Genomic DNA, 45667 nt, shown 5'->3' with positions numbered 1-45667 from the left:
TCAGCGCGCCGCCGACCTCGTCCATCGTGGTATGCGCAGCCTTTGCCGGCGTCATGCCGCGCTCTAGATTGCGCTCGACGTTTTCCACGACGACGATGGCGTCATCGACCACGATGCCCACCGCCAGCACCAGTCCGAACAAAGACAAATTGTTCAGCGAGATGCCGACCGCCCAGAGCACCGTGAAGGTGCCGACCAGCGATACCGGTATCGCGATCACCGGGATGATCGCGGCCCGCCAGCTCTGCAGAAACAGGAACACCACTCCGACCACCAGCAGGATCGCGATGAAGATGGTCCTGATGACTTCATCAACGGATTTGCCGACGAAGATCGTCGGATCGTAGATCACCTTGTAGGCGACGCCGGGCGGAAACTGCTTGGCGAGCGGCTCCATGCTGGACAGCACCTCCTTCTCCACCTCGAGCGAGTTGGCGCCGGGCTGGGCGAAGATCAGCAACGGAATGCCCGGCCCGCGGTCCATGTAAGCGGTCGAGCCATAATCGGCCGCGCCGACTTCGACGCGTCCGACATCGCGCAGGCGCGTGACGCGGCCTTGCGGATCGGACTTGAGCACGATCTCGGCGAACTGTTCGGGTGTCGCCAGCCGTCCGAGCGCTTCCACATTGATCTGGTAGGCTTGAGCCGAAGCGACAGGCGGTTGGTTCAGGATCCCCGCGGAAACCTGTAGGTTCTGCGCGCGAAGCGCTGCCAATACTTCGGCGGCGTTCAGATCGTGGGCCGCGACCTTGTCCGGATCGAGCCAGATACGCATGGCGTATTCGCGGGCGCCCTGGAACTGGACGTCGCCGACGCCAGGCAATCGCGCAAGGACATCCTTCACGTGCAACGTCGCATAGTTCGACAGATACAGCGTGTCCCGCGAGCTATCCGGCGAATAGAGGTGAACCGCCAACAGAATATTGGGTGTCGACTTCCTGACCTGGACGCCGAGGCGCTGGACGTCGTCCGGCAGCCGCGGCAGCGCATCCTGCACCCGGTTTTGCGTCAGCATCTGCGCGACATTCAGGTCGGTGCCGATCCGGAATGTCACGGTGACCGTGAGCTTGCCATCTCCGGTGGACTGGCTGCTCAAATAGAGCATGTTCTCGACGCCGTTGATCTGCTGCTCGAGCGGGGTCGCGACGGTGCGTGAGACGGTCTCTGCCGATGCGCCCGGATAGCTCGTGGTGACCTGTACCGTCGGCGGCACGATCTCCGGATATTGGGCCACCGGCAGGATCGCGAGCGCGCCAAGCCCGATCAGGGTCACGAAGACACTCAGAACGGTGGCGAAGATCGGCCGATCGATAAAAGTGTGTGTAAGGCGCACGGGGAAACTCCTGGCTCAACCTTGGCCGTCAACGGCCGCGTCGTAGTGAATCGCACCATCCTGCGGCGCGACTTTCGAGCCCGGAACGGCGCGTACCAGTCCATCGATGACAACCCGGTCGCCAGGATCCAGTCCGGACCGAATGACCCGCAGGCCGCCGCGGAGATCACCGGTCTCGACGATCTTCGGCACCACGGTCCCATCGGGGGAAACCGTCATCACGAGGTGCTGGGACTGGTCGAGCACGACCGCCGCATCGGGCAGCATCAGAACGGCCGTGGGCGGCGCGACCGCGACGCGAAGCCGCGCGAACTGGCCGGGCGCGAGAAAAAGATCGGCGTTGGGTACCGTGGCGCGCGCGTGGATCGTTCCGCTCGAGCGATCGAGAGTGTTGTCGACGAAGTCGAGCATGCCCTCGCGTGCAAAGTTGTTCTCATCGCTCAAGCCGATCACGACTTTGTCGGCGAGCGGGCCGCCGCCCTTGGCTCGTTCGCGCGAAAAGGTCAGGAAGTCGGATTCGCTCATGTCGAAATCGAGGTAGATCGGATCGAGCGAGACCAATGTTGCGAGCAGGGTGGTCGGGCTGACCGCGGCCCGGCTACCCGCGACCAGGCTCCCGATCGAGACCTGGCGAGCCCCGATCCGCCCGGTGAAAGGCGCCGTGACGCGGCAATATTCGAGGTCGAGTTGGGCATCCCGAATCCGCGCCTTGGCATCCTCGACGGCGGCTGCTGAAGCGTCCTGATCGTAGGTACGCTGATCGACCGTCTCCTGGGTCGCAAAATCACTGCGCCGAAGCGACTGGGCGCGCGAGAGCTGATTGTTCGCGAGCGCAATGTGTGCAGTTGCGGTTTGCAGTGCCGCGGTGGCTTGCGCGAGTTTGATTTCGTATGGTCGCGGGTCGATCGTAAACAGCAAGTCGCCCTTGTGCACGATCTGACCGTCTTCGAAGTGAATTTCGGTCAGGATACCGCCGACCTGGGCCCGCAACTCTACTCGGTTGATCGCCGAGAACTGCCCCAGAAATCCAAGCCGTGTATCGATATCACGCTGCAAAGGCTTGCTGACGGTTACCGGCGGAGGCGCCGCCTGCGGCGGGGCGACCTGACCGGCGCCTTTGTAATAGTGCGAAAGGCCGAAATAGCCCGCCCCAAGAATGAGAGCCACCGCCGCGACGACGCTCGCCGCTGTTCGGACCGGTCGGGCGGCAGAAGGATCTACTGTTCTTTTTATTTTCGAGCGATCGGTGATTTGATCCATGAAACTGTCCGTGCGTTCTTACGAGTCTTCTTGGGAATTGGCTTTTTGCTCGGAGACGAGCATCGCCCTTCGCTGCGGGAGACGACGACCTTCGAAATCGCCGTCCCCTGGAGCTACCGGTTCGTTGTCAGCGAAGGCCGCCGGTCACGTGGAGGGTCTCGCCCGTGACGTAGGAGGCGTCGTCCGAAGCAAAGAAGGCCACCGCGGCAGCGATTTCCTGGACCGTGCCGACGCGGCCAAGCGGGGTCGTCGATTCGATCCACTTGCGCATATCACCCTCGTGCAGGCCGGCGGATACGACGCCTTCGGTGACGATCATGCCCGGATTGACCGCGTTGACGCGGATCTTGCGCGGCGCCAATTCCTTGGCCAACACGGCGGAGATCGCATCCACCGAGGCTTTCGTCGCGGTGTAGACCGCGGCGTTCGCCGGCGCGATCGTCGACACGCCGGAGCTGATGTTGATGATGCTTCCGCCCTTGGCATTGAAGTGCCGTGCCGCTTCCCCCGAAACCAGCAGCAGGCCGAGCACATTGAGATCGAATTGCCTGTGGAAGTGTTCGGGGGTGATGGCCTCCAGCGGCGCGAATTCGTATACGCCCGCATTGTTGACCAGGATGTCAATCGCACCGAACGCCTTGACAGTTTCCGCGACCACGCCTTTCACATCTTTGGCATCAGCCAAGTTACCGTGGACGGCGACGGCTTTGCCTCCCTTGGCGATGATGGCCGCGACCACGCGGTCGGCGGCCTCCTTGCTGGAGCTATAGTTCACGGCGACCGCCGCACCCTCGGCCGCGAGCCGGGCGGCGATTTCAGCGCCGATTCCCTTGGATGCACCGGTCACAAGTGCCACTTTTCCTTCAAGTCGCTTGGTCATAGCAGGTCCCCCTCATCCGGCAGAACGCCGATATTCAATAGTTCAGAACTAGTGAACCATTGAACGAGTTCAAGGGGGATGCTATATTTTGCGCATGGTGCAGTTCGTCCACCCACCGCGAGACGAGATCACATTGGCCGGGGTGCTTGCAGCCCTCGCGGATCCGATGCGGCTGCGCATTATCAAGAGCCTGGTCGCCAAGGACGAGTGCATGTCGTGCACCGAGGCGGCGCCTTGCCCTGACATGGCCAAGTCGACCTTGTCCAATCACTTTCGGATCCTGCGGGAGGCCGGCCTGGTCCGGACGTCAAAGCAAGGTGTCGAACACCGTAATGTCCTGCGCGAGGAGGACATCAATGCACGGTTTCCGAAACTGCTCAAAACGATCCTGAGCCTTCCTGAGTGACGTCGTTTACTCCTGTCATGCCGATATAGGTTTATTCAGGTCTTCCAAACATCGTGTTATCAAGCGGTGTTTTCCTTCTCCGTTCAGAGAGTCCGATGAAGACCCCGCCAAAATCAGACGCACGTTCCGCTACGGAAGAGAGGTCACCGGCGGACACCGCGCGTACGCTGCAGCTCGAAAAGGGCCTCGGTTTTCTGGTGCGGCTGCTCGATACCCGCGCGACCGCGCTTTATGAACAACTGACCAGACAAAACGACATCACACCGCGGCAGTTCGGCGTGCTGCTGACGCTGCATCAGCTGGGCACCTTGACCCTGACCGAACTTTCCAACCACATTCGCATCGATCGCAGCACGCTCGGAGAAATGATCAACCGGATGGTGAAGCGCTCGCTGATCACCAAGCGCAACAACGGCAGCGATGGCCGCTCCGCCGAGGTGTTGCTGGCGCCGGCCGGCAAGGCCGTGCTGTTGAAAATCGTCGCCGGCGCCGCGCGGCTGCAGGCAGCATTGCTCGCTCCCTTGCCGCCGGAGGATCGGGCGCACTTCATGCGGTGCGTCAAGCTGGTCGCGGAACCCGATCGAGAACGGAATGGCACCGGCAAGCCCACCCCCTTGAAATAAGCCGCAACGCTGGCCCCTCGCCTGCCGACACCAGGCATGCTCATGACGCATCGGATGGGTCTTGTTCGTCGGTCAGCGGGGTGTTATTACGTATACGTAGTATAATGGCGGAGACCAGATCCGCAGTGCCCAAAGCTCGATAAGGTTCGATCATGAGCGGAAATCCGATGCGGCTCAGGGATTACCTCGCCGTGCCCTACATGCTGGAAGCCGAGACCGTCGAGACCAATTCAGGCGCCTGGCTTACCCGCGTGTCCTACCTCGACCTGCCCGGCTGCCGCGCCGAAGCGCCGGTGGTGGAAGAGGCCCTGCAACGCCTCGAGCGGCTGCGGATCGAGACGATCGTTGCAATGGTCGGCGCCGGCAAACATCCGCCGGTTCCGCGTCCGCCGCTGAGGGATTGCGACCCCGTCTGGGTCGCGCAACAGGCCGGGCTTCCGGACGACATCGTCGCGCTGATCGCGCGCGACGCAGCTGCGGCGACTGGCGCCGCAAAACAAAGAAAACGCTAGCCTCCGCGCGAGGCCGCTGGATAAGGAAACGACCATGCTTTCACATCAAGACAACGAAACGCTGGTCCGGGTCGGGGCCGAAACGCCGATGGGGTCGCTGTTCCGTCTGTACTGGATACCGTTCTTCTTCTCACGGGATCTGGTCGCGGACGGCCAGCCGAAGCGCGTGATGCTGCTGGGAGAAGACCTAGTCGCCTTTCGCGACTCACAAGGGCGCGTCGGCCTGATGGCCAATGCGTGCGCGCATCGCGGCGCGCCGATGATGTTCGGCCGCAACGAGGATTGCGGCTTGCGCTGCGTCTATCATGGCTGGAAATACGACGTGACCGGTGCTGTGACCGACATGCCGGCCGAACCGGCGAAGAGCCGGCGCAAGGACAAGGTCAAGATCACCGCATACCCCTGCCGGGAGCGTAACGGCATGGTCTGGACCTATATGGGACCCGAAACGGCCGAACTGCCGCCACTGCCGAATGTCGAATGGAATCTCGTTCCCGCCGAGAGCGTCGTAGTCTCGATGCGGGTGCAGGAATGCAACTGGCTGCAGGCGCTGGAAGGCGAAATCGATTCGGCACATGCGCCGATCCTGCACGGTCGCATCGACTCCAAGGGCCTGATCAACGAATGGCTGGCCAAGCGCGACCTGCGGCCGACTTTCGAATGCATCCGGCAGGATTTCGGCATGAGCATCGCGGCAAAGCGACAGCTCGGCGACCAAAGGCTCTATTGGCGCGTCAACCAGTTCATGATGCCGTTTTATTCGCTGGTGCCGCCGCAATCGAAATTCCCCGATCTGAGTGGCCACGCCTGGGTGCCGATGGATGACAACCACACGCTCTGCATCTTCTTCTCCTATCATCCCTCCGAGCCGCTGCCGGCCAAGACGCGTGAAATATTCGAGGAAGGCCACAATGGCCGCGAGACCGGCCACCCCAGCAAGCACGCCTTCGTCAAGCGTGACCCGACCGTGCCTTATGCGGACTATTGGACCAAATTCACCCGCGAAAACGGTTACCGGTTCGACTATCAAAGCCAGGTCGACACTTGGTTTTCGGGATTGCCTGGGCTTTGGGTCCAGGACGGCGCGTGCCAATCGGGCATCCGTCCGATCTTCGACCGCAGCAAGGAGCATCTGGGTTCAAGCGACACCGGCATCGTCATGACACGGCGGCTGCTGCTCGAAGCGGTCAGCGCCTATCGCGATCGCGGTATCCAACCCAGCGGCGTCACCGATCCCGATACTTTCATGGTTCGCGCGATCTCGCTGACCTTGCCGGAAACGACGTCATGGGCCGATTTCGGTCGCCCGCATATGACGGCGAAGCTCGGCGCCGATTTCGGCTACGCCCTATAGCGGTATGAGATCAGGTTGGAACATCGCAACGGCAACTCTTCTCCCTCGCCCCGCTCTTGCGGGGAGAGGGTTGGGGTGAGGGGCTCTTGCAACAAGTTCTGACTCGCGGAGAGGTCCCCTCACCTGAAATTGCACGTTTGCTGATTTAACTCAAAGTCATCACGCTTTAGAATTCAGGCGCCATCGCGGCTGATTCAAATTTCAGATTCGAATTTCAAACAGCTCAGCGGTCTCGCTGCGCGCAAGCGCCCGAGTTGCTGCATCATCGCTGTCCCTCCAAAAACAGAGGGCGCAGGGAAGACCGGGTGCGCGCTGCACCCGCGGTCTCATGTGCAAAGGTAGATAAAAAAACGCACATGAGCATACAGGTTCAGCGGAAACACTCCGGCCTTCCCTGCGCAATGGCTTTACGGCTTATATCGTGCTCTCCCCGGTGAGACCAAAGCTTGCTTGTCACCGTCGATCCCAAGAAGCGCGAGCTCCCTGCGAACTTGACACCTGCCATCGGGGCGTCAGGACCACACGACTTTGCCGTACGCTTCAGCCACGCTCGTCAGTCGCAGCCTTCGCGTCCATCGCTCCCCGACCCGCGTTTCGTGACGAATGCGCATACGCCCCTCTGGTGGGACGGGATGGCCTAAGAAGTGAAGCTGATTTGCCTTCGCGATCAAGCGCGATCGCTGCGACACATTGGCACGACGGGCAACTCAGCAAATTCATGTCAAGACCTATTTTGCTCCGTGATCAACCGGCACCGGGCTATAGCGAAGCCGCTAATCTTCTGAATTTACTTCCGGTTTCGGCAGCATAGCCGACATGACCGGACTTGCCGCCGGGGCGCGCGTGTAGCGAATGACCCAAAGCGAAACTCAGTGGTCTAGTTTAACGCTATGCGGCAGGCGAGCGCTTCATGACCCGAACACCCAACACTATTATGGAGCCGCCAAGCACGAGCATGGCCCAGTTGATGCCCGGTACCGGGAGGTGGTGTACATACGAAGCGATCAGGATGAAAACGGATAGCGCGATCAATGCCATACCCATGGCGAGACATGAGAGCCCCCTCATTTTCCAATTGGGGTTTTTGACAAAGATGGTTTCGCCCTTCACGAACACGCGATAGGCGAGCCCTGCAACACCAAGCAATGCGATGAATGTCGTCATGCCCGACTGATACACCTGGGTTGTTTCGAACAACTTAAAGATGATCTTAGCATTTTTAAGATCGCCTTGATCGAAAAGCCACGTGTCTGTTCTGCGACGATACCGCGAAGCTGTTGTGGTCCGATGGCTGGGCACGCGGGCTCCGCGTCCATGCGCGAGCTACGCTGGAGCAGCTACTAGACCCGCTCGGCAGATGCGGCGGCGCGGTCACCCGATGTCCGTTATCGGAGGCAAAGCGGAAAACATCCACTCGGGATGAGCATTTCGCATAATGACCCGGAGCAGACCTCAGGCGCGTTCCGATGAGACAAGATCGTGTCGGCGAGCGACGATCACGACCGGCCCGAGCAGGCTCCTGTTCAGATCGCGGATCCGCTCTCCCGAGACATGCCACGGGCCAGCATGGCGAAGGTCGATGAAATCCATCACGTCCCGACCGCCGACGTTAAAGCGCGCCACCGCGACACGATCGAGGCCCTCGCGCATCAAGGCGTCCAGTTGGTCTTTTTCGTCTGCGTCATAGCTGGCAATCACAAAGGCAGGCCCTTCGACCGGCGGAAGTGCACGAAAGCCGGCCGTCTCCATCCATGCCAATCCGGCTGCGGTGACAGGACAGCAGAGCAGTAGCCCGCCGAAGGCGCCGCGCTGTGACTTCTGATCGATCCACCAGTCGTTCTGCCAGTCCTCATAGCCGAACAGCATGCCCTCGAGCCGCTCGAAATGCTCGTTCCAGCCTTTGCGACAGCCTCGCCATATCAGCTCACGCGCCGGAATCCGCCACTCCTCGCCCTTCGGCGTGTAGAAGACGGTCCGCAGGCCAAGATATCCCTTGGTGGGGGCATCGAATGGCTCGATGACCTCTTCCCGGTGCAGCAGCCCTTCGGCCACCCAATGATCGAAGCGGTGTTCGCCGTCGAATGTCATCGGTGGATATTCGTGTATCATCCGCGCGAGCTTCTTCCGGCCGTCCAGGAGGAGCGGCAGCTCATATCCGGTGTGGATCAGGTAGGGCGCTTCACTCAGGGGATGCCATCGGAAGAGCCCGATCACGAGGTCGGCTGACGCGAACTCGGAGCGATCGAATTTGACGCCGAAGCGCGCGGCCAGCGCCGCGAGCTGGTGGTTGTCGAGATGATAGCAGTGGCGCAGCTCGGGATCGTCGTTCGCATCTTCCTCGAGGATTGCGCGAAGGGCCGCGATGTCGGCGGCATGAAACAGGGTCTGCGCAATCGGGCACCACAAATCGCGATCAAATGCTTCCAGGATAAAGTGATTGGAACGAAGCGAGGGACGCATTATGGCTTGGTCAGTTTAGGCGAGGCGGCGCAATCTTCACTATGGCCGATCCAACGGAAATTGCTCGTCATTGTCATGGACACACTTAATCAGGGCTTAATCGCTGGATGCAACCAGAGTACGAGAGCCCGCGTCGGCGTACCGGTTCTGACGAGAGGCGTACGTCGGCTTGGCACATCGCGTCGTTCCGCTGCTATGCAGCAACACGTCGGCTATCGGGACAAAGCGGACTCTGGCGCAGCGTCAGCCCGGCGGATTTATGGGTTCATGGCCTAGCTCACGCGGACGGTTGGGCACCATAAGGCCCGCGCCATTATCGGCACACGATCAATGCATCCGCGGCGATGGCGCCATCAGCGGACGCAATCACCGGGTTGACGTCGATCTGATCGATCACATCGCGCAGATCATGCGCCAGCTCCGACAGCCGGCAGATGATATCGACCAGCCGGTCGATATCGATGCCGGGCCTGCCGCGGAAGCCCGTCAGCAACGCATGCCCCCTCAACGAGGCGAGCATCGCACGCGCCGCCTGGTCATCGACGGGAGCAAGCCGCACTTTGGTGTCGCCGAGCAGTTCAACCATGATCCCGCCAAGTCCGGCCGCGACCAGCGGGCCGAACTGGCGATCGTTCTTGACGCCGAGCACGATTTCGATCCCCGGTGGGACCATCTGCTGCACACTGACGCCGTCGATCCGGGCCTCTGGCGCGTATCGCTTGGCCGACGCCAGAATGTCCGCCGCGGCCGCGCTGACGTCCTGCGGCGTTGACAGTCCCAATTTGACGCCGCCCGCCTCGGTCTTGTGGAGAATGTCGGGCGACACGATCTTGAGTGCCACCGGGCCCCCGATCTCGCGTGAGGCCCGCACGGCCTGTTCGGGGCCGCTCGCAAGGATTTCCAGCGGGATCGCGATGCCATAGCAGTCGAGCACCCGCTTGGAATCGGTTTCCGATAGCGCCGCGCCGCCGGCCTTCGCGCTGGAAAGGATGCCGCGCGCGGCCAGCTCGGCCGACAGGGATGATCGTCGTGGCGCCGGCGTCCTGTGGCTGGCGCGATGTTCGTGCCAATCGAACCAGGCTTTCAGCGCCGCGAAGCAGCGATCCGCCGAGCGAAACATGCAGACCTTGGGATCGGCATCAAGGATCTCGCTGCCCGGTCCCTGGTACCACTCGTTCATCCAGACCACGGCGAGCGGTCGATCGGTGCGACTGGCCGCCTCGACGATGGTCGGCGCCCGCGCACCGCTCGACGAGGCGTGCGCGAAGATCATCGGCATCACCAGCGCGCTGAAGCCGGAATCGTTGAGGAAGGCGTCGAGGCAAAATCCGAATGTCTCCGACGTCTTCAGCACTTCAGCGGTGAGATCCGACGGGTTGGCGACCGAGCCGAAGTCCGGCACGACTTCGTGCAACGCGCTGGCTGTTCTGGCCTCGAGTGACGGCAACGGCACGCCATGTGCTTCGGCCTTGTCGGCGCAAATCACCGCGGCACCGCCCGACGTCGAGAGAATCCCAGCGCCCCTTCCGCGAGTCGGCGCGCCAGCTTTGGCGAAGAACGAGGCAGTCTCCAGTACCGCCTCGAGATTATCGAGTGCGATGGCGCCGACCTCGGCCAACGCGGCCTGGTAGGCGACGACCGATCCGACCATCGTCCCGGTGTGCGACATCGCGGCCTTGCTGGAAGTCTCGCTGTTGCCGGTCTTGTAGACGATCAGCGCCTTGCCAGCGTCGCGTGCCTTGCGCGCCGCGCTCAGGAAGCGGTCGCCATCCTTGACGCCCTCCAGCAGGCAGATAATGGAACGGGTATCGTCGTTTTCGGCGAGGTAAGAGATAAAATCGCAGACGTCGACATCGCAGGAATTGCCTGCCGCGAGATAATGCGAAAATCCGATCCCGCGCTCCATGCCCTGCAGCACGGTGTAGCCCAGGGCTCCGCTTTGCGACACGATCCCGATGGGGCCGCGTCTGTGCCCCATGCCGGCATAGTCCGGCATGAAGTTCAGTCCGGCCCCCGAACGCGTATTGGCCAGCCCAACGCAATTCGGGCCGACCACGCGCACGCCGGTGCGATGGGCGACCTCGATCAGGCGCCCTTGCGCCTCGATGCGATCCGGCTTGGCGGTTTCGGCAAAGCCCGAGGCGTAGACGACGACTCCGCCTGCCCCGGCCACAGCCGCAGCCTCGATCATGCTCTCGACCATTTGCCGCGCGACGCACAACACCACACAATCCGGACGCTCCGGCATATCCGCCAAAGACGGCACGCAAGGCCGGCCCAGCAGGGTCTGGTATTTCGGATTGATCGCGAAAACCTTGCCCGAAAAGCCCGACATGTTGGACAGCGTGCGCTCGCCGAACGAGCCGCGCGTTTCCGACGCGCCAACGACGGCTACGACTTTGGGGTCGATGAGACGCTTGAGGTCGGCCGCGTTATACAGCGGTCGCATGGAGCCTGTCATAATTCCTCGCTCGAACCGATCATTCCGGCGTCTCACTCAGGTTGCGGGATCGTCAAGATCGGTCAGGTCGCCGATCGCAACCCACTGCTTGCCATCAAACCGACTGAGCTGAAGGTTATGAACCGCACGGTAATCGGTGGATGAGTTATAGACCTTGATGCCGCTCAGATAGAGCGGCGGCTTTTCGTCCTTCAACGAGGTGGCCTGCTTCAACAGGTTTTCGCGCGTCAGATCGTCGCCGCAACGTTTGAGCACCTGCTCGATCATGTAGGCATTGTTGTAGCCGGGGATCGCGGTGTTGTCGTCGATGCGGATGGCGGGCAGATATTTCCGCAGAAACTCCGCATAGGCTTTGACCGCCGGGTTGTTTTCTTCCGCAGGATCCGTTGGATTGATCTCCCACCACGCCGAGACTAGGCCTTTCGCGTTGTCGAGGCCGGCCGGCGCCAGCGTGCCGCCGATCGAGCTGCAATTGGAGTTCACGATGTAGAGCGGATGCCAGTTCAGCGCCGCGGCTTTGCGAATACCCTGGGCGGCAAATTTCGACGCGGTCAACTGAACAAACACGTCGGCGCCCGCGGCCATACAATCGGCAACCTGATTGTCGATCGACGGTTCGGACAGTTCGTGGCCGATCTCCTTGACGATCATGGCCGCCCCCTTGTCGCCGAGGCCTTTCTTGAGACCCCGCAGGAAATCCTTGCCGAGATCGTCGTTCAAATAGTGTACCGCGATCTTGCCATTGGGCTTTTCCTTTAGAATGTACTTTCCGAAGGCCGCGCTCTGCGCGACGTAGATCGGATAGAACGGAACGATCCAGGGAAACTCCTTCGGATCGTTGAAACGTTCGGCGCCCGAGGTCAGGAACAGGTTCGGGACTTTCTTGCCATTGAGATATTTCTGCGTCGCCGAATTCGGCGACGTGCCGAGCATGCCCGCGATCGCGAACACCTCGTCGGATTCGACCAGCTTGCGGGTTTGTTCGAGGGTTTTCGGCGGCGTGTAGGCGTTGTCGAGCGAGAGCAGATTGACCTTGCGGCCGTTGATGCCGCCGCGGTCGTTGACCATGTTGAAATACGCGGTCTGGGCCTGGCCGTAGACGCCAAAGCCCGACGCGGGGCCGCTGTAGGGCGAGGTGGTACCGAGCTTGATCTCGGTATCGGTGACGCCGGTATCATAATTCTTCGCGGCAAACGCGCTTCTCGGACGCCCCAGCGTCAGGGCTGCGGCACCAGCACCGACAATAGCGGACCGTCGGGTGATTGAACTCATGGCGACCTCCTCCGGAACATTGTTTTTCGTTGCCGGTCCGGCCGAATTCGACGGTCGAACCGGTAGTCCTCAGCCTACGCGCGGCTAAACGAAACGTACATTGACGGGCGCAAATCCCGATATCCGCGCCTCGTAGAATTCGCCGGCCGCGGCCGGCGACACCGGTCCGAGCGCCCCCGTCAGCACGACGTCACCCGCGCGCAGCGAATGGCCTGCGACGGCCATCGCCCGCGCCAGCCACAACGCCGCCTTGAGTGGATGTCCAAGACAAGCAGCCCCGGACCCGACCGACACCACGGCCCCGTTGCGGGTCATGGCCATGCCGCAGGCTTCGAGATCGACATCCGTCAGGCGTTTTGGTGCCGCGCCCAGCACGAAGCGCGCGCTTGAGCCGTTATCCGCCACCGTATCGAGAATGGTGATCTTCCAATCGCTGATGCGGCTGTCGACGATCTCCAGCGCGGGCACGGCATAAGCGACCGCGCGCATCAATTCGCCCATCGTGACGTCGGGTTCCGGCAAATCGCGATCGAGGACGATGGCGATCTCCGCTTCGATACGAGGCTGGATCAGTTTTGCGCGTTGAACCTCGCCACCGGTCGCGACCTCCATGTCGGCAAACAGCGCGCCATAGTCCGGTTGGTCGACCCCAAGCTGCTGCTGCACCGCTTTGGAGGTCAATCCGATCTTCCGGCCGACCAGCCGCCGTCCGCCGGCTAGCCCGCGCTTGGTCACCTCTGCCTGCACCGCATAGGCTGAAGCGACTTGCTTGCTGCCGAGTTCAGCGGCGATCGGATCGATCGGCGCGCAGTCGGCTTCCGCGGCCAACAACCGCGTCGCCAACCGATTTACGATGACGGCGTCGCTCATGCCCGGTCCAGGAAGTCGGCGACCAGTGCGTTGAACTCGTCGGCCTTTTCCCACTGTGCCCAATGCCCGCATTTGGGATAAACATGCAGTTGCGCGTTCGGCATCGTCTTCAGCAGGATAAAGCTGGAATCAAGCGGAACGACGCGATCGTCGCGCCCCCATACGATCAGCGTCTTGTGCTTGAGCGATGCGAGATCCTCGCGCCAGATATCCATCGGCGGCCGCTTGAAGATATCGATGGCGTCGGTTCGCGTCGCAGCCTTCAGCCGCTCCGCCATCAATTCCTCGGTGATGGAAGACGAATCGAACACCAGAAGCTCGATCACGCCCTTCAGTTTCTTCAGTGTCGGTCCTTCGCCGCCATGAAACGTCGCCATCCGCCGCAAGCCTTCAGTCGGCATCGGCGTAAAGATCGCCTGACTGCCGCCGGTCCCCATCAGCACCAGCCGGTTGACGCGATCCGGTGCCCGCAACGCCACCATCAAGGCGGTCGCGCCGCCCAATGAATTGCCGACGAAGCTCGCTTTCTGGACGCCAATCACGTCCATGAAGCTGCGGACAAAATCGCCCATCACCGCAAAGATCGGTCCTTCCTTCAGTTTACCTTCGGTCTCGCCGAAGCCCGGCAAATCGACCACGATGACGCGGCGGCCGGCCGCCAGCCGCTCGACATTCTTGCGATAGTTACTGAAGCCGGACGCGCCCGGACCACCGCCGTGGATCAGGATCGTGGGCTCGCCCTGACCGATATCGTAATAGCGTGTGCGGGCGCCGGCGACGTCGACGAATTTGGCTGTAAGGTCCACTCTTGGTCTCCTGTTGGGCCGGGCAAGCGACTAAGCGCCTGCAACGGCGGACGATTGAAGGTAACGATCGCGCAGCTTGCGCTTGAAGATTTTTCCGCTGGCTTCTCGCGGCAGGGCGTCGTGAAACACAAACCGCTTCGGAATTTTGAAACGCGCAAGGCGCGATGCCAGAAAGGCGCCGATATCCGTCGGCGTCGGCTCCGCGCCCGGCTCCGCCTCGATTGCCGCGACCAGGCTCTCGCCGAATTCCTCGTCGGGCACACCGAATACGGCGCAGTCCCGTACGCCCGGGCAATTGACCAGGGCATTCTCGATTTCGGCGGGATAAATATTGACGCCGCCCGAGATGACCATGTCGCGCTTGCGATCGCAGATGAAGAGAAACCCGTCCGCATCCAGATAGCCGACGTCACCGCAGGTCACGAGCCCACCGCGATCGACCTGAAGTCGCTGGTCCGGGCGGCCATGATAGGTGAAATCCGAATAGGCCTCGGTGCGCAGGAATATCTCGCCGATGCCGGCCGGCCCCAATTCGTTTGCGTCCTCATCGTAAATCTTGATTTCGGTGCCTGCCATGGGTCGGCCGACCGTGCCAGGGTGCGCGAGCCATTCCAGCGAATCGCATCCCACCGCGGGACCGGTTTCCGTGGCGCCATAGGTCTCGTGAATGACCGGGCCCCACCAATCGATCATCTGCCGCTTCACATCCGGCGGACATGCCGCGCCGGTATGGGTTGCCCAGCGGATCGACGACACGTCGTAACGCCCACGCAGCTTTTCATCGAGCCGCAACAAGCGCACGAACATCGTCGGCACCATTGTCAAATGCGTGATGCGATGCTCGGCGATGGTACGAAGCAGATCTTCCGGATCGAAACTGTGCTGCAGCACCGTCAAATCGGCGTGTTGAAAGGCCTGCCGCGCGAACGCACCGGGCGAGGCGTGATAGAGCGGGCCGCAGACGAAGGCCCGCATGCCGTCCTCTATCCCGTAGATATCCCGCAGCAGCGCGGCGTTTTTCTTGACCTGCTCCGGCTTCATGGGTGCGCGCCGAACGCCCTTGGGGTGTCCGGTCGTCCCAGACGTATAGATCATGGTGCCGCGCGGCGCTCGCGCCGGCTTGGTCCAGGGCTCGGCCTGGTCGCGGAATGCGGACCATTCGTTCGCATGCGAAGACGCGGCCGAGATGGCGCCGGCATGGTCGGCGATGGTGAAGGCCGGCAGATCAACGGGAATTGCGCCCGCAACCCGCTCGATCAGATCGGCATGTCCGATCAAGGCTCGCGGCGTGCAATCCGACAGGATGTAACCGACCTCGTCGGCCGTGCTGTGCCAGTTGAGCGGCACAACATAGGCACCGAGATGCGCCGCGGCCTGGATGATTTCGAAATAGCAGGGATCGTTGCGGATCAGCAGCGCGATCGCGTCGCCCTCGCGAACGCCGAGCTGGTCGAGGGCCGTCGCCGCGCGCGCGCCGTTGTCGAGCAATTTTTCCCGCGCTACGGCGCGCGTTCCGAGCATGATCATCCCGCCGGGCACGGCATTTACTCCAGGCATATCGTCGCCTCGGCACGGACCGACGGAAGCCAGGCGCTGTCGATCTGCTCGAAATCGCCGTCGCTAAGCGCAATCGGCGCGGAGAATGTCAGGGCGTCCATGTGACCGTTGAGAATGGTCGGATACGGCCAATCCGCTCTTGCAGCAGTGCGGGCCCCGACGCGGAATTCGATCGAAAGCGGCTGCGGCTTGCTTGAACCGTGCCCGCTCTGATAGCCATCGCCGATACAGTAGATTTCGAACTGAAACGCGTTGGCGCCGCGACGCTGGATCGCTATTTCGATGTCCAGCAGGCCGAAGGCCGGATCGGCTTGCGCGCCTTCCTGATAGAAATAGACAAAGGCTATCCGGCCATATTTGCTTTCGCCCCGGTCGGCGTCCGAGGGGACTTGCGCGTCGCTGCGGCCCGGCGTTCGCGGCGGCATCGGACCCAACAAACACATCTGGGGAAGCGACCGGCACTCAACCACGCGCGCGGCTCCCCTCTGCCGACGACGAACTCGGCACCCGGTCCAATTGCTTTACGTCGTGCGCTTGGCCGAGGAACGCCAGCGCGTTGGCGGCCAGAACGGCTTCGTTATCCAGGGCCCGTGTCGCGAAAGCGCCCGGCTGCTTCTGCCTGATCGAAAAGGGATAATCGGACCCGACGACGATGTGATCGCTGCCGACTGCATTGGCGAGGAATGATAGCGATGCAGGATCGTAGAGAATCGTATCATACCAGAACTGACGGGCACTCTTCGAAGGCGGCTGTGTCATCTTGCCTTTCAGGCCAAGCGACCAGCCAAAATCCATCCGCGGTAAGATCCATGAGAGCGCGCCGCCACCGTGGCTCAGCAGGATGCGCAAGCGCGGAAACCGCTCCAAAACCCCGGCCGCGAGCAGCGACACCGAGGCCAGCGCGGTCTCCAACGGGAATACGGCGGTCGCCGCAAACTCCGGACTGGCGTCGACCCGTTCCATGCCGGCCGGGTGCAACGGGTGCACAAAAATTCCGAGATCCAGCGCTTCGGCGGCTTCATAGAGCGGAAACAGGCTCTCGTTGCCAAGTGCTGTACCATTGATATGCGTGCCGATTTCGATCCCGGCAAAGCCTTGCGCCTTGATCTTTTGCAGCTGGCGCACCGCGCGCGCAACGTCTTGCGCGCAAACCATTCCAATGCCGGCGAAATGGCGTGGCGCGCGCGCCATCATCGCCGCGATCTCATCGTTCATCACATCGGCGAGATATTCCGCATCGTCCGGGGGCAGCCAATGCGACAGCAGTTCCGGCATCGGCGACAGCACCTGCATGTCGGTGCCATCTTCGACCATGTCCTCAAGACGCCGGTCGACGTCCCAGGATCGCGTATCGATTTTGCGAAACACCTTGCCCGCAATCATCACCGCGGCTTGATCGCCGCCGGATAACTCGACGCTCGGCCATCGGCGGTCCCGTTTGGGATCCGCGGCCAATCGCGAAGGCACAATATGGGTGTGAACATCGATCACAGCGCCCACCGCGTCTCTCCCTGTTGCTCTTTGCGAGCTTTTTTGCGGATCGGGACAACCGTGAACGGAGCCTCGACCTGCGCAGTTTTTACTTTACAAACAGGATTGATTGTTTCTAACTTGGTGTCAAGACGTCTTTTGAAAGCGTCACGATGGCTTTCGCATCTGCGAGGCCACAAGGGAGCGAACGCGGTGAACCTGTCGAAGACGCGCGTCGTGATTGTCGGAGCCGGCCAGGCCGGAGGCCGCGCGGCGGAGGCGTTGCGTGCCGCCGGGCATACCGGACCGATCGCCTTGCTCGGCGAGGAAGCCCACCTTCCCTACGAACGACCGCAACTCTCCAAGGCCATCCTGCTCGATCACGAACCCAATCCGGCGTTTATCCGCAGCGCACAAGATTGGGCCGAGATCGACGTAACCTTGTGCACGTCTTCCCGCGTCGTTGCGGCCGATATCGAGCGGCGCGAGATTGGTCTTGAAGATGGAAGACAATTTGCCTTTGACCAGCTGCTGCTGGCGACGGGCACACATCCGCGCCGGATGCCTGAGCTGGAAGCCGGTCCCCTGCCGGTCCGCTACCTGCGCTGCATGGACGATGCGCTGGCGTTGCGGAACGCGTTGCAGCCCGGCAAGAAGGTCGTCCTGGTTGGCGGCGGCGTCATTGGCCTCGAAGTGGCATCCGCGGCCATCGCGCGCGGTTGCCATGTCACCGTCCTTGAGAAGGCTGCAACCGTGCTGCCCCAGATCGGCTCGCCGACGCTCAGCCGATACGCCGAAACACTTCACGCCGGGAAGGGTGTGAACATCGTTTGTGGCGCTTCGATCAAGTGCTCAGCCGCCGACGGCGTCGAACTGGAAGATGGAACCATCATTACCGCCGACATTGTCCTGGTCGGCATAGGCGTGGAGGCATCGGTCGATCTTGCTCACGCGCTTGGACTGCGGACCCTTCACGGCATCAAGGTGAACGCTTCGGGTGCTACCGATATCGACGGCATCCATGCGGCAGGAGATGTCGCCGAACAATGGAGCCGGTGTCACGACCGCTGGATACGGCTCGAAAACTGGGCGAACGCGCAGAATCAAGCGATCTCCACCGCAAAAAACATCGCGGGCGAAGCCACCGTCTATGACGCACCGCCCTGGTTCTGGTCCGACCAATATGACGCCAATATCCAGATCGTCGGCCATCCCGGCGGCGGCGACGAGATCGTCAGGGGCGACGTCGCCAATGGACGCTTCACGACGCTGAGTGTTCGCGACCATGAGGTCGTCGGCGGAATTGCGGTCAATTCCGCGCGCGAGATGTCGGTCCTGCGCCGCCTTGTCGCGTCGCGAAAGACGGTCCGCAGGAGCGACCTCGAAAACCCGCAATTCGAACTGAAGCGCACGCTTGCCTGATAGACTTGCCTGATAGAAAGGAAACGCCATGAACGCGGACAACGCCCAACCGGCCCTGCTCGTGGACCCGGCCCAACGGATATTCAAGGTCGCGCGCCGCAACTTCGTCGATCCTGAGATCTATGAGGCGGAGAAGGAACGAATTTTCGATCGTTGCTGGCTTTATCTCGGACACTCCTCGGAATTGCCGAAGCCTGGCGATTTCATCAGCCGGGTCGTGGCCGGCCGCAGCATTCTCTTCACCCGCGACAGCAAGGGGCAGCTCAGGGCATTGATGAATACCTGCCCGCACCGCGGTGCGCAGGTTTGCCGCGAGCGCAAGGGCAACGCCAAGTCGTTCCAGTGCTTTTATCACGGTTGGGTTTTTGGTTCCGACGGCAAGCTGCGAAGCCAGCCGGGTGAGGATTCCTACCCTGAGGGCTTCAAGGATCGCGAAACCTCGAACATGCAGGCGGCGCCGCGCTTCGAAACCTACAGGGATTTCAACTTCGTCTCATTCGACCGCAACATCATCCCGCTGGTCGACTATCTCGCAGGCGCCCGGGAATATCTCGACGTGATCTGCGACCAGACCGACGCCGGCATGTCGATCGTTGCCGGCAGTCAGGAATACTCGATCCGCGCGAACTGGAAATTGCTGACGGAGAACAGCATCGACGGCTATCACGCCGCCACCACGCACGCGAGTTATTTCGATATTCTGATGAATACCACGGACAATCTGAGCACCGGGCGGATGGGTGGCTTCGGTCACGATCTAGGAAACGGACATGCCGTTCTGGAGTATGGCGCACCGTGGGGACGCCCGGTCGCCCAGTGGATTCCCGGCTGGGGAGAGGCCGGCAAATCCGAAATCGGCAGGCAGTACGATAAATTGCTCGAGCGGTTTGGAAAGGAGCGCGCGGACCGGATCGCGCTGATGAATCGCAATCTCTTCATTTTTCCGAATCTGGTCGTCAACGATATCATGGCCTTGACGGTCCGAACCTATTTCCCGATGGCGCCAGACTACATGGTCATCAACGCCTGGGCATTGGCGCCGAATGACGAGACGTCCTGGGCACGAAAATACCGCCTCAACAATTTCCTCGAATTCCTCGGCCCGGGAGGATTCGCAACGCCCGACGATGCCGAGGCGCTCGAGCATTGTCAGCGTGGATTCAAGAATTCGAAGGAAGCGCAGTGGAACGACATCTCAAAGGGCATGGGCAAGGACAAACCCTCCTACAACGACGAGCTTCAGATGCGCGCCTTCTGGACCCAGTGGAACAGGCAGATGTTCCCGACGCCAATCCCGCAGATCAAGGGCGTTGCAGCCTAAAGGAGGTCGACATGCATTCCGTAAGCCGATCCGACGTTGAAGACTTCCTGTTTGCCGAGGCCGATCTGCTCGATCGATGGCGGCTGCCGGAATGGCTGACCCTGTTCACCGACGACGCTAAATACGAAGTACCCTGCACCGACCTGCCGCCCGATGCGTCACCGGACAGCAGCCTGTTTTATATCGCCGATGACCGGATCAGGCTCGGTGAACGGGTCAAGCGTTTGATGAAACGCACCGCGCACGCCGAATTTCCCCACTCGAAAACCAGTCGAATCGTCGGCAATGTACGGATTCGCGCCAGGACCGATCAGGAGATGGAAGTGAGCTGCGTGTTTCACACGCTCCGGACCAAGGACGGCACCACCGATTTGTATTTCGGGACCAGCAACTATCGGCTGACGACCAACGGGGAAGATTTTCTTATCAGAGAAAAGCGATGCCTGCTCGGCAGCGAAGGGCTGCGTCCGCACGGCCGCATCAGTATCGTGCTCTAGATGAAGACGGACGCCAGATGAATTCGCAATTCTCCGGTCAGGTTGTTGTCGTCACCGGTGCCGCAAGCGGTATCGGCGCGGTGATCGCCAAGCATTTCGCGGAAGCCGGCGCGCGCCTGGTGATCTCGGATGTCGATGAAAAGCGATTGAGGTCCGTTGCCGAAAAACTCGAGGCAACGGGCTTCAATAGGCCGACAATCAAGACAGGCGACCTGTCGCAAGAGGATGTCGCGGGCGACTTGATCAAATGTGCGATCGACGCCTACGGCACCATTGACGTGCTGGTCAACAATGCCGGCGGCGGCATCATCAAGCCGTTCCTCGATCACACCCCGGACACCCTGCGCACCACGATAGACCGCAATTTATGGACCGCGCTGTGGTGCACGTGGCATGCCGTTCCCACCATGAAGGCCAAGGGCTATGGCCGCGTCGTGAATATCGGCGCCGATTCGGTCCGCAACGGCCTGTGGGATCACGCGGCCTATAATGCCGCGAAAGGCGGTGTCCATGCCATGGTCACCGGGCTCGCCCGCGAATTCGCCAAGGACGGCATTACCTTCAATGTCGTCGCGCCATGCATCGTGAACACACCACAAGTCCAGAAAGCGACCTTGATGTCGCCGCAGGCGTTGCAACGATTTGTCGACGTGGTGCCGATGGGTCGCGCCGGCGAAATGGACGAAGTTGCATCCATGGTTTGCTATTTGGCTTCGAAAGAAGCCTCGTTCGTGACCGGACAGGTCATCAGCGTCAACGGCGGCAGCACGATGTTATGACGGATACGACGGATATCATGACCAGCAGCGTTCTGATCGGTGCCATCGCCGACTTTCCCGACGGCGAAATCCGTCCCGCATCGATGCCTGACGGGACGACGCTCGCCGTCTATAATGTGGCCGGAACGATCTATGCAACGGCGGATCTATGTACGCATGGCGAGGCCTCGCTGTCGGAGGAAGGCATGCTAAGCGGAAAAATCGTCGAATGCCCCTGGCATTTCGGGACTTTTGACGTGACCACCGGCAAGCCCACGGGCATGCCGTGCACGGTGGCACTGCGGACGTTCCCGGTCACCATCATTGAAGAAAGCGTCTATGTCGAATTCTAAAGAGCCAAAGCCGACCGGCCGCCCTACGCCCGCAACGCTGCGGGCCGCCGCCCCGCGGCAAAAACTGCGATCGCGCCGAGACAGCTCCGCCGAGCCCAAATACGCATCGCGCCGAACCCAGGCGGAACGCAGCGAGACCACGCGCAAGCAATTGCTGGAGGCCGCGATCAAGCTGGTGCGCGCCAAAGGCTTCGGCGGGTTGCGGACGGTCGAGGTCGCCGACCTCGCCGGCGTCTCGCGCGGCGCCTTGCTGCACCATTTCAAGAACAAGCATGCCCTCGTCGTCGCGGTCCTGCAATATGTCAACGAGCTTTCGCTGACCCAGAGCGCACGGCGTGCACAATCCGCCCGGACGGTTGGCGACCCGATCGAGGGAATTATTCAGGACGCCCGGGACTTCTATTTCGGGGATTATTTTTTCCTCGAACTTGCGATCGCCATGAGCGACGAAAGTTCGCACAATCTCAAACGCGAAACCTACCAGATCTCACGGCCAACCCGATTTTCCGTTGAAGCTGCGTGGGCTGATACGCTGGTTTCGGCGGGTCTGCCAAAGCAGCTCGCCAGTGACATTCTCGCCCTGACCATGAGCGTGGTCCGCGGCTTTTCAGTACGGACCCTGATCGAAAACGATCCCGAGCAATTTTCCCGATTACTGAAGGTCTGGCGCGACATCATCCGTCTGCATATCGCCTCGTCGATCAAATCCCGAAAGTAGCACTGAGCATGAACAGCCCGGGACAACCATCATCGCAAACAAGTTCGATCATCCAGCTCTGCTATGTGCGGCTCGCGGTTGCGCAACCGCAGGCCGCGGCGACGTTTGCGACGGATATCCTTGGGCTGGAACACGTTCCCAACAAGCTTGAACCGTTTCTGTACCGCTCCGACCAGCGCTATCACACGCTCTGTCTGACCACGGCAACGGAAAAATCCAGCATTGGCATCGAGATCGCAGGCGAATCAGCGCTCGATCGCGTGGCGGAAGCGCTGACAAGCGATGGGTTTTCCACACGCGAAGCAACGGAGGATGAATGCGGCAGGCGCTTCGTTCGCCGCGCGCTCATCGCCCAGGACGCCAGCGGCAATGAAATCGATCTGGTTTTGCGGCCGGCGCAAAGCGGCCGCCGCTATTTCCCGAGCCGTGACGCCGGCGTCACCGGCTTGCAAAGCGTCGGCCTCCGCAGCCGCGCGATGAAAGACGATCTCAGATTATGGACGACGATCCTGGATGCCAAGGTAACCGACCGGGTTGGCGAGGTGACTTATCTCGGGATCGACCAGAAGCATCACCGCGTCGTGCTCTATCCCTCCGACAAAGCAGGCCTCGTCTATGTTTCGTACGGTGTCGAAAGCATGGATGCCGTGATGCAGAACAATTATTTCGTCCAGGAGCGTCAGCTCAAGATCGTACAAGGCCCTGGACGTGAACCGACATCGGGCCAGATATTCCTGCGATTTGCCGGGCCCGAGGGTTATGTTTTCTCATACAGCTACGGCCTGAGCGATATCGGACCTCACCATCGCCCCCGGCAATTTACGCTCGAGGCTTCCTCGCTCTGCGAATGGGGAAGCGAATGCGCCGATATCGCCGAATTGCAGCCCGCCCGGGCCGGATGAAGCATCCCCTGCACAGGAGAGCAACATGATCGAACTCAAGGATCTATCCTATGTGAGAATGGGAACGTCCAATCTCGAAGACGCCGAAAACTTTGCGACCAGATGCCTGGGACTGCAGATCGGTGAACAGTCGGGGAAGGCGCTGTATCTCCGTTCGGACGATCGCGCACACACGCTGTGCTATTTTGAAGGCGACCCAGGCGATCAGACCGTGGGATTCGAGGTCGAAGACGAGAGCACACTGGACGCCGCCGCCGCGACGCTGGATCGGCTGGGTCACCCCGTGCACGCGGGCACGCCGACCGAATGCGCGCTGCGCAAGGTGAAAGCGTTCATCGGTTTCAAGGATCCCACCGGCAACCAGATCGAACTGGTGGTCCGGCCGGAGCGTAGCGGCAAGCGCTACTTTGCCACACGGGATGCGGGTATCACCGGTTTCAGCCACGTCGGCCTCAACACCACCAATTCCGCAAGAGACGAGAAATTCTGGACCCAGGTTTGCAACGCACGAGTCAGTGACCGGATCGGCGACATCGCGCTAATGCGCGTCAACGCGATCCATCACACGATCGCGCTGGCGCCGGGCCGCGGGCCCGGCATTCAACACGTCAACCATCAGGTCGAGAGCAACGACGACGTGCTGCGCTCCTACTACCATTTGTCGGGCCAGCGTGTTCCGATCGTGTTCGGTCCGGGGCGTCATCCGACCTCGGGCGCGCGCTTCCTCTACTTCCAGGGCCCGGACGGCATGGTGTTCGAATATTCCGTCGGCGTGGATGAAATCGAGGATGAGGAAACCCATCGCCCGCGCCAATTCGGATTTGAGCCGTCCAGCCTGTGCATGTGGGGCTCAAAATCGGCGCGCGCCCGTTAGTTTCCGCAATCTCGCCGAGTACATCGAACCGTCCGACCCGACGGCCGGTGCGCCTGTGCCGACCGATACGCTCTGGCATTTGGCCAACGAGCCTGGAAGGCAGAACGGGTTCATTGCTGAGCTTTCATGGCACGGATTGTGCTTCGTGCAGGCCTGAAAAGCAGCGCTTATTGCCGCTGCTTCCTGCAAGAGAGTTCCGGCAAGGATATCCTTCATGACGCTGATGAGCATTCCCATTATCGACCTCTCCGGCTATCGCGCCGGTTCCTCCGAGGGCAAACAGGCGGTGGCCAGGGAGGTGGCGCAAGCCTGCCGCGACATCGGCTTTCTGGTGATTACCGGGCATGGCGTCTCCCCCGCGCTGGTCGACCGCGTCGACGCCAGTGCACGGGCTTTTTTCAACCTGCCGATGGCAGCCAAGATGGCGCTCAAACGTCCAAAGGACGATCAGGTTCGCGGTTATAGCGCGGTTGGCGACGAAGGCCTGTCCTACAGCCTAGGCGAGAAATCACCAGGCGATCTCAAGGAATCTTTTTCGATCGGTCCGGTCGACGTTCCCGATGATCCGTACTTCAACGGCCCGGCCGCCGGACCGCATTTTGCACCGAACCTCTGGGCACCGCAAATCCCGGACTTCGAGGCGTCCTGGAAAGAATATTTCGAAGCGATGTCGGAGCTCTCCAAGACCATGATGCGCATCTTCGCGCTCGGCCTCGATCTTCCCGAGACCTATTTCGACGACAAGATCGACCGCCATATCAGCATGTTTCGCTCGCTCAAATATCCCAATCAGATCGAGGCACCGCTGCCCGGCCAATTGCGCGCCGGCGCGCATTCCGACTATGGCAGCCTGACCATCGTGCGCACCGAAGATCGCCCGGGCGGGCTGCAGGTCTACAACAAGGCCGGACAATGGGTCGACGTTCCCGCCGTAGGCGGAGCATTCGTGGTCAATATCGGCGATCTCATGATGCAGTGGACCAACGATCTCTGGTCTTCCACCCTGCATCGCGTCGCCAATCCGCCACGCGAGAAGGCGCACGACAGCGCGCGACTTTCGCTGGTGTTCTTCCATCAGCCGAATTACGACGCGATGGTGGAATGTCTGGAGAGCTGCACCAGCCCCGGCAACCCCGTCAAATATGAGCCGGTGTCGTCAGGCGACCATCTGACCAGCAAATTCGTCAAGCAGACGACCTTCGGCGAAGGCGCCAAGAAATCAGCATGAAATCAGCGTGAAATCGGCATGACCAGTCCCGCAACAGGATCACCCCACAAGGCGACGCTGTCCTACGTCAACGTGTTTGCAAAGGACATCATCGCCCTCAGCCAGTTCTACATCGACGTGTTCGGATTCACGGAGATCGAGAAAATCCGCTCGCCGATTTTCCGGGGGCTCGACACCGGCAGCAGCAGCCTCGGCTTCAATGCGCCGGATGCCTACGGCCTGCTGAAGCTTGATGCCTATTCCGATGTGAGCGGCGTCAAGTTCCTGCTCAACATCGATGTCGCCAGCGCCGCCGAAGTCGATCAGTTGACGCCGAAAGCCGTCTCGCTGGGCGCACAACTGATAAAACCGCCCTACAAGACCTATTACAACTGGTATCAGGCGGTTCTGCTCGATCCCGAGCAGAACGTCTTCCGCATCAACCATATGCTGGAATGAGGACGCCCGAGAAGCGCCAGCGCGCTTCGCGGGCGACAACCTCAGGCAATTTTCGCAGACCGCTCCGGCGCAATACCGGCATTCCTGCGGCTTTCCCACTCCGCCGCGAGATCAGCTGAATCGACCACCAGGCCGAGATGCAGCGAGACCATTGCCAAGGCGGCGGCTTCCAGATTGTCATCGGTGCCCCGTACCAGATCCTGCGCCACGACCACGCGGTAGTTATGGTTGTTGGCATCGAAAGCCGTATTCAGGACACAGCAATCGGTGAAACCGCCGTTGAGAACGATGGTCTCCACCCGCATGTTGCGCAGCAGGAAATCGAGATCGGTCGGATAAAATGCCGAAAGACGACGCTTGGTCTCGACAATCAGATCGTCGGCTTCGACTCGCGTCACGAATTCGGTCCAGCGCGAACCTTCGATGGCATGCGCATCGCTGTTGGGAATGGCGCCGACATGCAGCGGGAAAGTGCGCCGCCACGCCGCACTGATGCCGGCAAGATCGTCGGCGCCGCCACGCCGCAGTACCGAGCGGACGTGGATGATGGGGATGCCGAGCGCGCGAACCTGATCGTGAAAGGCATCGATCGGCGCCACCACATCGCGTGCACGCGGCGCCGGACAGGGACAGTCCGGCGACGGGTCGAGATGGCCGCGATGCATATCGATCGACACTACCGCGGTCCTGGCGGGATCGAGGTAGTCGTCGAAGCCGCCGGTGATGTCGCGCGGCTTTCCGTAGACATGAATGCGCATGGGACTTGTCCTCGTTATCGCCGTTCTTCGCGCACATGCGGCTGGCCGAGCGCTCCGGGCTCGCCCTGGTGGCCACGGTTGCGCGCGCCCACCCATATCATGACCGCCAGCGTCGCCAGATAAGGCGTCATCAGCACGAGATATTGCGGCGCGCGGATTCCGGCCGCCGCGATACGCGGAACCACGCCCTCGATACAGCCGAACAGCAGCGCGCCGGCCAGCGCCGGCCACGGCGCCCAGCGGGCAAATACCACCAACGCGACCGCGATCCAGCCGCGGCCGCCGACCATGCCGGTGATCCAGAGCTTGACGCTGACGACGGAGATATAGCCGCCCGCGAGACCCAGCAGCGACGAACCCACCACGATGGCGCCGATCCGATACAGCGACACGCTGAGCCCGGCGGCATCCGCAGCCGCCGGATTCTCGCCGACCGCGCGCAGTTTCAGTCCCAGCATCGAGCCCCGCAGGAAAATCGAAACGGCGAAGAAGATCGGAATCGCGAGATAGACGATCGGATCCTGAACGAACAGGATGCGACCGATCACCGGAATGTCGGACAGCGGCCAGATCGCGATCTTGTTCAGTCCCGCGATCGGATGGTTCTGCCAGTTCGCCAACGTGCCGATCAGGCCGGTCAGCCCCTGGCAGAAGAATACGACCGAGAGGCCCGCGATCACCTGGTTGACGCGCAGGATCACGACGAGGCTCGCAAACAATAGCGATACGATACTCGCGGCCAGCATCGCGACCACGAGCGCGACCAGCGGATGGTTGCCGATGGTCAGGCATGTGCCCACACCGGCGACGGCGCCGACCAGCATCAGTCCTTCGGCGGTCAGATTGAGAACGCCGGAGCGCTCGGAGATGATCAGGCCGAGCGCCGCGAATGCGTAAGGCGCAGCGGTGCCCGGGACATTCGCCAGCCAGTTGATGAGGAAATCTTGCATTATGCCTTGGGCTCACTTGTCTTGGGCACGCTTGCGATATCCGGCCTCGAGATGACGCCCATCTTCAACGTGTCCAGCGAACACGATGGCGAATCAGGAACTCGGACGATGCAACCGCGATCACGATGATCGCCTCGACCAATTGCACCATCGTGAAGGGGATCTGGTAGAACACCTGCAGGGTCTGGCCAGTCACGAACAGCACCGCGAGCAGGAAGCCGACGATCACCACGACGATCGGATCGTTGCGCGACAGAAACGCGATCAGAATGCCGGAAAATACGTAGCCGTCGAAGAAGGATTGCGTCAGCCGCCCTTCCTGGCTGGTGACGTTGACGAACCCGGCAAGGCCCGCCGCGGCCCCGGAGGCTGCGATCACGACGAGGCTGATGGTTCGCACCGGCACGCCGACGACCTTCGCCATATTGGCATTGGCACTGATGAAGCGCATGTAAAATCCGGCGCGACTGAGATGTACCGCCCAGGCGGCGACTGCGGCGACCGCGAGCGCGACCAGCAGCGCGCTGTTGACGCCAGAGCCGATATCGGAAAGCCGTTCGAACGGGCGGTACTGGCTCGACTGCGGAAACGCGGTCTTGGAATCCTGCCATGCGCCATAGAGCAAATGGAGCAAGAAGTAGGACGCGATATAGTTCATCAGCAGCGTCGAGATGATCTCGTTGACGCGAAAACGCACCTTCATCCAATAGGCCAGCAGCACCCACAAGATACCGCCTGCGGATGCGGCAATGCCCATCACGACAATTCGCGTCGATTCTGGTCCGATGTTGTAGATCGACACGGCGGTTGCGAAAATGCCGCCGAACACCATCTGGCCCTCAAGGCCGAGATTCCAGAACCCGATTCGAAACGCCAGGCCAGCGCCGAGCCCGACCAGAATAAGCGGCGCCGCGCGCACCAGCACCGAACGCAGACTGTTGGCATTGAACACGCCCGCAAGCTCCTTGGCGAGATCGAGCGGCGCGATGCCGGCAAGGTCGAGGATGACAACTGAAATAGCCAGACCGATCGCCAGCGAACCGCCGAGAATGCCCGCCTGTTTCCACGGCGAGATCGTTTGACGGATGTCCAGCGTGAAGCGGCCGAGGCCGCGACGCGGCGGCCGCTTCGGCGGCGGCGCCGGTTGGCTCTCGAGGGAGATCATCGCGACATCATGCATGGTCCACCATCGCGCGGCCAATCTCCTGACGATCGGCGGGCCGATTGAACTCGGCCACGATCCGGCCCCGCGTCATGACGCCAATCCGATCCGAGAGGGCGAGAATTTCGTCGAGGTCTTCGCTGATGAGCACGACCGCGGCGCCGCGGTCGCGAGCGGCGAGTAGCCGTTCATGCACGGCGGCGCAGGCTCGCACATCGAGCCCGCGGCTTGGGCTATGGGCCACCACCACCGTCGGCTGACGGCTGAATTCGCGAGCGATCACCAGCTTCTGGGCGTTGCCCCCGGACAACAGCGCCGCCTTTTGCCCGACGCTGCGAACGCCCTGCACGTCGTAGGCGGTGATCGCTTCGGACGCATCGCGGCGTATCGCCGCGCGATCGATCAGCCACGGCGGCCCATAACAGCCGGACTCAATGGTGGCGACCGCAAAATTGTCTGCGATCGACAGTGAACCCGCGAGCGCGAACGCATAGCGATCGGCTGGGATCGCGGCGAGACCGGCTTCACGCCGGATGGCGGCCGGTGCCGCTCCGATATCGCCCGGCCCCTCCAGCCAGATTTCGCCCGACAGCGGCTGGCGCGCACCGATCAGCGCCTCGGCAAGTTCGGCCTGGCCATTGCCGCTGACGCCGGCAAGGCCGTAGATCTCACCCGCGCGGACAAAAAAGCTGGTATCGGCCACCATCACCTGCCCGTCGCTGCGGGCGCAATGCAAGGCTCCTACATTAAGAAGCGTCGTTCCCAGCGGACGCTCCGTTCGGTCCGGCAGCGGCGCGGTCTGGCCGACGGTCAATTCCGTCAGCTCCGCCGCGCTGGCGACACGCGGATCGGCCGTCGCCACCGTCCGTCCACCCCGCATGATGGTGACGGCGTCGGCGTAGCGCTTGACCTCGTGAAGCTTGTGGGTGACCAGCACCACCGCGACGCCGCTCTGGGCCAGACGGCGAACGGTTTCCAGCAGCCGTTCGGCCTCAACGTCCGTCAGCACCGCCGTCGGCTCGTCGAGAATGAGAATCTTGGCGCCGCCAAGCAGCACCTTGATGATTTCCACCTGCTGCTGTTCGGCGACCGTGAGATCCTCGACCCGCCGGTCGGGATCGATATCGAAGCCGAGCTGAGCCGCCTGCTCGCGCACGCCGTCACGAATGTCCCGGATACCCGAACGAAAATGACGCCGCGGATTAGCCAACAGGATATTCTCGGCAACGGTGAACGGCTTCACCAGCTTGAAATGCTGGTGAACCATGCCGATGCCGCGGGCACGGGCGTCGGCCGGCCCGGACAGCGCAACCGCTTCGCCGTGGATGGCGACGGTTCCGGTGTCCGGCACATAGAAACCGGCCGCGATGTTCATCAGCGACGACTTTCCCGCGCCGTTCTCGCCAAGCAGGGCGTGGACCTCACCGGATTTCGCGGCGAAGACGGCGCCATCAAGCGCGATGACGCCGTCGAACGACTTTTTGATTCCGGTGAGTTCAAGCGCGGGAGTCATCGATTAAGTCCGGTCACACCGCTATTTCTGCGCGATCACGCCCGGTATGTACCAGTCCATCTTCCAGAGCCCGCCGTCATCGATCGGCTTGCCTTCGGCGAGCACCTCTTTGCCTGTGGTGTCCTTCATGGGCCCGGTGAAGATCTGCTTGCCGGCGATGATCGCGTCACGCTCCGCCATCACCTTGTCGGCGAGATCCTTTGGCACCGCGGTGCCGCAGCAGGCGATATCGGTGCCGCCCTCCTTGATGCCGGGGAATGCGCCGTAGGGATTTGGTTGCCAATTGCCCGCGGCCACCTTCTTCAGCTCAGGCGACAGGAACTTGTCCCATGTCCAGACCGACGAGCACAGCGTCGCCTTCGGCGCGAACTCGCGCAAATCGCGATGATGCCCGGTGCCGTAAATGCCGCGTTCCTGCGCGACAATCTGCGGCGTCGGCGTATCGACGTGCTGGCCGATCACGTCGATGCCCTGATCCGCCATCGCCTCTGCGGCCGCGCGCTCCTTTACGGGATCATTCCACGCACCGGTGAAGATGACCGTGACGGTTGCCTTTGGATTTATCTTCTGGGCGCCGAGTTCATAGGCGTTAATGGTCCAGTTCACCGGACCGATCGGATGCGCTGCGACGAAGCCGAGCTTGCCGGTTTTGGACATTCCGCCGGCGATCATGCCGCAGAGATACTGGCTCTCATAGGTCCGGCCATAGAACGATTCGAGGTTCGGGCCGTTCGTGGTCCCCGACGCGTTGAGGAAAGCGACCTGCGGATACTTTTCCGACAGCTCCTTGAAGGCGTCGGAATATCCAAACGCCGTTCCGATAATGACGTTGTAACCGCGCTGGATGAACTGCTCCGCGGCCGGTTTGATTTGGCCGGCCACCTCGGGCACTTTTTCGACGAAAGGAATCTTCATGCCGACCGCGGTCTCGATCTTCGGACGCGCCTCGTCGAAAGCCTGGGTCCAGCCACCATCGTTCTTCTGATCGAAGTACAGGAACGCGATCTTCGGCGCTGCCGGAAGCGTAAAGCCGGCGGCGTAAGCCACCGCGCCGCAAGAGACCACCGCGCCCGCCGCGATCAACGTCGTCCAATATCTCGTCTTCCATTCCGGTCGCATGATCCTTAACTCCTTTTGCCCCCACCATGGAGCGATGGCATCGTTGCCCGAGCGGATAGTTTCAAACCAAGCGGCAAATAGCGCGCCCAATGTTTGCGCAGCCGGAGACGCTATAGCGGGCAATGGAGCCCGCTGGCGCCGCGCGTTTTACGATGGGATTTTCGGCTGTGCTGAAACGCTATAGCGCACGATACCGCGCCGGTTTCGCTACCGGCGCGCGGCGCCGACAAAGGCCAGAGTCCGTTGCTGCCTCAGCGTTGTGCACGGAATCAGCGACGTGAACATTGCGATTGCCGTGATGAGCCCGGCGGGCCCGGATCGCGCGATGGTACCCGAGAGTTGAAGTTCTGAAGTAATGACAATTCTGGTTGCGGCGTCTTGCGGTTGCAAAGAACCGTCCATGTTTGTCTCGCGCGACCGGCCACCGAAGCGGTGACCGCCAACGCACGGTTGACCGACCGTCAGGTCACAGCCAAGGCAGGTGCACGGCGGATATGCGGCACCGCCTCGACCAACTCGCGCGTATAGTCGGTTTTTGGATTTTCAAACATCGCCCGGCTTTCGCCCTCCTCGACAATGCCGCCGTTGCGCAAGACGATCGTGCGGTCGCACATCATGCGAACGACATTGAGGTCGTGGCTGACGAAGAGAAACGCCAAATTATCCTCGCGCCGCAGCCGATCAAGCAGTTGCAGCACGACGGCCTGCACCGATACGTCGAGCGCGGCCGTAGGCTCGTCCAGCACCAGCAGGCGCGGCCGGCAGGCGATCGCGCGGGCAATGCCGACGCGCGCCTTCTGCCCCCCGGAGAGCTGATGTGGAAAGCGTTCGAGCAAATCCGGGGGCAGCCCAACCCGCTCCGCGCATTCTCTCACGCGTTTTGTAAGTGCTGCGCCCGGCTTCATCTTGCCAAGCCTCAGCAGCGGATGGGCAATGCAGTTGAAGCCATTAAAGCGCGGATTCAGGCTTTCGTTCGGGTCCTGGAACACGATCTGGATGTCCTTGCGGAACGGCGATCGATGGAAATCCCGCGCCGGCACATGGCCGATCGAGTATCCGTCGAACAGGATTTCACCCTCGGTGGGATCGATCAAACGACAGATCATGCGCGACGTCGTGGTCTTGCCGGAGCCGGATTCGCCGACCAGCCCGACGCTCTCGCCGGCCGCCATCGTCATTGAAAAGTCCGCGATCGCGGCAGGTCCGTCGTCATATCGCTTGGTCAGGGACTTGATGTCCAGCAGCAGCGGCGTGCCGGGAGCCGGCGCGGACTTTGGAACAAGCCGCGCCGCGAGGAACGGGCCCCTCTCCTCTTCGGGCACCAGATCCTCGACCCGGGAGCTGACCGTCGGTGACGCCGCGACAAGACGCTTTGAGTAGGGATGCTTGGGTGCGTGAAACAACTCTACCGGTTCGGCCTCCTCGACCAATCGTCCCTTTTCCATCACAACGACGCGGCGGCAATAGCGAGCGGCCAGGCCAAGATCGTGCGTGATGAGAATGGTCGCCATGCCGCGCTCGGCAGCGATCGCGGCCAACAGATCCATCACCACTTTTTGCGTGGTGACGTCGAGCCCGGTGGTCGGTTCGTCCGCGATCAACAAGGCGGGATTGCAGGAGATCGCAATCGCGATCATCACGCGCTGGCACATTCCGCCGGACAATTCGTGCGGGAATGCGGTCATTCGCTGTTCGGGATTTCGGATTTGCACGGCGCGCAGCAGGTCGAGCGAAGCCGCCCGCGCCTCGTCTTTCGATATCCGTCGATGGGTCAATATCGCGTCGGCGAGCTGTTGACCGATGGCGCGGATCGGATTGAGCGCGGCGCGCGGGTTTTGAAAGATCATCGACATCGCGGCGCCCTTCAAATGCCGGAAGTCGCCGCTCGGGATTCTCGTGATATCCTGGCCGCGAAAAACGATCCGGCCCGCGGTAATCCGACCCGCCGCATCGAGCAGCCGCGTCGTCGCAAAACCGGTGACGGATTTTCCCGATCCGCTCTCGCCGACGAGGCCGAGCACCTCGCCCTCATCGACCGACAGGGTCACGCCGCGAACGGCTTCGACCATCCCGCGCCTCGTCGAGAAGCTGACATGCAGGTCTTCTATGCGCAGCAACGGGCCGGTCATGTCCGCATGCGGGGATCGAGAATATCCCTCATTCCATCGCCGAGCAGGTTGAAGCACAGCACGGCCAGCATCAACGAAAGCCCGGGAAAAGCCACCAGCCACCATTTGCCGGTCGAGATGAAGCGCGCGCCCTCCGCGACCATGATGCCCCATTCCGGCGTCGGCGGCGTGACGCCCAGCCCGATGAAGGACAGCCCCGCCGCGTTGAGAATGGCCCAGCCGAGATTGAGCGACATCTGGACTGCCATCGCCGGCAGTATGTTCGGCAACAGGAAACGCAGGACAACCGACAAATGGCTGTCGCCGCAAGCGCGCGCGGCCTCGACCCACCCCAGATTGCGGCGGATGTTGACCTCGGCGCGCGAAAAACGAATGTAGAAAGGAAGATTGATGATGGCGGTTGCAATGACGATATTCTCGATCCTGTTGCCGAGCGCCGCGACCATTGCCATCGCCAGCACGAACAGCGGAAAGGCCATCAGAACGTCGACAAAGCGGCCAACCGCGCGATCGAGCCGGCCGCCGATATAGCCGCAGAGCGAGCCGATCACCGCACCGAGCACAAAGGAAACGCCGACGGCCGAAACCGCGATGGTAAGGTCAAGCCGTGTCGCGACGATCAGCCGGCTGAAGCTATCGCGGCCGAGTTGGTCTGTTCCAGCGAGGTGCGCCCAGCTCGGCGGTTGGAGCGCCTGCGGCACGTCTGAACTCACCGGATCGTAAGGTACGATCGACGGCCCAAAGATCGCGATCAAAACCAGGGCGAACACGCCTGCCGCGGCAATTCCGGTGAGCGGGTTGCCGCGCAGGATCCAGGCGGCATGTCGGAGCGTTGCGGCGGTCATCCGACGGAAACCCGCGGGTCGGCGATGCCATAGAGCACGTCAATGACCAGATTGACGATCACGAATATGCTGGCCATCAACAGCACAAAACCCTGCACCGGCGCGTAATCGGAAGAAAGCAAAGCGTCCAGTGCATAGGAGGCGACGCCCGGCCAGGAGAACACTTTCTCGACCAGCACATTGGCGCCGAGCATGGTGGAGAAAACAATTCCCGCAATGGTGATGACCGGCAGGATAGCATTGCGCAGCGCATAGGTCACCACAATGCGCCACCAGGACAAGCCAACGGACCGCGCCGTCCGCACGAAGTCGCTGCCCAGCGACACCAGCATCGAGGCCCTCGTAATCCGCGCCAGCGGTGCGATGACGAACAGCGCCATGGTGACCGCCGGCAGAATGAGCTGCTTGAATGCCCCCCACCAGCCGCTGACGTCGCCGGCCAAAAGGAAATCGACCAGCAGGAAGCCGGTTCGCGACGGCGGCAATGAGGTAAAGATGTCGATGCGGCCTGTCGGGTCGGGAGCAATACCAAGCAGGTAATAGAAGACATAAATCAGCAGCAGGCCCGACACGAATGTCGGCACACAGACCCCAAGCGCGCAGAACAGGCGAATGCCATGGTCGATGAGGGATCCTGGCCGGAGCGCCGCCAACACGCCAAGCGGTATCGCGAACACCAGCGCGATCAGCAGCGCCGAGAAGGTCAGCTCCAGTGACGCGGGAAGCCGGTCACGCAAATCCTTGGTGACGGATTGTCCGGTCATGATCGAGTTTCCGAGATTTCCGCGACCGAGATCGTAGAGATAATACACCAGCTGCTGCGGCACCGGCTTGTCCAACCCCATCTGCTTGCGGATCAGTTCGATCTCGGCCTTGCCGGCGTTGGGTCCGGAGGCAAAGAATACCGCGGGATCGCCGGGCAGCACCCGCATCAGCAGGAATGTGAAGACGAGCACGCCGAACAACGCAGGCAAAGAGGACAGGAAGCGCTTCGCCGCCCGTTTCACCGTCGCACCAAGCGTCGTGATGATCATCGATTGATTACTTGCGGCTGAGGTCGCGATAGTCAACCTGACGATGGAACTGATAGGTGTACCCTTCAACCGATAGAGCCATCACGGCGTCCTGGGACGGCTGCCACAGCGGAATCTGCGGCATTTCGGCAAAATGGATCGCGTTCAGCTTTTTGCCGTCTTGCTCGTATTTCGCCTTGTCGGGTTCAAAACGGGCTTCCTGTGCGATCGCCGTCAGTTCGGGATCGTTGATCGAGCTGTAATTCCAGCGCTGATCGCCGATGTAGAAATTGCGATAGAAATAATCGGTCGAGGGAAGCCACGCGACGATCCCCTCGGTGAAGAAGGGCAGTTTTTTCTCATTGATCTGGGTGGACATCTGCGCATCAGGCATTTTCTGGATGTCGACCTTGATGTTGATCTTCGCGAGCGATTCCTTCACCAGCGCCGACATCGGTTCAGCCGTCGAAGCCTGACCGACATTGAAGCTGAAGGTCGTCGAAAAACCGTCCGGCATGCCGGCCGCCTTGAGAAAACCCCTGGCCTTTTCCAGATCCAGTTTGACGGGCTGCGCTATCGGATAGGCGCCGCTGGTCGGCTGGCCATCCGGCCATTCAGCGCCGAACAGCGGCGTGCCGCGTCCGAACAAGGCAGCCTTGAACATGTCATCGTAGGGCAGCGCATAGGCGATCGCACGGCGCACATTGACGTTATCGAACGGCGGAATCCGATTGTTCATCGAAATGAATGTGAGGGCGTTGTACTGCGGCGTCGAGATCACCTTGAGCGTGCCTTTGGCCTCCAGCGACTGCACGTCGCTCGCCTGGAGATCGATGACGAGGTCGGCATCGCCGCGCTCGACCAGATTGGCACGCGTGGCCGGCTCCGGCACGGACTGCACGATCACCCGCTTGAAGAACGCGGCCTTTTCGGCGGTCCCGCGATTCCACGCTTCGTTGCGCTTCATGATGACCTGTTCACCGGGCTTGAAGCTTTCGATGATGTAGGCACCGCTGCCGACCGCATGCTCCTTCAGCCAGTTGATCGCCCAGGGGTCTTCCGGCGTCGCATTCGCCTTCGCAAGCTTGGAATTGATGATGATCGGATAGACCGTCGCCAGATTCGGCAACGCGAGTTTATCGGGTTTTGGCAACGTCACTTCGAAGGTCAGGGGATCGATCACCTTGAACTGATCTGCGCTGGTCAGCGACCCCGTCAGAAGCTGGGCCTTGCCGAGCACCGGTGCCGTAACGGCGCGGTCGAGCGACCACTTCACGTCTTCAGCGGTGACCGGCGTGCCATCCTGAAACTTGGCATCCTTGCGCAAATGAAACGTGAGCTTCATGCCGTCGGGACTGACTTCATAGGATTCTGCCAGTTCACCGGTGATCTTGTCGAGATCGAACACCCATTTCCCGTTGAGTTGCTTGCGTCCGAACGACACCAGCCGATCGTAAGTGCTAAGACTCACCGCGAACGCCTCACGGGTCGAGCCCGGCACATTTGGATCGAGCGTGTTGACGGATGCGCCGGTCACGTAGCGAAGCGTCTCGGCGCGGGTTTGCGCCTTTACCGGTGCCGCAGCCAACAAAAGCGCGACGGCCGCGACCAGACCCAATAAAGGCTTACAATCCCTGACACGCATCTTCGACCCCTGAAAATCAATACGAAAGAGACCTGAGAATGGCCTCAGGCTGGCTAAATTCCAAGCAAATAACGCGCCACTCCCCAAAAGGTGCGAGCCTGGCGGGGCACTCGTGTCCAGGTCCTGTTATCTGCGCTAACCCGTGATTTTCGGTTGCCGTGCGACGATCGCTTGCGGTTCGTCATAGGCGTTGAAAGAATCCCAGTACCGCTCAATGTCGGCGCGGAACAATCCGCGGGTGATGCCATGCACCAGCTTGGGTACGGCCGTCGTCATCGCGTTGATCGACGAGCCGGACGGACCGAAACTCATGGTGGACGCAAATGCAAACAAATGAACGTCGGAAATCCAGGGCGTCTGTCCCGGCACCCGCTCCGTGAACGCATAGTCGTCGGCGAGATAGGGATAACGGCCGAGCCGATCGCTGCGCTCGTCTTGCGGCGGCTGATAACGGTTGGCCCAGGTCGCGATATTGCCGGCAAAGTTTCTCAGTTCGCTTCGCTCCGAAAAATCGATCTGCGTGCCTGTGCCGCAGATGACGAAGTCGGCCACGAAGCTGCCATGCGGCGTCTGCAATTCGGCTCCGTTGACCAACTCTTGAGCGGCCTCGACAGGCCAGCCCTCATGCAGATGGAAATTCGCGAAGTTGGCGCAGCGATCGTAGGTTGCTTGCGGAAACCCTTCGCGCATTTCGAGAACAGCGCGCATGAAACGCCATCGCCAGACATCATCGAGGTCGGCAAAATGCCGCAGAAAGCCGCGGAAGGTCAGCCAGCGGTAGGGCTGGATCACCTGGATTTCGGAGCGGCGGCAAAACAGATGCACGTCGGCCGCGCCGGCCTCCAGTGCCGTTGCCGCGTTATCGAAGGCCGTCGCGCCGGCACCGATCACCACGACCTTCTTGCCACGCAGCGCCTCGAAATCGATCGGATCCGATGTGCGTGCCACTACCGCCGCCGACAGATGCCGCAACGGCTCAGGGATCGTCCAATCGCCCACGGCTTCCTGCCCGGTCGCCAATACGATCTTGCGTGCGTAAATGGTTTCAACGACGTCCACGCTCTTGACCGTTGCGGCGAGTAGCCCCCCCTCCGCCGGCGCAATCTCCAGCAGTTCGCAGCCGTTGCGCACGGTCAAGCCGATCACGCGCCTGAACCAAAGCAGATACTCCGCCCACAGCTTGCGCGGTATCAAACCAAGCGTCTGCCAATGCTCGTGGCCAAAGCGCGCCTCGTGCCACGATTGATACGTCAGACTGGGAATATCGAGATCGGGCCCGGTGTAATGTTTGGGACTGCGAAGCGTATGCATCCGGGCATAGGAGAGCCAAGGACCCTCCTGCCCCTGCTCCGCTCGGTCCAAAACCGCAATGTTGGTGACCTGCGAGCGCATCAGGCCGAATGCGATGGCAACGCCGGATTGACCCGCCCCCACCACGAGCACATCCAATGCCGGCTTGGCATCCGGGCCTGGCGTCGATTTCAGCCACGGCACATCCGGATGCGCCGTCTTGGTAAGATCGGCCCTGACCTGGGCTTCGAGGGCGATCAACGCGCTGCTCATGATGCAAGCCACCCGCCATCCACCACCATCACGGTGCCGGTGGTGAACGATGACGCATCGCTGGCGAGATGCAGCGCGGTCTCGGCAACTTCCTCAGCTTCGCCAAATCGCCGCATGGCGTGGCGGTTTCGCGAGGCTTCGCGCACCGGGTCCGGATCCGCGTGACGCGCGAAGCTGCGCCGGAGCATCGGCGTGTCGATGGCGCCCGGCGCAATCGCGTTGACGCGGATGCCATCGGTTGCGAAATCGACCGCCATTGTCCGGGTCAGACTGATGATCGCGCCCTTGGCGGCGATGTAGGCGCTGTTGCCCTTGCCTCCGGCGATCGCCAGTTGCGAGGCCAGCGTGATGATCGAGCCTTTGCCCTGCCGCTGCATCTGCGGCACAGCCGCGCGCGACCACAGCCAGGTGCCACCGACATTGGCGCGGAACACCGCATCCCAATCGGCGGGATCTGTCGTCAGCACCGTGCCACCGCAGGAAAAACCGGCCGCGGTCATCAGCACATCGAGTTGACCTCGGCGAGCGACGGTCTCCGTGACAACCGTGCCGGCGAATTCCACGTCGCCGACATCGCCGACATGCGCGCTTGCCTCTGCCTTCATTTCGCCAATCGCAGCGATGGTTTCCCGCAGGCCCGAGGGATCGCGATCGACGAGCGCTACGAATGCGCCTTGTTTCGCGAACAACAGCGCACTGGCCCGGCCGATGCCGGAAGCCGCTCCGGTCACAATCGCGGTTCTACCCTTCAAGCGCATGTCATGCTCCTTCCTGATGGCGCGTCCACCAGGCGTTCAGGTCGGCCACCGACTCGTCGCAGCCAAAGCGCGCGCGCCAGCCGAACTCCGCTTCCAGGCGCGAAATCGACAAGGACGCGCGGTCGGTCGGGCCGTGAAGATCGATCGTCGCGGCCTCGCCTGGGCCGGCAAGACGGCAGACGAAGCCGGGATGCAGTTCGGCGAGCTTCTGCCCCCATTGCAACGCCGACCAGGCTCGCCCGGTCGATATGTTGTAGAGGCCGTGCTCGAGTTTCGGAGCTTCGATCAACAGCACGACGACGTCCGCCACATCGGGCGCATAAATCCAGTCCTTCACGCCGGCACGCGGCAGGACGGCCTCGCTGCGCTGGTGAAGGCAGGCCAGCATCTGCGCCTGCGGGCTAAGCGTATCGCGTACGCCGGTCGCCCTTTCCCACGTTCCGAACACGCCGCTCAGCCGTACACTGGCGATGTCCAGGTTCCAGAGCGCGGCCAGTCGAGCCGCAACCCGCTCGGAGGCGTATTTGGTGATGGCATACAGCGTCTCGGGATCGCAAGGCGTGTCTTCGTCGAGCACGGCATGCCGCGTCCCCGCAGCGCCATACGCCGAACCCGAAGACAGGTTGATGATCCGCCCGACGCCGCCCCGTCGTGCCGCGACCAGAACAGGCAACTGAGCCAGCAAATTGACTTGCATGATCAATTCCGGGTCGGCTGCATCGCGCGCAGGGCCGGCGGTGATCGCCGCGCCCAGCACGATCGCGTCAAACCCCGCTGCGACAAGGTCGATCACCGCTTGCCGGTCCGTGACGTCACCCGATACGACCGTCAGTGACTTTGCGAAGCTCGCGAAATCCCGTTGCGCGGCGACGGGCAAGCTCGCACGATCGAACAAAGTGACCACGTGCCCGCGCGCCAACAGCGCGGCGGCAATATTGAGTCCGACAAAACCGGTGCCGCCGAAGATCAGTATTTTCACAGCAGCTTCGCGCCAAAATTCCGCGCCGGATCCATATCGGCGACAAGCCGGCCGGTCGGGATCGCAGCGTCGCCGCCGGTGCGTGCGAGGAAGCGACCGGAACCTGGCTCGGCCAGACGTTTGCCATCCGCGACGATCACGCGCCCCCGTGACAGTACCGTGATCGGCCAGCCCCGCAATGTGCGGCCGGCATAGGGCGTATAGCCGGCGAGGTCATGCATCATGGGATCGCTGAGCTTAACCACGCGCTCCGGATCCCAGATCGCGATATCGGCATCGGCCCCGATCGCGATCGAACCCTTGCGCGGATGCAGATTGTAGATTTTGGCGGGTGCGGTCGCCGTCAGCTCGACGAATTTCTGCAGACCGAGGCGGCCCTTCGATACCATGGCATCGAACAGCAGCGGCAGGCGCGTCTCCAGTCCCGGCAGCCCATTGGCGACCTGCTTGAAGTTGGGATTGCTGCCGGCGCGCAATTTGCCGGTTTCGTCAAAACGATACGGGGCGTGGTCGGACGAGATGGTCTGCAGATCGCCCAACTCGAGCGCCTGCCACAACGCCTCCTGGTCGGAGGCGCGGCGCGGCGGCGGGCTGCACATCCACTTGGCGCCCTCTGCGTCGGGCTTATCGAGATCCTCCGCGGTGAGAAAAAGATATTGCGGGCAGGTTTCGGCGAACACCTTGAGGCCTTCGCCGCGCGCATCGCGGATCACCTTGGCGCCTTCCGCGGTCGAGACGTGAAAGATCATGATCGGCTGATCGACCAACGCCGCCATGCCGATCAGGCGATTGAAAGCCTCGGCTTCGGAAAACCGGGCGTGGCTGATGGCGTGATATTTCGGTTGGGTGTAGCCGCGCGCCAAAAGCCGCTTCACCATCCAGCTGATGATGCCGTGGTTCTCGGCGTGCGCGCACAACAACGCTCCGGATTCGCGGGCCGCAACCAGAATGTCGAGCAACGGCTCGTCATCGATCTTCAACCGGTCGTAGGTCATGAAGATCTTGAGCGAGGCATGCCCCTGCTTGATCAGGGCCGGAATATCGTTCTGCAGCGTTTCCGGCGTCGGATCGGCGATGATCATGTGGAACGCGTAATCGATCACCGCGCCTTTTCTGGCGAGCGCATGATAGTCCTCCAACACCTGGGGCAGCGCCATGCCGACATGCTGCGCGGCGAACGGGATCACCGTGGTAGTGCCGCCGAAAGCAGCCGCGGTGGTTGCCGATTCAAACGTGTCGGCGTTCATGATGCCGGCAGCCGAGAGCTGTTCGATATGGGCATGGCTATCGACACCACCCGGCAAAACCAGCTTGCCACGCGCGTCGATCTCGCGCTTGCCGGCGGGCAGGTTTCGACCGATAGCGACGATGACCTCGCCTATGACGGCAACATCGGCTTCGAATACATCGCTGACCGTTGCGACGCGGCCGTTGCGGATGACGAGGTCGTAAGCGGGTTCGGTCATGAATTGCTCCGGAAAGTGTTGCCATATCTTGCCACGCCGCGGCCCTGGTATCCGAGCTGCAAGAATTCGCTGGACGGCGCAGAGCCGACGTTCGAAACTATGCCAACTGCAAGGAAAGAACCATGTCGCGACCTCGCATTCTCGTGATCAACCCCAATTCCAACGTCATCGTGACCAAAGGCCTTGAAGTGGCCTTGCAACCGCTGGGGTTCGCCGACGGACCGGAGATCGTTTGCACGACCCTCGACGAGGGACCGTATGGGGTGGAAAGCCAGGCGGATGCCGACAGCGTGGTGATGCCGCTGCGGCGGCTGGTCGAGAGCGACAACGAATCGGCGGCGTTCGTGATCGCCTGCTACAGCGATCCGGGTCTGCACGTCTGTCGCGAAGGCACGGATCGGCCGGTGTTCGGCATCGCCGAATGCGGCGTGTTGACGGCGATGACGCGCGCGGAAACCTTCGGCGTGATCGCGATCGCGCAACGCTCGATCCGCCGCCATGTCCGTTATCTGCGTCAGATGGGATTGATGGACCGGCTGGCGGGCGAGCGTCCGCTCAACATGAGCGTGGCGGAAACCGCGTCCGGCGAGGGAACGCTGGCAAAGATGATCGAGGTCGGCCGCGCCCTGAAGGAGCAGGACGGCGCCGGAGCGGTCATCATGGGGTGCGCCGGCATGGCGCGCCTGCGCCGCCCGCTGGAAGATGCACTCGGCATTCCCGTGATCGATCCGACGCAGGCTGCGGTGACCATGGCGTTGGGAGCGGTACAGTTTTCGCGTCACGTATGACCCCTTGAACGTTTCGGCTGGTTCATTTGCCGGCGTCCATGCGAGCACTCCATTGCGCGTGGCTCTCGCGATCCATCGCAAAAGTGTCGCGCTGATAAGTGTAGAGATTGCCGAACATGCGGCCAATCGGCCGGTACGCCGCCAGATCGATGTACATTTTGGCCGTATCGATTAGGCCCTCGCGCGCATGCAGCCGCAACACCTCGCCAACCAGCGATTCACGTCCGGGAGCGAATGAAAGCACGACCTGGCGTCTGCATTCGAGCGCAAAGGGCGCCGCCGCCAGGCGTGGCACCCTGACATCGACCGACGGCAAGGTCGCAAGTCCGACCGCGGCCGCCTCACTCGAGCCGGCGGGAAAATCGACCGCGCAATCATTCATGGCCTTGGCGAGCGCCTCATCCACCATATGAACGACGAATTCGCCATCGCGGTGGATGTTGCGGGTGGTGTCCTTCAAATCGCGATCGGCCTTGTGCTGCAGGCCGAGTACGATGAGCGGCGGATCCTCGGAAAAGACATTGAAGAAGCTGAACGGAGCAGCATTGACCGCGCCATTTTCGTCAAGCGTCGTTACCAGCGCGATCGGGCGCGGCACCACCACGCCGCATAACAGCTTGTAGCGCTCCAGCGGACTGAGGTCAGGGAACGAAATTCCGGACATTTCGCTGAGTGCCCTTTATGAATGCCCTTGTGCGTTTCTCGAAGCCACCTCAATCCCGTACCGGAGGCGGCACGGCGCCGGCGCGACTTGTGATCAGGCCATAATGCTCGATGCGCCGATGTCGGGCGAAGTCAAAGATGGTTTTCTTGCCAAAGATCGTGGCGTCAAGATCGCAGGGGTGGACCAAAAGCTCGTCGGCTTCGGTAGAGGCCTCCGCGACGATCTCGCCGTTGGGATCGACGATCAAGCTGCCGCCAATCAACGGAAAGCCGTCTTCGACCCCGGCCTTGGCGACGGCGACGACCCAGGTCGCATTCTGGTAGGCGCCGGATTGCACCGAGAGACGGTTGTGGAACAGCCGCTTCTCGGGCCCCTCCTCGCTCTTCTGGGAATTGACCGAAGGTGTATTGTAGCCGAGCAGGATCATCTCCACCCCTTGCAGGCCCATAACACGATAGGTTTCCGGCCAGCGGCGGTCATTGCAGATCGCCATACCGAAGATGCCACCCATCGTGCGCCATACATCAAAGCCGATATCTCCCGGCTCGAAATAGCGTTTTTCAAGGTGCTGGAAAGCGCGCTCGGTGTCGAATTCCGAATGGCCCGGCAAATGTATCTTGCGATACTTCCCGACGATTTTGGCCGACCGGTCCGTCAGGATGCAGGTATTGAAGTGATGGCCGTCCGGCGTGAGCTCGGCGTAACCGAAACTCATGGCCATCTGATGTTCCGCGGCGCGCGAGAACAACGGCATGGTCGCCGCGTTCGGCATCTGATGCTCGAACCAGGTATCGACCTCGGTCTGATCTTCCATGTACCAGCGCGGAAAGAAGGTGGTTAGCGCCAACTCCGGATAGACGATCAGGTCGGCTCCTTTGGCCTTGGCCTCATCCATCAGCGCGAGCATGCGCTTGACGACGACTTCACGGCTATCAGCCCGCTGAATCGGCCCCATCTGTGCGGCGGCAATATTGATGACACGCATGCTTGGCTTTCCGACCTTCGTTTCCATCTTCGATATCGCCAGTTAAAGTTCTGCGGGCACGGAAAGTCAACTTGGCAAACGACCATCGAAATCAGTCGAAGCAACGATTTGATGAAATGCCGGGTGACCGCCGGCTATTTCATCTGCTAACGCTTCCTGGGCTGGATGAGATCGCCAGCATGCTGGAGGTGAAGCGGTGCGACCTTTACATCTGCTGGCGAGTGCGCTGCTGCTGCTCGATCCTGAGGCAGCCTCTGCCCAGGCCACCTGGAATATGTCGACGGAATATCCGCAAAGCGCAATGCCGGGCGTTGGCATAACGACTTTCGCCGCGCGCGTTGCTGAAATCAGTGCAGGCCGGCTCCAGATAAAGCCTGGTTTCGATGCATCGGGGGGCATTCGGTCGGCCGACATGATCGCGGCGATCGTGCAAGGCCGAGTGCAGGCGGGTGATGCCTTTGCCAGCACGCTCGGCGACGTGGATCCGATCTTCGCGCTCGCCTCGCTGCCCTTTCTGGTCGGCTCGATCGCCGATGCAAGGCGGCTCGCGGACCTGGCCCGTCCGTTCTTCGCGGCCGCGCTACAGAAGAAGGCCCAGCGACTGCTTTATCTGACGCCATGGCCGCCTTCCGGTATTTGGTCGAAAACGCCGCTGAAGACATCCGCCGACCTCGCCAATCTTTCGATTCGTACCTACGATACGATATCGAGCGAGGTCTTTGCCGGCGCCGGTGCCAAGGCAATCTCGATCAGCTTCGCGGATACGATGCCGAAACTGGCCGATGGCAGCATCAATGCGGTGTTGTCCTCTGGAGATGGCGGCGCCGGTCGCGAGCTCTGGAAATTCCTGCCCTATTTCAGCGAAATTACCTATTCGCTTCCGCTCTCGGTGGCCATCGTCAGCCAGGCGATCTATGACGGATTGTCTCCGGAGCTGCGCGAAGCCGTCGATACCGCGAGCCGCCAAACCGAGAATGAACTGTGGTTAGTCATGCGTGCGCGGCAGCAGGAGAACTACCGGCGGATGCGCGAGAACGGCGTTACGATTGAATCCGGCCTTGCACCTGATGTCATCGCGCAGCTGCAATCGGGCGCAGCGGCGGCGCAGCAGGCTTGGTGCGCGAGCTCCGGGCTGGCCTGCCAGCAAGTTCTCGAAGCCTTCAAGGCGGGCAAGCCGTAAACGGCGCGGGCGCGGATCGCCCGATTTCCGGACTCGAATAACTGGCGTCGCGGTGTGGTGGCTAGAGCATTTCCGGTTCTGATGGAATCAGAACCGGGCTCTAGATTTTTGTTTTGACGCGTTTTCTTGACGCGAACCGGTACCCACTTCGCTCGAAAACGCTCTAAAGCGCCAAATAACGCTGGCGGATATTGTCGTTTGCCTTCAGATCTTCAATCGTCGCGCTGTAGACGATCTGCCCTTTGTCGATCACGGTGGCATGGCTGGCAAGGCCGAGACAGAAATGCATGTTCTGCTCCGCGATCAGCACCGTCGCGCCGGTGGCACGCAACTGACGCAGCAGATCGCCGATCCGTTGTACAATGATCGGGGCGA

44 protein-coding genes (1 of these 44 only partly in view) are annotated in these 45667 nt (G+C 61.6%); 16 read left to right on the top strand and 28 right to left on the bottom strand.

The window, feature by feature from the left end:
- The 3 genes from GSQ88_RS22475 to GSQ88_RS22465 all read right to left on the bottom strand — a co-directional run.
- Positions 1–1333, bottom strand: a 1333-nt coding sequence (locus GSQ88_RS22475; protein WP_174248082.1) for an efflux RND transporter permease subunit, incomplete at its 3' end; no start/stop codon positions are given.
- Between the two features lie 15 nt (positions 1334–1348).
- Positions 1349–2500, bottom strand: coding sequence for an efflux RND transporter periplasmic adaptor subunit (locus GSQ88_RS22470; protein ID WP_210253865.1), 1152 nt, complete (start codon positions 2498–2500; stop codon positions 1349–1351).
- A 220-nt stretch (positions 2501–2720) separates the two neighbouring features.
- On the bottom strand, positions 2721–3473 hold the full coding sequence (locus GSQ88_RS22465) for an SDR family NAD(P)-dependent oxidoreductase (RefSeq protein ID WP_159009925.1): 753 nt from the start codon (positions 3471–3473) through the stop codon (positions 2721–2723).
- 94 nt (positions 3474–3567) lie between these two features.
- Here GSQ88_RS22465 and GSQ88_RS22460 point away from each other — a divergent pair, with 94 nt between their 5' ends.
- From GSQ88_RS22460 to GSQ88_RS22445, 4 genes are all read left to right on the top strand, one after another.
- Positions 3568–3879 (top strand): ArsR/SmtB family transcription factor, encoded by a 312-nt coding sequence (locus GSQ88_RS22460; RefSeq protein ID WP_159009924.1) that lies wholly within the window; start codon positions 3568–3570, stop codon positions 3877–3879.
- A 95-nt stretch (positions 3880–3974) separates the two neighbouring features.
- On the top strand, positions 3975–4502 hold the full coding sequence (locus tag GSQ88_RS22455) for a MarR family winged helix-turn-helix transcriptional regulator (RefSeq protein ID WP_159009923.1): 528 nt from the start codon (positions 3975–3977) through the stop codon (positions 4500–4502).
- Between the two features lie 152 nt (positions 4503–4654).
- Positions 4655–5014 carry a hypothetical protein gene (locus GSQ88_RS22450; RefSeq protein ID WP_246784917.1) on the top strand — a complete coding sequence of 120 codons (360 nt, stop codon included), beginning with the start codon at positions 4655–4657 and terminating at the stop codon, positions 5012–5014.
- 34 nt (positions 5015–5048) lie between these two features.
- On the top strand, positions 5049–6368 hold the full coding sequence (locus GSQ88_RS22445; RefSeq protein ID WP_159009922.1) for a Rieske 2Fe-2S domain-containing protein: 1320 nt from the start codon (positions 5049–5051) through the stop codon (positions 6366–6368).
- An 888-nt stretch (positions 6369–7256) separates the two neighbouring features.
- Here GSQ88_RS22445 and GSQ88_RS22440 read toward each other — a convergent pair.
- The 9 genes from GSQ88_RS22440 to GSQ88_RS22400 form a co-directional block, all read right to left on the bottom strand.
- Positions 7257–7667 carry a hypothetical protein gene (locus GSQ88_RS22440; RefSeq protein ID WP_210253864.1) on the bottom strand — a complete coding sequence of 137 codons (411 nt, stop codon included), beginning with the start codon at positions 7665–7667 and terminating at the stop codon, positions 7257–7259.
- A 153-nt stretch (positions 7668–7820) separates the two neighbouring features.
- A complete protein-coding gene (locus tag GSQ88_RS22435) occupies positions 7821–8828 on the bottom strand; it encodes a hypothetical protein (protein WP_159009920.1) in 1008 nt (335 codons plus the stop codon).
- A 313-nt stretch (positions 8829–9141) separates the two neighbouring features.
- Positions 9142–11277, bottom strand: a complete 2136-nt coding sequence (locus GSQ88_RS22430) for an acetate--CoA ligase family protein (RefSeq protein ID WP_159009919.1) — start codon at positions 11275–11277, stop codon at positions 9142–9144.
- A 48-nt stretch (positions 11278–11325) separates the two neighbouring features.
- Complete coding sequence (locus tag GSQ88_RS22425; RefSeq protein WP_159009918.1) at positions 11326–12561, bottom strand: ABC transporter substrate-binding protein; 1236 nt, start codon at positions 12559–12561, stop codon at positions 11326–11328.
- 84 nt (positions 12562–12645) lie between these two features.
- Positions 12646–13431 (bottom strand): 2-keto-4-pentenoate hydratase, encoded by a 786-nt coding sequence (locus GSQ88_RS22420; protein WP_159009917.1) that lies wholly within the window; start codon positions 13429–13431, stop codon positions 12646–12648.
- Positions 13428–14237 carry an alpha/beta fold hydrolase gene (locus tag GSQ88_RS22415; protein WP_159009916.1) on the bottom strand — a complete coding sequence of 270 codons (810 nt, stop codon included), beginning with the start codon at positions 14235–14237 and terminating at the stop codon, positions 13428–13430. The genes GSQ88_RS22420 and GSQ88_RS22415 overlap by 4 nt, the downstream gene beginning before the upstream one ends.
- 30 nt (positions 14238–14267) lie before the next feature.
- The gene (locus GSQ88_RS22410; RefSeq protein ID WP_349628234.1) at positions 14268–15794 is read right to left on the bottom strand and encodes an AMP-binding protein; all 1527 of its coding nucleotides are present in this window, start codon (positions 15792–15794) and stop codon (positions 14268–14270) included.
- Positions 15782–16219, bottom strand: coding sequence for a hypothetical protein (locus GSQ88_RS22405; RefSeq protein ID WP_159009915.1), 438 nt, complete (start codon positions 16217–16219; stop codon positions 15782–15784). Before GSQ88_RS22405 ends, GSQ88_RS22410 begins: the two co-directional genes overlap by 13 nt.
- A 37-nt stretch (positions 16220–16256) precedes the next feature.
- Entirely contained in the window at positions 16257–17294 is a 1038-nt protein-coding gene (locus tag GSQ88_RS22400; protein WP_159009914.1) for an amidohydrolase family protein, read from the bottom strand.
- A gap of 51 nt (positions 17295–17345) precedes the next feature.
- Between GSQ88_RS22400 and GSQ88_RS22395 the strand changes: the two genes are divergently transcribed.
- The 10 genes from GSQ88_RS22395 to GSQ88_RS22350 all read left to right on the top strand — a co-directional run bounded on the left by GSQ88_RS22395 (position 17346) and on the right by GSQ88_RS22350 (position 25775).
- Positions 17346–18686, top strand: a complete 1341-nt coding sequence (locus GSQ88_RS22395) for an NAD(P)/FAD-dependent oxidoreductase (protein WP_159009913.1) — start codon at positions 17346–17348, stop codon at positions 18684–18686.
- A 28-nt stretch (positions 18687–18714) separates the two neighbouring features.
- Positions 18715–20007 (top strand): aromatic ring-hydroxylating oxygenase subunit alpha, encoded by a 1293-nt coding sequence (locus GSQ88_RS22390; RefSeq protein WP_159009912.1) that lies wholly within the window; start codon positions 18715–18717, stop codon positions 20005–20007.
- 11 nt (positions 20008–20018) lie between these two features.
- Entirely contained in the window at positions 20019–20504 is a 486-nt protein-coding gene (locus GSQ88_RS22385; RefSeq protein WP_159009911.1) for an aromatic-ring-hydroxylating dioxygenase subunit beta, read from the top strand.
- A 17-nt stretch (positions 20505–20521) separates the two neighbouring features.
- A complete protein-coding gene (locus tag GSQ88_RS22380; protein ID WP_159009910.1) occupies positions 20522–21283 on the top strand; it encodes an SDR family NAD(P)-dependent oxidoreductase in 762 nt (253 codons plus the stop codon).
- A gap of 17 nt (positions 21284–21300) precedes the next feature.
- Entirely contained in the window at positions 21301–21615 is a 315-nt protein-coding gene (locus GSQ88_RS22375; RefSeq protein ID WP_159009909.1) for a non-heme iron oxygenase ferredoxin subunit, read from the top strand.
- Positions 21602–22333 (top strand): TetR/AcrR family transcriptional regulator, encoded by a 732-nt coding sequence (locus GSQ88_RS22370; protein ID WP_159009908.1) that lies wholly within the window; start codon positions 21602–21604, stop codon positions 22331–22333. The genes GSQ88_RS22375 and GSQ88_RS22370 overlap by 14 nt, the downstream gene beginning before the upstream one ends.
- An 8-nt stretch (positions 22334–22341) precedes the next feature.
- The gene (locus tag GSQ88_RS22365; RefSeq protein ID WP_159009907.1) at positions 22342–23235 is read left to right on the top strand and encodes a VOC family protein; all 894 of its coding nucleotides are present in this window, start codon (positions 22342–22344) and stop codon (positions 23233–23235) included.
- Between the two features lie 25 nt (positions 23236–23260).
- Positions 23261–24109 (top strand): VOC family protein, encoded by an 849-nt coding sequence (locus GSQ88_RS22360; protein ID WP_159009906.1) that lies wholly within the window; start codon positions 23261–23263, stop codon positions 24107–24109.
- A gap of 214 nt (positions 24110–24323) precedes the next feature.
- Positions 24324–25337, top strand: a complete 1014-nt coding sequence (locus GSQ88_RS22355) for an isopenicillin N synthase family dioxygenase (protein ID WP_159009905.1) — start codon at positions 24324–24326, stop codon at positions 25335–25337.
- A gap of 18 nt (positions 25338–25355) precedes the next feature.
- The gene (locus GSQ88_RS22350; protein WP_159009904.1) at positions 25356–25775 is read left to right on the top strand and encodes a VOC family protein; all 420 of its coding nucleotides are present in this window, start codon (positions 25356–25358) and stop codon (positions 25773–25775) included.
- Positions 25776–25816: 41 nt separating this feature from the next.
- Here GSQ88_RS22350 and GSQ88_RS22345 read toward each other — a convergent pair whose 3' ends face one another.
- From GSQ88_RS22345 to hydA, 13 genes are all read right to left on the bottom strand, one after another.
- Entirely contained in the window at positions 25817–26533 is a 717-nt protein-coding gene (locus GSQ88_RS22345) for a cysteine hydrolase family protein (protein WP_159009903.1), read from the bottom strand.
- Between the two features lie 14 nt (positions 26534–26547).
- Entirely contained in the window at positions 26548–27483 is a 936-nt protein-coding gene (locus GSQ88_RS22340) for an ABC transporter permease (RefSeq protein WP_159009902.1), read from the bottom strand.
- Positions 27484–27547: 64 nt separating this feature from the next.
- Positions 27548–28648: an ABC transporter permease gene (locus tag GSQ88_RS22335; protein WP_210253863.1), complete on the bottom strand. Its 1101-nt coding sequence runs from the start codon at positions 28646–28648 to the stop codon at positions 27548–27550.
- A 7-nt stretch (positions 28649–28655) separates the two neighbouring features.
- Positions 28656–30158, bottom strand: coding sequence for an ABC transporter ATP-binding protein (locus tag GSQ88_RS22330; RefSeq protein WP_159009900.1), 1503 nt, complete (start codon positions 30156–30158; stop codon positions 28656–28658).
- A gap of 21 nt (positions 30159–30179) precedes the next feature.
- Positions 30180–31277: a BMP family ABC transporter substrate-binding protein gene (locus tag GSQ88_RS22325; protein WP_159009899.1), complete on the bottom strand. Its 1098-nt coding sequence runs from the start codon at positions 31275–31277 to the stop codon at positions 30180–30182.
- Between the two features lie 461 nt (positions 31278–31738).
- A complete protein-coding gene (nikE, locus tag GSQ88_RS22320; protein WP_159009898.1) occupies positions 31739–33406 on the bottom strand; it encodes a nickel ABC transporter ATP-binding protein NikE in 1668 nt (555 codons plus the stop codon).
- The gene (locus GSQ88_RS22315; protein ID WP_159009897.1) at positions 33403–34251 is read right to left on the bottom strand and encodes an ABC transporter permease; all 849 of its coding nucleotides are present in this window, start codon (positions 34249–34251) and stop codon (positions 33403–33405) included. The genes nikE and GSQ88_RS22315 overlap by 4 nt, the downstream gene beginning before the upstream one ends.
- The gene (locus tag GSQ88_RS22310) at positions 34248–35282 is read right to left on the bottom strand and encodes an ABC transporter permease (RefSeq protein WP_159009959.1); all 1035 of its coding nucleotides are present in this window, start codon (positions 35280–35282) and stop codon (positions 34248–34250) included. Before GSQ88_RS22310 ends, GSQ88_RS22315 begins: the two co-directional genes overlap by 4 nt.
- A gap of 10 nt (positions 35283–35292) precedes the next feature.
- Positions 35293–36909: an ABC transporter substrate-binding protein gene (locus GSQ88_RS22305; RefSeq protein WP_159009896.1), complete on the bottom strand. Its 1617-nt coding sequence runs from the start codon at positions 36907–36909 to the stop codon at positions 35293–35295.
- A 135-nt stretch (positions 36910–37044) separates the two neighbouring features.
- Positions 37045–38472, bottom strand: coding sequence for an NAD(P)-binding domain-containing protein (locus GSQ88_RS22300; protein WP_159009895.1), 1428 nt, complete (start codon positions 38470–38472; stop codon positions 37045–37047).
- The gene (locus GSQ88_RS22295) at positions 38469–39230 is read right to left on the bottom strand and encodes an SDR family oxidoreductase (RefSeq protein WP_159009894.1); all 762 of its coding nucleotides are present in this window, start codon (positions 39228–39230) and stop codon (positions 38469–38471) included. The genes GSQ88_RS22300 and GSQ88_RS22295 overlap by 4 nt, the downstream gene beginning before the upstream one ends.
- A 1-nt stretch (position 39231) precedes the next feature.
- Positions 39232–40209, bottom strand: a complete 978-nt coding sequence (locus GSQ88_RS22290) for an NAD-dependent epimerase/dehydratase family protein (RefSeq protein ID WP_159009893.1) — start codon at positions 40207–40209, stop codon at positions 39232–39234.
- A complete protein-coding gene (gene hydA, locus GSQ88_RS22285; protein ID WP_159009892.1) occupies positions 40206–41675 on the bottom strand; it encodes a dihydropyrimidinase in 1470 nt (489 codons plus the stop codon). The genes GSQ88_RS22290 and hydA overlap by 4 nt, the downstream gene beginning before the upstream one ends.
- A gap of 122 nt (positions 41676–41797) precedes the next feature.
- Here hydA and GSQ88_RS22280 point away from each other — a divergent pair, with 122 nt between their 5' ends.
- Complete coding sequence (locus GSQ88_RS22280; protein WP_174248081.1) at positions 41798–42463, top strand: aspartate/glutamate racemase family protein; 666 nt, start codon at positions 41798–41800, stop codon at positions 42461–42463.
- Between the two features lie 22 nt (positions 42464–42485).
- On the opposite strand, the gene GSQ88_RS22275 is transcribed toward GSQ88_RS22280, so the two are convergent.
- Both GSQ88_RS22275 and GSQ88_RS22270 read right to left on the bottom strand, forming a co-directional pair.
- A complete protein-coding gene (locus GSQ88_RS22275) occupies positions 42486–43127 on the bottom strand; it encodes a flavin reductase family protein (RefSeq protein ID WP_159009891.1) in 642 nt (213 codons plus the stop codon).
- A 49-nt stretch (positions 43128–43176) separates the two neighbouring features.
- Positions 43177–44112: an N-carbamoyl-D-amino-acid hydrolase gene (locus GSQ88_RS22270; protein WP_159009890.1), complete on the bottom strand. Its 936-nt coding sequence runs from the start codon at positions 44110–44112 to the stop codon at positions 43177–43179.
- A 196-nt stretch (positions 44113–44308) separates the two neighbouring features.
- On the opposite strand from GSQ88_RS22270, the gene GSQ88_RS22265 reads away from it, so the two are divergent.
- Positions 44309–45292 (top strand): TRAP transporter substrate-binding protein, encoded by a 984-nt coding sequence (locus GSQ88_RS22265; protein ID WP_159009889.1) that lies wholly within the window; start codon positions 44309–44311, stop codon positions 45290–45292.
- Positions 45293–45455: 163 nt separating this feature from the next.
- On the opposite strand, the gene GSQ88_RS22260 is transcribed toward GSQ88_RS22265, so the two are convergent.
- Positions 45456–45667, bottom strand: the 3' end of a protein-coding gene (locus GSQ88_RS22260; protein WP_159009888.1) for an ABC transporter ATP-binding protein. It continues 505 nt past the right edge of the window; 212 of the gene's 717 nt are visible here — the last part of the coding sequence; the start codon falls outside the window, past its right edge; it ends in the stop codon at positions 45456–45458.

Origin of the sequence: Bradyrhizobium sp. S69, from assembly GCF_009766005.1 — a bacterium.
In the GTDB taxonomy this organism is placed as follows: Bacteria; Pseudomonadota; Alphaproteobacteria; order Rhizobiales; family Xanthobacteraceae; genus Bradyrhizobium.
The sequence above is the reverse complement of the archived record's forward strand: the minus strand, read 5'-3'. Positions and strand labels throughout refer to the sequence as shown.

Excerpts from the sequence above, each read along its gene's own strand:
- GSQ88_RS22465 (WP_159009925.1), bottom strand. The coding sequence starts at position 3,473 with ATGACCAAGCGACTTGAAGGAAAAGTGGCACTTGTGACCGGTGCATCC.
- GSQ88_RS22460 (WP_159009924.1), top strand. The coding sequence starts at position 3,568 with ATGGTGCAGTTCGTCCACCCACCGCGAGACGAGATCACATTGGCCGGG.
- GSQ88_RS22455 (WP_159009923.1), top strand. The coding sequence starts at position 3,975 with ATGAAGACCCCGCCAAAATCAGACGCACGTTCCGCTACGGAAGAGAGG.
- GSQ88_RS22450 (WP_246784917.1), top strand. The coding sequence starts at position 4,655 with ATGAGCGGAAATCCGATGCGGCTCAGGGATTACCTCGCCGTGCCCTAC.
- GSQ88_RS22445 (WP_159009922.1), top strand. The coding sequence starts at position 5,049 with ATGCTTTCACATCAAGACAACGAAACGCTGGTCCGGGTCGGGGCCGAA.
- GSQ88_RS22435 (WP_159009920.1), bottom strand. The coding sequence starts at position 8,828 with ATGCGTCCCTCGCTTCGTTCCAATCACTTTATCCTGGAAGCATTTGAT.
- GSQ88_RS22430 (WP_159009919.1), bottom strand. The coding sequence starts at position 11,277 with ATGCGACCGCTGTATAACGCGGCCGACCTCAAGCGTCTCATCGACCCC.
- GSQ88_RS22425 (WP_159009918.1), bottom strand. The coding sequence starts at position 12,561 with ATGAGTTCAATCACCCGACGGTCCGCTATTGTCGGTGCTGGTGCCGCA.
- GSQ88_RS22420 (WP_159009917.1), bottom strand. The coding sequence starts at position 13,431 with ATGAGCGACGCCGTCATCGTAAATCGGTTGGCGACGCGGTTGTTGGCC.
- GSQ88_RS22410 (WP_349628234.1), bottom strand. The coding sequence starts at position 15,794 with ATGCCTGGAGTAAATGCCGTGCCCGGCGGGATGATCATGCTCGGAACG.
- GSQ88_RS22405 (WP_159009915.1), bottom strand. The coding sequence starts at position 16,219 with ATGCCGCCGCGAACGCCGGGCCGCAGCGACGCGCAAGTCCCCTCGGAC.
- GSQ88_RS22390 (WP_159009912.1), top strand. The coding sequence starts at position 18,715 with ATGAACGCGGACAACGCCCAACCGGCCCTGCTCGTGGACCCGGCCCAA.
- GSQ88_RS22385 (WP_159009911.1), top strand. The coding sequence starts at position 20,019 with ATGCATTCCGTAAGCCGATCCGACGTTGAAGACTTCCTGTTTGCCGAG.
- GSQ88_RS22380 (WP_159009910.1), top strand. The coding sequence starts at position 20,522 with ATGAATTCGCAATTCTCCGGTCAGGTTGTTGTCGTCACCGGTGCCGCA.
- GSQ88_RS22375 (WP_159009909.1), top strand. The coding sequence starts at position 21,301 with ATGACCAGCAGCGTTCTGATCGGTGCCATCGCCGACTTTCCCGACGGC.
- GSQ88_RS22370 (WP_159009908.1), top strand. The coding sequence starts at position 21,602 with ATGTCGAATTCTAAAGAGCCAAAGCCGACCGGCCGCCCTACGCCCGCA.
- GSQ88_RS22365 (WP_159009907.1), top strand. The coding sequence starts at position 22,342 with ATGAACAGCCCGGGACAACCATCATCGCAAACAAGTTCGATCATCCAG.
- GSQ88_RS22360 (WP_159009906.1), top strand. The coding sequence starts at position 23,261 with ATGATCGAACTCAAGGATCTATCCTATGTGAGAATGGGAACGTCCAAT.
- GSQ88_RS22355 (WP_159009905.1), top strand. The coding sequence starts at position 24,324 with ATGACGCTGATGAGCATTCCCATTATCGACCTCTCCGGCTATCGCGCC.
- GSQ88_RS22350 (WP_159009904.1), top strand. The coding sequence starts at position 25,356 with ATGACCAGTCCCGCAACAGGATCACCCCACAAGGCGACGCTGTCCTAC.
- GSQ88_RS22345 (WP_159009903.1), bottom strand. The coding sequence starts at position 26,533 with ATGCGCATTCATGTCTACGGAAAGCCGCGCGACATCACCGGCGGCTTC.
- GSQ88_RS22340 (WP_159009902.1), bottom strand. The coding sequence starts at position 27,483 with ATGCAAGATTTCCTCATCAACTGGCTGGCGAATGTCCCGGGCACCGCT.
- GSQ88_RS22335 (WP_210253863.1), bottom strand. The coding sequence starts at position 28,648 with ATGATCTCCCTCGAGAGCCAACCGGCGCCGCCGCCGAAGCGGCCGCCG.
- GSQ88_RS22330 (WP_159009900.1), bottom strand. The coding sequence starts at position 30,158 with ATGACTCCCGCGCTTGAACTCACCGGAATCAAAAAGTCGTTCGACGGC.
- GSQ88_RS22325 (WP_159009899.1), bottom strand. The coding sequence starts at position 31,277 with ATGCGACCGGAATGGAAGACGAGATATTGGACGACGTTGATCGCGGCG.
- nikE (WP_159009898.1), bottom strand. The coding sequence starts at position 33,406 with ATGACCGGCCCGTTGCTGCGCATAGAAGACCTGCATGTCAGCTTCTCG.
- GSQ88_RS22315 (WP_159009897.1), bottom strand. The coding sequence starts at position 34,251 with ATGACCGCCGCAACGCTCCGACATGCCGCCTGGATCCTGCGCGGCAAC.
- GSQ88_RS22305 (WP_159009896.1), bottom strand. The coding sequence starts at position 36,909 with ATGCGTGTCAGGGATTGTAAGCCTTTATTGGGTCTGGTCGCGGCCGTC.
- GSQ88_RS22300 (WP_159009895.1), bottom strand. The coding sequence starts at position 38,472 with ATGAGCAGCGCGTTGATCGCCCTCGAAGCCCAGGTCAGGGCCGATCTT.
- GSQ88_RS22295 (WP_159009894.1), bottom strand. The coding sequence starts at position 39,230 with ATGCGCTTGAAGGGTAGAACCGCGATTGTGACCGGAGCGGCTTCCGGC.
- hydA (WP_159009892.1), bottom strand. The coding sequence starts at position 41,675 with ATGACCGAACCCGCTTACGACCTCGTCATCCGCAACGGCCGCGTCGCA.
- GSQ88_RS22280 (WP_174248081.1), top strand. The coding sequence starts at position 41,798 with ATGTCGCGACCTCGCATTCTCGTGATCAACCCCAATTCCAACGTCATC.
- GSQ88_RS22275 (WP_159009891.1), bottom strand. The coding sequence starts at position 43,127 with ATGTCCGGAATTTCGTTCCCTGACCTCAGTCCGCTGGAGCGCTACAAG.
- GSQ88_RS22270 (WP_159009890.1), bottom strand. The coding sequence starts at position 44,112 with ATGCGTGTCATCAATATTGCCGCCGCACAGATGGGGCCGATTCAGCGG.